The 45088-nt window shown below is 47.0% G+C and carries 24 protein-coding genes and 1 pseudogene; 15 read left to right on the plus strand and 10 right to left on the minus strand.

What is annotated here, in order from left to right; all coding sequences use genetic code 11:
* Window positions 1–101: 101 nt before the first annotated feature.
* The 3 genes from H6G45_RS03510 to gltB all read right to left on the minus strand — a co-directional run bounded on the left by H6G45_RS03510 (window position 102) and on the right by gltB (window position 7265).
* Window positions 102–2168, minus strand: a complete 2067-nt coding sequence (locus tag H6G45_RS03510) for a PD-(D/E)XK nuclease family protein (RefSeq protein WP_190596664.1) — start codon at window positions 2166–2168, stop codon at window positions 102–104.
* 168 nt (window positions 2169–2336) lie between these two features.
* The gene (locus tag H6G45_RS03515) at window positions 2337–2531 is read right to left on the minus strand and encodes a hypothetical protein (protein ID WP_190596667.1); all 195 of its coding nucleotides are present in this window, start codon (window positions 2529–2531) and stop codon (window positions 2337–2339) included.
* An 81-nt stretch (window positions 2532–2612) separates the two neighbouring features.
* Entirely contained in the window at window positions 2613–7265 is a 4653-nt protein-coding gene (gene gltB / locus H6G45_RS03520) for a glutamate synthase large subunit (protein ID WP_190596669.1), read from the minus strand.
* Between the two features lie 226 nt (window positions 7266–7491).
* Between gltB and H6G45_RS03525 the strand changes: the two genes are divergently transcribed.
* Window positions 7492–8151, plus strand: a complete 660-nt coding sequence (locus tag H6G45_RS03525; protein ID WP_190596672.1) for a Uma2 family endonuclease — start codon at window positions 7492–7494, stop codon at window positions 8149–8151.
* A gap of 33 nt (window positions 8152–8184) precedes the next feature.
* Here the strand turns inward: H6G45_RS03525 and H6G45_RS03530 are convergent, their stop codons facing one another.
* Window positions 8185–8742: a Uma2 family endonuclease gene (locus H6G45_RS03530; protein WP_190596674.1), complete on the minus strand. Its 558-nt coding sequence runs from the start codon at window positions 8740–8742 to the stop codon at window positions 8185–8187.
* 137 nt (window positions 8743–8879) lie between these two features.
* Between H6G45_RS03530 and H6G45_RS03535 the strand changes: the two genes are divergently transcribed.
* Window positions 8880–10118, plus strand: coding sequence for a PQQ-dependent sugar dehydrogenase (locus H6G45_RS03535; RefSeq protein ID WP_190596676.1), 1239 nt, complete (start codon window positions 8880–8882; stop codon window positions 10116–10118).
* A 234-nt stretch (window positions 10119–10352) separates the two neighbouring features.
* Here H6G45_RS03535 and H6G45_RS03540 read toward each other — a convergent pair.
* A pseudogene (locus H6G45_RS03540) lies at window positions 10353–11801 on the minus strand (cobyrinate a,c-diamide synthase).
* The gene (cobT, locus tag H6G45_RS03545) at window positions 11798–12907 is read right to left on the minus strand and encodes a nicotinate mononucleotide-dependent phosphoribosyltransferase CobT (RefSeq protein WP_190596680.1); all 1110 of its coding nucleotides are present in this window, start codon (window positions 12905–12907) and stop codon (window positions 11798–11800) included. Before cobT ends, H6G45_RS03540 begins: the two are co-directional and overlap by 4 nt.
* A 123-nt stretch (window positions 12908–13030) precedes the next feature.
* On the opposite strand from cobT, the gene H6G45_RS03550 reads away from it, so the two are divergent.
* The 10 genes from H6G45_RS03550 (at window position 13031) to sbcC (ending at window position 26327) form a co-directional block, all read left to right on the plus strand.
* Window positions 13031–14941 (plus strand): AMP-binding protein, encoded by a 1911-nt coding sequence (locus tag H6G45_RS03550; RefSeq protein WP_190596682.1) that lies wholly within the window; start codon window positions 13031–13033, stop codon window positions 14939–14941.
* Between the two features lie 143 nt (window positions 14942–15084).
* Complete coding sequence (locus H6G45_RS03555) at window positions 15085–16251, plus strand: response regulator (RefSeq protein ID WP_190596684.1); 1167 nt, start codon at window positions 15085–15087, stop codon at window positions 16249–16251.
* Between the two features lie 208 nt (window positions 16252–16459).
* Window positions 16460–16825, plus strand: a complete 366-nt coding sequence (locus H6G45_RS03560) for a response regulator (RefSeq protein ID WP_190596709.1) — start codon at window positions 16460–16462, stop codon at window positions 16823–16825.
* 59 nt (window positions 16826–16884) lie between these two features.
* Window positions 16885–17436 carry a chemotaxis protein CheW gene (locus tag H6G45_RS03565; RefSeq protein WP_190596687.1) on the plus strand — a complete coding sequence of 184 codons (552 nt, stop codon included), beginning with the start codon at window positions 16885–16887 and terminating at the stop codon, window positions 17434–17436.
* Between the two features lie 70 nt (window positions 17437–17506).
* Window positions 17507–20110, plus strand: a complete 2604-nt coding sequence (locus H6G45_RS03570; RefSeq protein ID WP_190596689.1) for a methyl-accepting chemotaxis protein — start codon at window positions 17507–17509, stop codon at window positions 20108–20110.
* 90 nt (window positions 20111–20200) lie between these two features.
* The gene (locus H6G45_RS03575) at window positions 20201–20992 is read left to right on the plus strand and encodes an ABC transporter permease (protein WP_190596690.1); all 792 of its coding nucleotides are present in this window, start codon (window positions 20201–20203) and stop codon (window positions 20990–20992) included.
* Window positions 20993–21109: 117 nt separating this feature from the next.
* Window positions 21110–21361 (plus strand): TatA/E family twin arginine-targeting protein translocase, encoded by a 252-nt coding sequence (locus tag H6G45_RS03580; protein WP_190596692.1) that lies wholly within the window; start codon window positions 21110–21112, stop codon window positions 21359–21361.
* A gap of 319 nt (window positions 21362–21680) precedes the next feature.
* Window positions 21681–23075, plus strand: a complete 1395-nt coding sequence (locus tag H6G45_RS03585; RefSeq protein ID WP_190596694.1) for a sensor domain-containing diguanylate cyclase — start codon at window positions 21681–21683, stop codon at window positions 23073–23075.
* A gap of 61 nt (window positions 23076–23136) precedes the next feature.
* Complete coding sequence (locus H6G45_RS03590) at window positions 23137–23304, plus strand: hypothetical protein (RefSeq protein WP_190596696.1); 168 nt, start codon at window positions 23137–23139, stop codon at window positions 23302–23304.
* Between the two features lie 2 nt (window positions 23305–23306).
* Window positions 23307–26327, plus strand: a complete 3021-nt coding sequence (gene sbcC, locus H6G45_RS03595; RefSeq protein ID WP_190596698.1) for an exonuclease subunit SbcC — start codon at window positions 23307–23309, stop codon at window positions 26325–26327.
* A gap of 90 nt (window positions 26328–26417) precedes the next feature.
* On the opposite strand, the gene H6G45_RS03600 is transcribed toward sbcC, so the two are convergent.
* Window positions 26418–27200, minus strand: coding sequence for a pentapeptide repeat-containing protein (locus H6G45_RS03600; protein WP_190596700.1), 783 nt, complete (start codon window positions 27198–27200; stop codon window positions 26418–26420).
* A 75-nt stretch (window positions 27201–27275) separates the two neighbouring features.
* Between H6G45_RS03600 and rpmF the strand changes: the two genes are divergently transcribed.
* A complete protein-coding gene (gene rpmF, locus H6G45_RS03605) occupies window positions 27276–27449 on the plus strand; it encodes a 50S ribosomal protein L32 (RefSeq protein ID WP_190596701.1) in 174 nt (57 codons plus the stop codon).
* Between the two features lie 98 nt (window positions 27450–27547).
* Window positions 27548–28984, plus strand: a complete 1437-nt coding sequence (locus H6G45_RS03610; RefSeq protein WP_190596703.1) for a phospholipid carrier-dependent glycosyltransferase — start codon at window positions 27548–27550, stop codon at window positions 28982–28984.
* A 52-nt stretch (window positions 28985–29036) separates the two neighbouring features.
* Here the strand turns inward: H6G45_RS03610 and H6G45_RS03615 are convergent, their stop codons facing one another.
* On the minus strand, window positions 29037–29492 hold the full coding sequence (locus H6G45_RS03615) for a TM2 domain-containing protein (RefSeq protein ID WP_190596705.1): 456 nt from the start codon (window positions 29490–29492) through the stop codon (window positions 29037–29039).
* A gap of 26 nt (window positions 29493–29518) precedes the next feature.
* Window positions 29519–30340 carry a DUF3598 family protein gene (locus tag H6G45_RS03620; RefSeq protein WP_199309559.1) on the minus strand — a complete coding sequence of 274 codons (822 nt, stop codon included), beginning with the start codon at window positions 30338–30340 and terminating at the stop codon, window positions 29519–29521.
* A gap of 175 nt (window positions 30341–30515) precedes the next feature.
* Between H6G45_RS03620 and H6G45_RS03625 the strand changes: the two genes are divergently transcribed.
* Complete coding sequence (locus H6G45_RS03625) at window positions 30516–31460, plus strand: aldo/keto reductase (protein ID WP_190596707.1); 945 nt, start codon at window positions 30516–30518, stop codon at window positions 31458–31460.
* 653 nt (window positions 31461–32113) lie between these two features.
* Here the strand turns inward: H6G45_RS03625 and H6G45_RS19415 are convergent.
* Window positions 32114–44566, minus strand: a complete 12453-nt coding sequence (locus tag H6G45_RS19415) for a SwmB domain-containing protein (protein ID WP_242018031.1) — start codon at window positions 44564–44566, stop codon at window positions 32114–32116.
* Window positions 44567–45088: the final 522 nt, after the last annotated feature.

The raw sequence follows: 45088 nt of genomic DNA on the forward strand, positions 1-45088 counted from the left end.
AATAAGCTATGTACACTGGCTAAGGGAGTTAGCACTAAGGTGATGAATTTGCTTTGCTATAGGGTTATTCTGCTTATTTTTCGGTGGCACATAAATACCATTCAACGTTTCTGAGTCAAAGGTTCTTTAATTATTTCTGCATTCTTAAATCTAATTCCTTCCTCTATCCATCTGATGGCATGGGTACGAGCTCGAAAATACTCTTTTAAATAATTGGGTTTTTGCGCTTGATTATAGAGTTCAATAGATTTTCTGATATTTAATTTAAGATTAGGGTTATTAGGGTCAGGAAGTTGTCGCCAATAACCTCGCCAATAAGCTGCACTTAGAGAATTAAAGTATCTTAGTCTAACTTCAAACTGATGTTTACGAGTATTTTGATCATTTGATTCTGCCCATTGATTATTTTCACCTATTTCTAAATTAGTTTTAAAGTCGAAAACATCTTTAGAAAAAATTTGATCTAAACTTACGATAACTCCTGAAACTTTTCTTTGCCAATGATAACGTCTTCCAAACCACTTTAGAGAACTTACAACGGCTAAATCTCTACCTGTCCATCCTAAAGCATAGCGACGATCTACTTCATCGGAAAGACAAGAGTAAATAAGTTGTTCTAAACTTTCCCGGCACCCCAACAATTCTCGCAAATGACTTAATAATTGGGAACTAACACGAGAACATCCCTCAACTAATTGAGTCATTTCTTGACGTGACCAAACATAAAAATGAATGGGTGCTTGCTCGGTTTCCGCAACACAGGCAATTGCATCAACTAATTCCAATAAAAATCCTTGTATTAGTTCTTTTTCAGCACTATTATCTTCTTTGTAATCTCCTGTCCAAGCTGATGTTTTAAACTTAATTATATCTTCTCCTTCAAGTTCTTTTTCCAGATAAATTCGTTGCCCATTTTCATCAAGTTCTTCTAAATACTCTTTAAGATTAGGATCTGGTTTCCATGTATCATCTTCATTTTGCTGAAATTTTGGATCTAATTTTCCTTCACTTTTAGTTACATGAGCAGCTAACGCACCTATTCTATTTTCCACATAATCATACTCAACAGAAAGATAAACACGAATGAGCCGTTCTTCATTAACTGTATGTTCTGGTAGTTGACTATTGCCTGAATATTTAGGAAGTGCTGTCACTTCATAAGTCTCTGGATCTAAATCCCCATCAGGAAGAGTACGCCTACGAGTTTTTGCTTTTAATTGAAGCAGTTCCAAATTCTCTGTAAAACTTATGTCTTGCTGAAGTTGACTAGCTTGAATGCCAGTCAAATCAATCTCTGCTAAACTATCAAGATTTTCAACACCTACTTTATTTAAAGCTTTAACAATTGATGAATCTATTCCTAGTAATTCTAAACGTTTTTGCCTTGCACTTTCAGTTAAACAGTGAACGCTCAATGTACAGTCACTACATTTTTGGTCTAACTGATAATCCAAATTATCTAAATCAGTTTCAATAATATGCTTTAGTACGCCATTGTAAGCTACCAGATGACTAATGTCCGCTTCTATTGTGTCTAAATTTAAGGCTTCAGATTTAATGATATCCTGGCTTTTATTTGTATTTTCATCTATACGAGCTACAACACATTCAATATCTTCAAACTTAGGATTAATCCCGTTAATGTTTATTGGATTTGCTTCTATTAATTGACGTACAAGTATTCGATATAATGCGACCTGTACTTGATGATAAGTTCTATCTTTTCGAGACGCTTTACACTCAACTAATCGTAGTTTGGGTTCATTGTTTTCCCAGAAAATAATTACGAAATCTATTTGTCCACGAATATTAAATTCACCTAAATTTCCACTTACAGAAATTTCTCGCCCATAAGCCCTTTGCCCAACTTGTAAGCTTTGTAAGCTTTCAACAAAGTCATTCCAATCAGTTGATTTATCTTCTCCAGCATTTTGCTCTATTTGGGTTAAATCCACTAACCCTTCTTTCTGAAGCGATCTCTCCCATTCATTTTCTCTTTTTTTACCTTCTGCTTCTAAAACTGGATCTAAAGATGTTGAGAAGATTAACTGAGCAAAAGGAATGTCCTGTTTAACAAGCTCATAATTATTTAACTTTAACTTGAACCGGCGATCACAAGATTGATAACGAATATATTCAGCAATATCTGTAGCCTTAAGTGAGTACATTTTGGATTAGAGAAGAATATAATATGTAATTAACTTACTTTGGGGATGTGTACGAGACAATTGCCTTATCAATTTCTAAAGGGTAAAGAGAACTAGGACAAAGCTGGCTATATGAAGAACCAGACTTCAAAGAATTCAGATAGAGATAGAATGACTCTTCTTCAGTAGCTAACTAGACATACTTTGACCAAACACATTGTCCAACTCTTCCTTCGTCATCTCAGAAAGCGGTGGAAAAACTTTTGCGTCAGGTGAACAACGGTTAACAAATAACTCTCGAATCGCCTCATCATCAGTGGGATGCTGACGAATATAACTTTTTAACTCCTGACGGGTTAACTGCGAAAAATTAGGTTTACTCATTTTCGTGAAACTCCCAAATGCCATTCTCAAAAATGATAATGAGGAAAAAAGGGCCGAAGCCCCTCTCTCATTCAGATTAACCTAACTGCCTCCAATGCGAGCCACGTCCTTGGCATTTTGCTCAAACGCCGCATTCAGGGCATCATCACCACTTAAGCCGGCTTCCAAAGCATTTTTAATCGCTTGTAAAACCCGTTTATAATCCCTCGGCATCACCTTAACAAATTTAGGAATATTGACTTCCCAATCTGCTAGGATAGCTTTAGCTTTGGCGCTATTGGTGTAGTTAACATGGTTTTGAATTAACTCTTGCAGATCCTTGATTTCTTCAGGATCTTCCAAAGTTTCCAAAGCAACCATAGCTTGGTTACAACGGGTGGCAAAATCAACCGTTTCGTCAAAGATGTAGGCCACACCACCACTCATGCCCGCCGCAAAGTTTCGTCCTGTTTTACCGAGGACAACCACTTTCCCGCCAGTCATATATTCACAGCCGTGATCGCCCACCGCTTCCACCACCGTATTGACACCGGAATTACGGACACAGAAGCGTTCTCCGACCATGCCGGAAATGTAGGCCTCGCCCCCCGTTGCGCCGTAGAGACAGACGTTCCCTGCAATAATGTTCTCCGCTGCAATAAAGCTGGAACCCTGGGGAGGATAGACAATAATTTTGCCACCGCTGAGACCTTTGCCGACGTAGTCATTGGCATCCCCTTCCAGTTCCAAAGTCATACCCTTGGGTACAAAAGCGCCGAAGCTCTGCCCCGCACTGCCTTGGAAATGGAGATGGATCGTATCTTCCGGTAGTCCTTCCCAATGGCGTTTGGTGACTTCGTTGCCCACAATGGTGCCCACCACGCGGTTGATGTTGGTAATGGGTAAAGTGGCTTTAACTTTTTCGCCTTTGGCGATCGCCGGTTGACAGAGGTCCAGCAGTTGGGTCATATCAAGGGAGTGCTGGAGACCGTGGTCCTGGGGAATTTGACAATAACGTCCCACTTCCGGGGCCACGTCAGGCTGATGCAGTAGGGGAGAAAGGTCGATGCCTTTAGCTTTCCAGTGGTCCACCGCTTTTTTAGGCTCCAGGATTTCCGTGTGCCCTACCATTTCGTTAATAGTGCGGAAACCGAGTTGTGCCATGATTTCCCGCAGTTCCGTAGCAATGAAAGTCATAAAATTCACCGCGTGGGCCGGGTCGCCGGTATATTTAGCCCGCAGTTCTGGGTTTTGGGTGGCAATACCCACGGGGCAGGTGTTGAGATGACAGGCCCGCATCATAATGCAGCCCAGGGATACTAACGGCGCAGTGGAAAAACCGAACTCTTCTGCCCCCAACAAGGCGGCGATCGCCACGTCCCGACCGGTTTTCATTTGCCCATCGGTTTCCACCACAATGCGGGAACGGAGATTATTTAATACCAGGGTTTGATGGGTTTCCGCTAGGCCCAATTCCCAGGGCAAACCGGCATGTTTGATGGAAGTTTGGGGAGAGGCCCCGGTGCCACCATCGTAACCGGAAACTAAGACCACATCGGCATGGGCCTTGGCTACCCCAGCGGCAATGGTACCAACACCAACCTCAGACACCAGCTTGACGTTAATGCGGGCTTCCCGGTTGGCATTTTTCAGGTCATGGATTAACTCCGCCAGATCCTCAATGGAGTAGATGTCGTGGTGGGGCGGCGGGGAAATTAAACCAACCCCAGGGGTGGAGTGGCGCACTTTGGCGATCCAGGGATAGACCTTTTTGCCCGGTAGCTGACCCCCTTCCCCCGGCTTAGCCCCCTGGGCCATTTTGATCTGAATTTCCTTGGCTTGGGAGAGGTACAAACTGGTGACCCCAAAACGACCGGAAGCCACCTGTTTAATGGCGCTGTTTTTGGAATCCCCTTGGTCATTGGTCCAGGTAAACCGTTCTGGGTCTTCCCCCCCTTCCCCGGTATTGGACTTACCGCCAATGCGATTCATGGCGATCGCCAAGGATTCATGGGCTTCTTTGGAAATGGAACCGTAGCTCATGGCCCCGGTTTTAAAGCGTTTCATAATTGCTTCCACCGGCTCCACTTCTTCGAGGGGAATGGGTTCACGGTCTTGGAAGTCCAGTAAGCCCCGCAGGGTAAAGAACTTTTGGTTTTGTTCGTTAACTAAAGCGGCGTACTGTTTATAAAGATCATAGTTACCTTCCCGCACTGCCCGTTGGAGCAAATGAATGGTTTGGGGACTAAATAAATGCTCTTCCCCATCCTTACGCCACTGGTATTCACCGCCCACATCCAGGGTATGGCGATCGCCGGGGCGGGGGGCAAAGGCGTGTTGGTGCCTCAGAATGGCTTCCTGGGCAATTATCCCGAGATCCGATCCTTGAATACGGGAAGAAGTACGACAGAAATATTGATCAATGACCGACTGATTTAAGCCAACGGCCTCAAAAATTTGTGCGCCCCGGTAACTTTGGATGGTGGAAATGCCAATTTTAGAAGCTACTTTAATTACCCCCTTGGTGGCGGCTTTGATGTAGTTTTTGCAAGCAGTTTTATGGTCTACATTAACCAGTAAACCTTCGGCGATCATGCCGTCTAAAGTTTCAAAGGCTAAATAGGGATTAATGGCTCCACAACCGTAGCCCAGCAGTACGGCAAAATGATGCACTTCCCTCGGTTCCCCAGATTCGAGCACTAACCCCACTTTGGTACGGGAACCATTACGAATCAAATGGTGATGTAACCCTGATACCGCTAGGAGAGCCGGAATTGCCGCTTTTTCCGACGCCACATCCCGGTCACTGAGAATAATTAAATTGACCCCTCCGGCGATCGCCTGGTCCGCTTTGGTAAATAAGTCATCTAAAGCAGTTTTTAAGCCAGTTTCCCCTTGGTTGGGGTCAAACAGAATGTCTAGGGTAACGGATTTAAACTCATCGTTATCGAGAGCCTTGAGCTTGGCCAAATCTTCGTTGGTCAGAATCGGCGTTTTCAATTCAATCAAACGACAACTTTCTGGCCGGGGGTCGAGCAGATTACCTTCACCGCCAATGGTGGTTTCCGCCGAAGTAATAATTTCCTCTCGAATGGAATCGATGGGGGGGTTAGTAACCTGGGCAAATAACTGTTGGAAATAGTTGTAAAGCAACTTGGGTTTATCGGACAGCACCGCCAGGGGAGTATCTGCCCCCATGGAACCGATCGCCTCCACTCCATCCCGACCCATGGGAGCCATCAGAATGCGCAACTCCTCAAAGGTGTAACCAAAGGCCATTTGCCGCTGGCGTAAGCTTTCTGCATCGGTGCCGGGGACATTGCCGGGAACAGGTAATTGATCCAGAGACTTTAGGTTAGCCGTCAACCATTCACCGTAGGGATACTGACTGACAATATTCTGTTTAATTTCTTCGTCGGCAATGATGCGCCCCTGCTCCATATCTACCAAGAACATCCGCCCTGGTTGTAGCCGTCCTTTTTTGGCCACCCGCTCCGGCTCAATGGGCAATACCCCCGCTTCCGAAGCCATAATCACCAGATCATCCTTGGTAACGTAGTAACGGGAAGGCCGCAGACCATTACGATCCAACACTGCCCCCATCATTTTGCCGTTGGTGAAGGCAATGGAGGCCGGGCCGTCCCAAGGCTCCATTAGGCAGGAATGGTATTTATAGAATGCTTTTTTCTCCGCGCTCATGGACTCGTGGGCACTCCAAGGCTCCGGAATCATCATCATCACTGCATGGGGCAAGGAGCGGCCGGCTAAATATAGTAGTTCTAGAGCATTGTCAAAAATGGTGGAATCACTGCCATCGATATTGATCACCGGCTGAACTTTAGCCATATCCTCCCCGAATAGGGACGATTCAAACAGGGCCTGACGGGCTTGCATCCAATTGACGTTGCCCCGCATGGTATTGATTTCGCCGTTATGGGCAATGTAGCGGTAGGGGTGGGAGCGCTCCCAACTGGGAAAGGTATTGGTACTAAACCGGGAATGGACCAGGGCCAGAGCACTTTCCATTTCCGGGTCATGGAGTTCGGGGTAATACTGTCCCACTTGGGCAGTGGTCAACATGCCTTTATAAACCAAAGTGCGGGCAGACAAACTAGCCACATACCAATGACTATCAATCTTTTGTGATCGGATGGCCCCGTGGGTCAACTTACGAATGACGTATAGTTTGCGCTCAAAATCCAAGTCATCGGTCAAGCCTTCCGGCCGACCAATGTAAACCTGTTGCATAAAAGGTTCACTGCCCTTGGCGGTATCCCCCAGGGGCTCGTTATGGGTGGGAATGTCTCGCCAGCCTAAAACCTGCAAACCCTCTTGGGTGACAATGTCATTGAATTTTTGCCGAGCTTCGGCCCTGGCCAACGGATCGGGGGAGCCGTAAATATTGCCCACTGCATACTGCCCTGGAGCGGGAATAGTAATCCCCTCAGCCCCAGCTACTTTTTGGATAAACTTGTGGGGAACTTGGATTAAAATACCGGCCCCATCCCCCGTGTTTGGCTCACAGCCACAGGCTCCCCGGTGCTCCAAATTAACCAACATTTGTAGGCCCTGCTCCACAATGTCGTGGGAAACTTTGCCCTTCATCTGCACAATAAAACCCACCCCACAGGCATCATGTTCATTTTGTGGATCGTAAAGACCTTGGACTTGGGGGGCGAGGTGAGAACTGTTCATAGGACTGGTAACCGTACAAAAGTTTGGGATGAGGGGACGAAGACCTCTATGGCAGGGCATTCCCCGGTTTTTGAATTGTAGCGGTCATTATGGAGAGGAGGGAGGTTTCCTTAATGAATCTATTAAGTTTTGCTGAAATTTCAGATTGTTACCGGGGAAAAGGTAACAAATTTAACTATTTTGTTCTGTTGTAGTTTGTTCCAGAGTTGAAGAACGCTCCCTAGATGATGATCAAAAATCATCAGTTAAACTAAAGGTCAGTCCCGAGCTGCTGGAGACCACCGCTATGACCGCCGCCTTAGATCGGCAAATTGTTTATCCCGATAGTGATGGACAACCCATGGCTGACAATACCAAGCAGTTTAGTTGGATTGTCCTATTAAAAGAAAATCTGGAATGTCTTTTTGCGGATAACCCCGATGTTTTTGTGGCCGGGGATCTGCTCTGGTATCCCGTGGAGGGTAAGCCAGAAATCCGGGTTGCCCCCGATGTTTTGGTGGCTTTAGGCCGACCCAAGGGCGATCGGGGTTCCTACCGTCAATGGCAGGAAGACAATCAACCGCCCCAGGTAGTATTTGAGATGCTGTTCCCCGGCAATCGTCTCAAGGAGATGAATAAAAAGAGGGATTTTTATGATTTTTACGGTGTGGAAGAATATTATGTCTACGACCCCGATAACAATGAACTAGTGGGTTTGCAACGGTGGCAGGGTAAGTTAACGGTCATTGATGAAGTGGAGCATTGGACAAGTCCCCTTTTGGGTATCCACTTTGAACTTACCCCGGATGATTTAAAAATTTTCTACCCCGATCGCCGTCCATTCTTGAGCACTGTGGCTCTGGCGGCGTTGGCGGAAGAGGCCGAAAAACGGGCCGAATTAGCTGAGGCAGAAAATGCTCGCTTGAAGGAGTTACTACGGCAGGCAGGGATTGTCGAGACTGGTTAGACATGGTTCTTTGCCCCTGTTTAATTGACGTTTTCAAGCAAAAATATCTGCAACCTGTAGGCTCCAATCAGAGAAAAGGGAGGAAGTTAATTGGTCTTCAGAAAACAGAGTTAAAACCAGTTCCAAACGGGCTGACGATCGCCGATAAATTTCCACCGTTTGTTGTTGCCAATCCACAATCCAATATTCCTCAACCCCCACCCTTGAGTAGAGTTTCAACTTCACCTGGCGATCCCTAGCAATATCCTGACTCTTTTGGGAAAGCACTTCCACGATCAGTTCCGGGGCGGCGGTGAAATGCCCGGCTTCATCTGCATAATGGTTAAGTTTTTCCTGACTAATCCAAACTAGGTCGGGAATGACATTATCGTCGCTAGCAAAAATTAGCCCCGGTGTTTGCAAAACTTCTCCCGTCCGACCATGGGCATCTTGGGAGGGTAAAGCCTGACACAGCCTAGTGAGAACTTTTTGGTGTTTCCAGTGGGGCGCTCGGGTCACGTACAGGTTTCCATCAATAATTTCATGGCGATCGCCATTATCAGGAAAAAATTCTAGGTCTGCGATTGTCCAACGGGGCTTGGCGGCAGTCATCGAGTTTTAACCTCGGTGGGCTTTGACTTTAGCTCCATTCTAATCACACTGCCGAAGATCAACTGGCCACTAACTGGTCTTGGTTGCCAGGCAAATTGTTTAAGGTGGAGTAAAAAGGAACGCGACTAATCGGCCCTATGTTTATTTCATTTCTGTTCAAGCTTACCCTCCCCCTGGCCAGTGGCATTGCCCTCTCAAGCTGTGGAGCATTTTCCCAAGCTGATCTTGTAAACACTGAAGCAGGTCAAACTTCCCCCAGGCCGACTAATTCGATGGAGGTGGCCCAAACTCCCCAAAAAGAAATTAAAGCTGTGCCGATAATCAGCGGTTTGGAACATCCCTGGGGTATGGCTTGGTTACCCAACGGCGACATTTTAATCACCGAAAGACCGGGGCGACTCCGCATTGTTCGTAATGGTGTCTTAGATCCAGAGGCGATCGGCGGGGTAGAAGAAGTTGCCACCGTCTCTGCCCAACAACTATTTGCTTCCCAACAGGGGGGCTTACTGGATATTGCTCTGCACCCCCGTTTTGAAGAAAATCGCTTCGTCTATTTCACCTACTCCCACGGTACTCAGCAGGCTAATCGCACCAGGGTAGCCAGGGCGGTTTTTGATGGGGAAACAATAACGGATTGGCAAGTCATTTTTGAAGTAGGACAAACCAAATCCGGCGGTCAGCATTTTGGCTCCCGGTTAACTTGGTTGCCGGACGAAACACTGCTAGTTTCCATTGGTGACGGCGGCAATCCCCCTGTGCAACTGGAGGGAGACTTTATCCGCCAACAGGCCCAAAACCTGGCTAGTCACCTCGGCAAGGTAATTCGCATCAATGATGATGGCACCATACCCGTCGATAATCCCTTTGTAGATAATCCCGAGGCGGCCCCGGAAATTTGGAGTTATGGCCACCGCAATATCCAAGGCATGGCCTATGATCCCGTTACCCAACAGGTCTGGGCTACGGAGCATGGTTCTAGGGGCGGGGATGAACTGAATTTAATTCAAAAGGGAGAAAATTACGGTTGGCCAGTGGTGTCCTTCAGCAAGGAATACAGTACGGGTCAGCCCGTTGCCCCCGTCACATCTCGCCCTGATATGGTAGATCCCCTCCAGGTTTGGACTCCGGCCATTGCCCCTTCCGGTTTAGCCATTTATCGTGGCGATCGCCATCCCGAGTGGCAGGGCACCATTTTTGCTGGTGGGTTAGTGGACAGGGGCGTTCGCCATTTACGGGTTGGGAAAAATAACGAAATTATTAGCGAAACCACTATTGCCATTGGAGACAGGGTGAGGGATATTCGCCAAAGCCCCGATGGCCATGTTTATGTTTTAACCGATAACAATAACGGGCAGTTGCTACGACTGGAATCGTGAATCGACCGACCAAAGCCCCCCACAATAATCTAATTTCCCACCAAAAAACTATCCGCTCCCCCAAAGGCTGGATTGCAGCGGTTCGGGAGAGCGGTCTAGGGGGTCAGTTCGGTTGAAACCTGACTGCCGGAAGGAACTTTAAATGTAGCTAATTCGGGTTGTGGGGAATAGTTACTCTAAAGAACGGCCCCGGCACACAGCCGGCTAACTTCAACCAAACGACCCATGCACATACTACTTTCTACCATGGGCATCACCTCCTGTATTCCTTAATGGTACTGACTTAAATGGTGGACTCCTCCCAAGTTAGCTCAACTTTTTTTGAAAGGCAAGGCAAGTAGCTAAAAATTTTTCCACCGGGGAAATTTGACTGCCCCAATGGAGGTGGAGATAGGAAGCCTGAACAGGGCCCAAACACCAGCCATCCATTGTCCCCTGGTCAATGGCCAGGAGCCCCCGCTGGCGGTAGAGAGCTTGGCCAGGGAGTTCCGTCATCTGGGAACGGTGAAATTCATGGCCCCGCAGGGGTTCTGTTGGCCACAACCAACTGTGGGAATTGACCACCTGGGCTTGGCGATATCCGAGACTGAGTTTGCCCCCCATGATGACGGCGGTGGGGAGAATATCCAACATGGGAAAAGTTTGCCCGGTAAAGTCCGTAATGGCTTGGCTGAGATACATCAAACCGCCGCATTCCCCATATACGGGTAGCCCTTGGTTAATTAGTTGCTTGAACTGATTTTTTAACGGCTGATTACGACTGAGAGGTTCCGCAAACAGCTCAGGAAAACCACCGCCCAGGTAAATTCCATCGATCGCCGGCGGAAGTTTATTATCTTCTAGGGGGCTAAAGGGAATGAGTTCAAAGCCGCAGTGGTTGAGTAGATCCAAGTTATCGGCGTAGTAAAAGTTAAACGCCTGATCCTGGGCGATCGCCAATCGGGCTTGGGGGTTTTGGATGGGAATGTTAAATAAATTAGTGGGGGGGAGTATGTTGGTTGGAGTTTTTAGTAAGGGGATAAGCTTAGGCCAATCCAATTGCTGAGCGGCCAAATGGGCTAATTGGTCAAAATATTGCTGAATTTGCGGCAACTCGCCACAGGGCACCAACCCCAAATGGCGATCGGGCAAAGTTAAGTGCTGCTGACGGAAAAATACCCCCAGAATGGGAATATCCAACGGTGCCAAGGCAATTTTGAGTAATTCTAAGTGGCGATCGCCTCCCACCCGATTCAAAATTATCCCGGCTAAGGTAATCTCCGGTTGCCAATGGCGATAACCCTGGACAATGGCAGCAATGGAGCCGGATAAACGCTGGCAATCCACCACAAAAATTACGGGCAACTTCAATAATCTGGCAATGTGGGCAGTGGAAGCATAATCCCCCATGCCTTGGTAGGGCACGCCGTCAAATAGTCCCATTACCCCTTCAATCAAACTATAGGGAGTGGCTTGGCTGTGGTAAAGAAAACAATCTTTGACATAGCTTTCGGAAGTTAAAAAGGGGTCTAAGTTACGACAGGGACGGCCCGTAATTTGGCTGTGGAACATGGGGTCAATGTAGTCTGGCCCCACTTTGAAGGACTGCACGGTTAGTTTTTGTTGCGCTAGATAGGCCAACATCGCCAGGGTGATGGTCGTTTTGCCAGCGCCGCTTCTTTCCCCCGCAATAATCACTGTCATTTTTGGGGGCTCCCCAGGCCCGGTCCCAATTCCCTGGCAATTAAATTCTCAATTAGTCCTAGCAACTGGTCCTGATCCCAATTTTTATAGAGTTGGGCGGCGATCGCCATGGCCCCGGCCCCCACCCCTTCTTTGACAAAGCCCTGTTCGTAGACCCGCAGTTGGGGATAAAGGGAAGGAGCAAAACTGAGTTGGGGCGCTAACAAAACCACCGGAGAAAGCAAATTGGCCAATCCCACCGTATCACCCGTAGCATCTTCACAGACCCATTTGGTTGTACCCACCACCAGGCGGGAAAAATCCACCCTCAGATTCCTTTGCTGAGCTAGGGCTTGGATCAAGGCATAAACTGCCAACATTTGGGTTCCCCCCGCCAACATCACCCCCGTACTATGGCTAGCGGCGATCGCCATCCCAGCTACCACGATTTGCATCGGATCCCCAACGGCAGCGACCACAGCCATGGGATCTTGATTGGGGGAACAATGGTTCAACCCTTGGTGTACTAGGGCTAATTTTTGCTGATGATTGCAATGGGGATGACTACTGTTGACCTTACCCCCAGCGGCGATGCCCAAACCCAACAATACTCCTAGGGCGGTGGTAGTGCCCCCCACTACACATTCGCTCAGTACCAAGTAACTGTCAGTATGCTCCTGGGCTAACTTTTCGCCCCACTGTAAACCCTGCCGAAAAAGATGCTCCACTGTCCCCAACGATAGGGCCTGCCCTGTGGAGAGACAGCGGGCCGGTTGCCCTCCCAGATCAATGGCGGCTACGGAAGGTGGGACGGGTAAACCGGAGTTAAACAAATACACCGGTGTGCCGAGGGCGTCCACCAACGCTTTGGTGATGAACACAGGGGAAACCCCAGAAATGAGGGGAGGTAAGGGATAGGTTGCCCCTGCGGTAGTGCCCCTAATTAAAAATTCTGCATCGGCGATCGCCGTAAACTTTCGATCAGCGGGGGTTTTGCCGGCGGCGGAAATACCTGGAATTAAACCCGTTTCCGTAAAACCCAACACACAGACAAATGCCGGTGGACAATGACCATGGCGTTCTATCCAGGATAAAGCTTGGTCAGACTGGGTATAAACTGTCAACATATTGCTGTAAAAGTGGGCCCAATGCGGAAAATCAAGGTCAAATACATTGAATAGATTTAAACTGTCGTTCTTTAGCCTCTCTAGCCTTAAAAATAAAGATTTCTCCCTTGTTTCTATCTGATCATGGTTGCGCCAATTAACTACAACTCCATCCACTCCCTGGCGGACACCTGGGCCATCACTGGGGAAAATTTTGCCGACATTGTGGCCCTTAATGATCGCCACAGTGATCCCCCCGTGGCCCTGACCTACGCCCAATTGCGGGACAAAATCCAGACCTTTGCGACTGGCCTACAGGATTTGGGGGTTACTCCCCATCAACACCTAGCTATTTTCGCCGACAATAGTCCCCGTTGGTTCATCGCTGACCAAGGTAGTATGCTGGCCGGGGCAGTCAACGCCGTCCGTTCTGCCCAAGCCGATCGCCAGGAATTGCTCTACATTCTGGCAGATAGCAACAGCCGCACCCTGATCGTGGAAAATCGGCAAACCCTGAGCAAACTAGCCCTGGACAGCGAAAAGGTTGATTTGAACCTAATTGTCCTCCTTTCCGACGAAGCGGTGGACCAGGACAGCGCCATTCCCCAATATAACTTTGCCCAAGTCATGGCCCAGGGAGAAGGCAAAACCCCCACCCCAGTCCCCCGCCAAGAAGAGGATTTGGCTACCCTAATCTACACCTCCGGCACCACCGGGCAACCCAAAGGGGTCATGCTCAGCCACGGCAATTTGTTGCACCAAGTACGGGAATTGGGTTCAGTCATTATTCCCCGCCCTGGGGATCAGGTGTTGAGTATTTTGCCCTGTTGGCATTCCCTCGAAAGAAGCGCCGAGTATTTCTTTCTCTCCCGGGGCTGTACGTTGAACTACACCAGCATTCGCCATTTCAAAAATGATGTGAAGCAGATTAAACCCCATCACATTGTCGGGGTGCCCCGGTTATGGGAATCCCTCTATGAAGGGGTGCAAAAAACCTTCCGAGAAAAATCCCCCGGGCAACAAAAGCTAATTAATTTCTTTTTCGGCATTTCCCACCAATATATTCTCGCCAAACGCATTGCCCATAACCTTAGTTTGAATCATCTCCACGCTTCGGCGATCGCCCGATGGGTGGCCCGTTGCCGAGCCCTGGTGCTTAGTCCTCTGCACCACTTGGGGGACAAAATTGTCTATCACAAAGTCCGGCAGGCCGCCGGAGGCAGACTGGAAACCCTCATTTCTGGGGGGGGAGCCCTGGCTAGACATTTAGACGATTTTTATGAAATCACTAGTATCCCCGTCCTGGTGGGCTATGGCTTAACGGAAACGGCCCCCGTTACCAATGCCAGGGTGCATAAACACAATCTACGTTACTCCTCCGGCCGCCCTGTACCCCTAACGGAAATCCGCATCGTTGATCCGGAAACTAAACGGGACTTGCCTCCCGAAACCCAGGGACTAGTTTTGATCCGGGGGCCCCAAGTAATGCAGGGCTATTACAACAAACCGGAGGCCACCGCCAAGGTGTTAGACCCAGAGGGCTGGTTCGACAGCGGTGATTTAGGCTGGGTAACGCCCCAAAACGATTTGATTCTTACCGGTCGGGCCAAGGACACCATTGTGCTCAGTAACGGGGAAAACATTGAACCCCAACCCATTGAAGATGCCTGTTTACGCAGTGCCTACATCGACCAAATTATGTTAGTGGGACAGGATCAAAAATTCTTGGGGGCTTTGATTGTGCCCAACTTTGATGCGTTGCAAAAGTGGGCTGAGACTAAAAATTTGCAAATCACCCTGCCGGAACCATCGGCCAGTAATGAAGCCATGGAAGCCAGCGGTTTGTATGACCCCCAAGTGGTGGGGTTAATGCGGTCGGAGTTGCAACGGGAAGTGCGCGATCGCCCTGGGTATCGAGCCGATGACCAAATTAAGGATTTTCGTTTTGTCCCGGCACCATTTTCCCTGGAAAACGGCATGATGACCCAAACCTTGAAGCTCAAGCGACCGGTGGTCACCCAAACCTACCAAAATTTAATTGACGAAATGTTTTAACCCCCCCATTGGACTCTGGGCTCAGGTCAAATTCCAGGGCCCCTTGGAGGCATGGCAGAAAGGGGGGAAAGCCCCAGCCTTGGTTGGTGAGTAAGCTTGCGGCAAGTTCGATAAGATATACACATCAATCTTGTGAAAACGCCATGCAGGGAACCCTGAACGAAATTGATCTCCGGAGTATCCTGCGGCTCATTGCATTGGGCCAGCGGACGGGAGAACTTTTCGTTGAGGTTCATCCCCATCAGGGTCGTGGTCGGATTTTGCCCGACAAAGTAGGCTACTGGTTTCTCTTCTTTGTGGACGGCAAGTTGGTCTATGCCGCCGACCAAGACTGTGGCCAGTTGCTCCGCCTCCAAGACTATCTCCGCCACCATGGCATTGCTATTCCCCTGGGGGAAATGGAACTGGAAAGCCTGGCTCTGAACCATATTCCTGAATACGCTTGTTTGTGGCAATTACTTTCCAAAAATATTCTTACCCCCGTCCAAGCCCACCGCATTGTTTTGGGCATGGTGCAGGAGGTGTTGTTTGATGTGCTGAGTTTACGCCAGGGAAATTTTGTCTTCGCCTTAGGTTCCGCCCTAGAGCCCGCCCTCACTTCCTTTCCCGTCACTCCCCTATTGGCCCAGGCGGGGCAACAGATCCAAGCTTGGAAGCAATTATATTTACACATTCAGTCCCCCGACCAACCGGTGGCGATCGCCAAGGATCCGGCATTAGCCAACAAAATACCGGCCAAATTTGCCCAGCATTTCCGTAGTTGGACCGATGGAGCCATCCCCCTACGGCAGATCTCCCGCTACCTACAAAAAAATCTGCCCGCCATTGCCCATGGCCTCTACCCCTACATCGAATCGGGGGCGATCGAAATATTTCCAGCCCATGAATCCCACAGTGAGACGGATCCAGCCTGGGAAACCTTGACAGACCACACCATTCATAAAGTTGTTTGCCTTGACGACGACTATGCCATCGGTAAACAAATTGAACTTTTTTTGACCAGTCAAAACCCAAACTGTGAAGTGGTGGTGCTCCAAGATCCCCTGCAGGCCATGACCACCCTATTGACTCTGCAACCCGACTTGATCCTCTGCGACATCACCATGCCCCACCTAGATGGCTATGAAATCTGTCGCATGATCCGCCATTCCCAGCGTCTACGGACCACTCCGATCATTATGCTCACCGGCAAGGAAGCATACCTTGACCGACTCCTAGCCCGGATGGCCGGGGCCACAGACTATCTGACTAAGCCCTTTACCCAACAAGAACTAATTTCATTAGTTGAATCCTACTGTAAAAAATCATGATCCGTTGACCATTGTCCCCAGTCCCTATCCCCATCCCCTGTTACACCACCGACAATTTTGCGGTAAATTGTCAACACCAATGGGCTCCCCAGCAAAAAATAATACTGACTGAATTGTTAAGGGAGCGACTATGATGGAAAATAAACCAGGCAGGATTCGCCAATTTGCTTCGGATCCAGGTTTGCAATGCCAAGCAGAAAGGACTTTTATGAACGCAGTTTTGCTGGTTGAAGACAGCTCTAGTCAGCGCGAGATGATATCTGGCATCCTCAAAGACCATGGCTGGCAGGTCACCATCGCCTGTGATGGGGTAGAGGCCTTAGAAAAATTGCAGAGTTTTAGTCCGGACCTGGTGGTGCTGGATATTGTTATGCCCCGCATGAACGGTTATGAGGTTTGTCGGCGCATCAAATCCGATCCGAAAACAAAAAATGTGCCGGTGATTATGTGTTCCTCTAAGGGGGAGGAATTTGATCGTTTTTGGGGCATGCGTCAGGGGGCCGACGCCTATATAGCCAAACCCTTTCAGCCGATGGAATTGGTGGGCACCATTAAACAACTCCTGCGCAATTAATTGTGGGGATTTTATGAGACTTGGGTTATGGTTGTTCAGGGTCTTAGGTAGGGAAATCTATGGTTAGTTCTAATCCCGCTGATATTTTCATTGATGGCAAGCAGGAATTGGATCCGGCGTTTCAGGAACTGCAGGCCCTGGAAGGGGAGCTTCATCTCAGGTTTTATTTGCCCTCCCGGGAAGAATTTGCCCTGCCAGCGGTTTCCATTCGGGAAGTGATGCAACAGGAACCAGACCGCATTACCCCCATCCCCAACGCTTCGCCCCTATTGTTAGGAACTATTAACCTCCGGGGTCAGGTCATTTGGGTAGCAGACCTGGGTCGTTTTCTGGGGAATAATGCCAATCTCAACACTGACCGGGCGGAAATTCCCGTCATTGCGGTGGAAGATCAAGAAACACTTTTGGGTTTGGCGATCGACTCCCTCGGTAATATGGAATGGTTGGATACGGACAATCTTCAGCCGGCCAACGATGTGCCGGATCATATTGCCCCCTACGTCCAGGGAGAGTGGCAGATTCCCGCTGACGGTGCCCCGTCTTCTCCCCCCCAAATTTTGCGCCTTCTAGACCATGTGGCGCTACTCCGATCCGCCCGCTGGGCAACTTGATATATCCGGCTGAGGCAATCAATTTTATTCACCTTGGCCCACCTAAAATCCGACTGAGGAAACCGGCAAAATGGCAACAGAAACCAATTTTTCGCAGCTTTATGGGTTGGCCTACGCCGCCTATGGACAGGGGAATTATCAAGAAGCTTCTTCCCACATTGAACAATTGGCCGCTGATTTTCCTGAAGATCCCAATGTGCTATTGCTCCGGGGACACATCTATGTCGGCCTGGAACAATACGCCCTAGCCCACCAAGCTTATCAGGGGGTAATCCGGCTTTCCGATCGCCAGGATTTAATCGACTGTGCTAACCAGGCCCTGGGGCAAATCAAAGAGGAGGGGCCGGGGGGCAACGGAGCGAAGGACTCCTTTGGCCAGGATTGGCAAAGTGAGGTTGATTCCGTTGATCGTTCCATGGCCTGGGAAACGGGAATATTCACCGAGGAGGATTTTGGTGAGCCCACCTTGGGTAGTGTACCTACCCCCACCAATCCTGGCATGGATCATCCCTTTGGCCGTAGCTCTGGATCCGGTTCTTTTAGCACCAGTGGGGCCAGGAGTTACGAAATTGAAAACCTAGATTGGAGTCCGGAAGCTTTTACCGATGACCTGGACTCGGACGATGAACAGACCATGATGCCCCAAACCGGTGAATCTACCTTTGTGGTGCCACCAGCTTTCGGTGAAGGGATAGCGGATTTTGCTGATTTGGCGGCGGATGTCTCGGCGGCGGGCATTGGCGGGACAGAGGGCACCGAACATCCCCAATATCAAGCTTGGGATGGGGGCGACTGGAGTGAAGCCCTAGGTTTAGACGATCCTGAAGCCTTGGCTGCAGCCCCTACCCCCACCTCTGGCAATTATGGCGCTGGCAACAACTTACCGAGCTTTGATGCGTTTGAGGAAGGGGTTGACGATGAGTTGTCCGATTTTAACCTGACGGACATTGCCCCAGAGTTGCCCGATTCTTCCCTCTTTACCCAAACCACCGGTCTGGATATGAGCCCTGTGGACCGGGTCAATGACACCCAAGGCGGTGATGCAGTGGCCCATGGAGGTAATGCCCCCCCACCGGGCATGGCCACTTGGTTAAAACCAGAGGGGGCCGCCACCGGGGATTTATCCAGCGCCACTAGTCCCTTTAATGACCGCCCCACCAGCGAAGTAGATGCGGGTTTTCTCGGTTGGTTCACCAATGCTTCCCTGTTTAAAAAGCAAATTTACATGGCGATCGCCTCCGGTGTATTTTCCGGGTTTGTTGTGTTGGTATTGGGTAGCATAGTGGGTCTGGGGGGAGCACCTCAAAATGTGCCGGCTCCTCCAGGGGAAACCACCACAGAAGCTCCGGCGGAAGGAGCTCCCGCAGAGGGCCAGGCCCCAGAGAAAGAACCGGGTAAAGCTTCCCTCCTCAACCTCGCCCTCCTCACAGCCATAGCCACGGCGATCGGGGTCTTTTTGATCAATCGACTCCTGATGCAACAGATTAAGAGCATTATTGACGACCTGCAAAATCAGTTTGAATCCATCTACGAAGGAAATTTCAATGTCCGGGCCAAGGTGCGATCGGAGGATGAATTGGGGGCTTTGACCCAGCGGTTCAACTACATTTCCCAGGTTATTCTCACTGCCACCAGTGAAGCCCAGGAACGGGCTGCCACCACTGAAAAAGTGCGGGAGAAATTGCAACGCCAAGTAATTCGGCTCCTGGACGATGTGGAGGGGGCTTCCCGAGGGGATTTGACCGTACAAGCAGAAGTAACGGCGGATGAGCTGGGGGCGGTGGCCGATGCCTTTAACCTGACTATCCAAAATCTACGGGAAATTGTCTTGCAGGTAAAAAATGCCGCCAAGCAGGTGAACAATAACTGTAAAGACAGTGAGTCGTTTGCTCGTAACAACTCCAGCGATGCTCTACGAATGGCGGAGGAATTGGCCGTCACCCTCAACTCTGTTCAGTTAATGACAGAATCCATTGAACGGGTGGCAGAAAATGCCCGGGAAGCGGAGGAAGTGGCCCATACTTCATCTTTAACCGCTCTCAAAGGTGGGGAAGCGGTGGAAAGAACGGTGGGGGGCATCCTACAAATTCGGGAAACGGTGTCGGAAACTGCCCGCAAGGTAAAACGTTTAGCGGAAGCATCCCAGGAAATTTCCAAAATTGTGGCGGTTATTTCCCAAATTGCCTCCCGGACTAACCTGCTAGCTTTGAACGCTTCTATCCAGGCGGCCCGGGCGGGGGAAGCAGGGCGAGGCTTTGCCATCGTTGCGGATGAGGTACGGCAGTTGGCGGATCGTTCTGCCAAGTCGTTGAAGGAAATTGAGCAGATTGTTTTGCAGATCCAGAGTGAAACCGGCTCCGTAATGACTGCCATGGAAGAGGGCATCCAACAGGTAATCGACGTGACTGATAAGTCGGAGCAGTCCAAACGAGCCCTGGAGGATATTATTGAGGTGTCTAACCGGATTAACACGTTGGTGCGTTCCATTACCGCCGACACCGTCAAACAACAGGAGAATTCCGGGGCGGTGTCCAACGTCATGCAGTCCATTGAGCTGACCGCCCAGGAAACGTCCCAGGAATCCCAACGGGTGGCGGGATCTTTGCAAACCCTGGTCTCCATTTCCCGGGATCTGTTAACCTCCGTGGAACGGTTCCGGGTGGAAAATCGTTGAGGTCGGGGCAGAATATTTCTCCCCTAGCCTAGCTATTGGAATACCGGTGTGGGCTCCAGATGCCCCAGTTCATAATCATTGCAGTGAAGTATGTCGGATCGACGCTCTCGCCACTCCCTCAGTCTTTGGTTCCAGCGTTTGGTCGCGGCCTTTTTTTTAACCGGCCAGGTTTTTTTGCACATTTTGCAGGGGCGGATTAACCGGCGCAATACCCTGGAACAAATGAATATGGTCGGCCCAGAATCCATGGCGATCGCCTTGATCACGGCGGGTTTTGTGGGCATGGTTTTTACTATCCAAGTGGCTAGGGAATTTATTTACTATGGAGCCACCACGACCATTGGTGGAGTTTTATCCCTATCGTTAACCAGGGAATTGGCCCCGGTCTTGACCGCGGTGGTGATTGCCGGGCGGGTGGGTTCGGCCTTTGCGGCGGAAATTGGCACCATGCGAGTAACAGAACAGTTGGATGCCCTCTATATGCTCAGGACAGATCCGATTGATTATTTGGTGGTGCCCAGGGTAATTGCCTGTGGGTTGATGTTGCCCATTTTGACTGGATTGTCTCTGTTTGTGGGCATGGCGGGGGGATTGGTGATTTCCTCTAGCCTTTATGCCATTAATCCAACTATTTTTTTAAACTCTGTGCAAAATTTTACCCAGCTATGGGATGTGTTTGCCTGTTTGTTCAAATCTTTGGTATTTGGCATCATCATCGCCATTATCGGTTGTAGTTGGGGCTTAACCACCACTGGGGGGGCTAAGGGAGTGGGGGAATCCACCACAACTGCTGTGGTCACATCCCTATTGGCCATTTTTGTCAGCAACTTTTTCCTATCTTGGTTAATGTTCCAGGGCACGGGGGATACTGCCCTCGGCTAATGCCATGGCATTGACCTTGGTTATGGGCCTTTCATCCCCTTGGGTTTCTGTGGGGGACAAAGCTCTGCTACAGTCGGTTAAAGGAATCTTTCTCTCCCTGTAATCGCACCCAGTCCTATGAATATCTTCGGCATTGGCTTACCCGAACTAGGTTTAATCTTTGTTATCGCCCTGTTGGTGTTTGGCCCCAAAAAATTACCGGAAGTAGGGCGCAGTTTAGGCAAGGCCCTGCGGGGATTCCAGGAAGCTTCCAAAGAGTTTGAAACGGAACTGAAGCGGGAAGCTCAAAATCTCGAAAAGTCAGTGCAAATTAAGGCAGAACTAGAAGAAAGCAAAACTCCAGAGAGTAGTTCAGAAAAGGCGAGCTAAATTTTACTCGGCGATCGCCATTAGGGCACGATCAATCCTTAGTGAGGGCCGTTGATGGAACAGTGGTGCCCTGGCTGTCAATGATTGAATCTGAAGAGTAGGCTATAGTTAACAGGTATGAAGGCTGTTGCCCTGACTATTGTTCTACCTTACTAAGTTATTTAAAGACTTTTTTTAAATATTTTCATCTTTTGAGCCAACGAAAATTTTAAATAAAAAATAATACTTGGGGAAGAGCAAAGGGTTGGAGCTTTAATCAGAAATCCAGTGGTGCATCAGTCACCATCTGTCAGTGGATGGCTTGTCAAACAAAAGGTCCATGCAAAACTTTTCCTTTCAAAAAGTATTAAAAAAGCCAGAAGTCAAAATCCTACTCCAACGGCTAGGCGATTCCGTCGGCAAAAACTTTGCCATTATTGATACTGAGGGCCGTTGTCTTTGGGGCAATGCCCAGGGTTCCCAGGCCAAGGCTGATATTTATGCCCACCAGATTTGTTTGGGCACCGTAACCGGTGACCTTGCACCCCATTCAGCTGAGGCGATCGCCGCTGTGGTGGGTTACATTGTGCAAACGGAGTATGAAAAAAAGCAGTTGGCAAAGGATGCTCTACAAAAATATGAAGAAGTGGTTTTTCTTTCACAATTTGCTAATGCCATGGCCACCTGTACTGGGTTGCATGAGCTAATCGAAGTAATTAGAGCCCAGATTCGTCAGGTTATCAGTGTCGATGAAATATTTTTATACCTTTATGACCAAAGCCAAGATAGTCTAGCTCCATTTTTGTATAAAACGGAAGACTCATTACGGGACTTTAAAGCAATTGAAAAAATTGTTGAGCGGGTCTTAAAATTCCATCAAGTAGAGGTAATTGATGATATTCAAAAGGATCCAGACTACCTCAATCAGCCTTCTAGAATTCGTTCTTTGCTTTGCTGTTCTCTGACGGTCCAAAATTCAATTATTGGCGTCCTTGGTTTAGTCCACTACCAGGCCAAGCACTTCGATTCCAGTGATTTGAATCTTTTTTCCACCGTTACTGGCCAGGTGGCGGCCGCTATCCGCACTGCCCAATATTATGAAACTATCAAAAATTATTCCCAAACCTTGGAAATTAGGGTGAAGGAGCGCACCATGGAGTTGGAATTTGCCAAACAACAGCTAGAGCAAGTCAACCAACAACTCAAACATTTAGCTATTTACGATGAACTAACCCAAATTCCCAATCGCCGTTATTTCACTAGCTATTTAGAACAGGAATGGCGGCAATGTTTGCGGCAAAAATCTCCCATTTCTCTAATTTTATGTGACGTAGATTATTTCAAAAACTATAATGATCTTTATGGTCATCAAATGGGGGACAAATGCCTCCAAAGTGTAGCTAAAATCATTCAAAATTCTTTGAAGCGCCCTTCCGATGTCCTAGCTCGCTACGGAGGTGAAGAGTTTATCGTGATTTTGCCCTACACCGATCAACCGGGAGCTTACACTGTGGCTCAACGCATCCACCACTATCTAGCGGGGGCAAAAATTTCCCATGCTGATTCCCCTACGAACCGTTACCTCACCATAAGTTTAGGGATTGGCACCACTGTGCCCCTGTTGCATTATCATCCCAGTGATTTAATCAAAATTGCTGATCAGGCCCTGTATGCTGCTAAGGGAGCCGGGCGCAACCAAACAAAGGCAAAAGTTTTATCTTTTCAATGTAGTTAGTTAAAATTATGGAGTCAAATATTATTTGGTCAGTCTTGATAATTAATTGACTAATTAGCCGATGAGTTTAGTTTTGTTAGTGGTATTTTTTCTGTTAACCAACGCTATCTTTACCAAGGTGTTGATCAGCTTGCCTGAATATTTTGTTAATCAAGGAGCAATGGTGGGGCGTTTTGCCATACTGGGATTAATCGTTCTTTTTCTCAGTTGGACAATGGGGGATGATTGACCATGGTGCCCCAACAGTTAATTTTAAAAAATTTCCTCAGTTACCAAAATGTTAGTCTAGATTTCCGCGGTCTACACACAGCCTGTATTTGTGGGGCTAATGGAGCAGGCAAATCATCTTTGTTGGAGGCCATTACTTGGGCAATTTGGGGTAAGTGTCGGGCCGAAAGTGAGGATGATGTGCTCCACAATGGCACCGATCAAGTAAGGGTAGATTTTGAATTTATTAGTAATAACCAAACCTATCGAATTATTCGCAGTCGCCAACGCGGCCGCAGTAGTGTAACGGAATTTCAAATCAAAAGCGGCGATCATTTCCGCACCCTTTCCGCTAAAGGACTCAGGGCTACCCAGGAAAAAATCACCACCACGCTGAAATTAGATTACGAAACCTTTGTTAATTCCGCCTATCTGCGCCAAGGAAGGGCCGATGAATTTATGTTGCGCAAACCCAGTGAACGTAAACAGATCCTGGCAGATTTATTAAAGTTAGACCAATATGAATTACTGGCAACTAGAGCGAAGGATATTTCCAAGGAAGCCAAGGGTAAAATTAATATTCTCAATGAACGCTTGCAAATATTGGAGCAGGACTTGAACCAGCGACCGGATGTGGTAGCTAATCAAGAAAAATTAACCGCAGAAATTAAAGTGGTTCAAGCTCAACAAGAGCAGACACAATGGCAGTTACAACAGCTACAAACTAGTCAAAATCAACGGCAACAATGGCAAAAGCAAGCTGGATGGCAAGAACGACAATGTCAGGAGTTGACCACTGAAATTGCCAGGTTACAGAACCAGAATGAGGAAATTGCTCAGCAATGTCAAAAACTAGAATTATTGTTGGAACAAGAAGCCGTTATTCAAACTAATTTTCAGCGTTATCAAAACCTACAAAGCCAGGAAGCAGAATTAGCTAAAGACTTTCAACAATATCAAAATTTACAACAGCAACGACAAGATTTAGAGCAACAGTTACAACGCCAAGAGAATGAATTAGCACGACAAACGGAGCAACAGCTTCTGCGATTGGAGCATCTGGATAAACAACTGGCTGAATTACAACCTATTCTAGCTCAACAGCAGGACATTGAAGTGGAGTTAGGTAAGTTAAAAACTGCTAAGCAAAAACTAAGTCAGCTTGATAACCTCCAGCACCAAGTTGCCCCCCTTTTACAACGACGTTCTGTCCTACAAGCGGATTTAGAACGGGCTAGGGCTCAGTGTCAGGCGCAACTAGAGCAACGGCAGGCGATCGCCAAACAGTTACAGATAGCCATTGCCGCCATCCCCGACCAAAGAAGAGCTTTTCAGGCTTTGGACGAGGAAATTTCCCAGCTGAAAAATAAACAGGTTTACCTTAAACGGGTAGAAGAAAAAGGCCAGGAACGGGGTCATTTCAAAGAAAGATTGCAGGAAAATCAAAGATTATTTGAAAAACAGTTACGGGAATTAGAGCAAAAACTGAGTTTGTTAGATATTCCTGGGGCAACTTGTCCCCTGTGCGAACAGGGTTTAGATGGCCATTATCACCAGCAGGTAATCGAAAAAACTGATCATCAATGTCAAGAATTACGCAATCAAATTTGGATCTTAAAGGAACAAATTACCCTGGCGGATCAAGAATTGGCCATTCTTCGTAATGAATATAGAGAAATTGCCGATGGTCTAAGCAATTTAGAACAATTGCTACAACATTATGGGCAAATGGAGGCGGAATTAGAAAAAAGTGGAGAAAACCATGAGCGATTGGTGGATTTAAATGAGCAAATCGCTGACCTAGAACTGAGCTTAAACCAAGGGACTTTTGCCGCCTCTCTCCAACTGGAATTAGCTGTTCTGGAGCAGGAATTGACTAGCTTAGCCTACGACGAACAAACCCACGCATTGGCCCGTTCCACGGTGGATCAACTGAGAAAAGGGGAAATCCGCCACGCTAAGTTTAGAGAAGCCCAAGCTAAGCATAAACAACTAATGGCCGATCGCCCTGGGTTGGAGGAAAAATTGCTGGCATTACGTTCCCAATTACAAAGTTTGGGCACCAGTTCCCCCCTACATCAACAATGGCAACAGGCAGAAGCCGTCCTATCCCAACTGAATTACAACAGCGAAACCCATCAACAATTGTTGGGGGAATTGCGTCGTCAACAGTCTTGGCAATTACGGCACCAAGAACTAGAGCAGGCTCGGCAACAATTACCCATTCTGGTGCAACGGGCCCAGGAATATCGAGAGCTCATTGGCGATCGCCAGCAGGCCTTAGGAGAAAGGCAGAGGGAATTGGCCCAGTTGGAGGAACAAATTCGTCAATATGCAGACCATGGGGAACAAATTCAATTGTTGGAGCAAGAATTAGGACAAAGAAGGCAACAGTTGGATAATCTCCTGGCCAAAAAAGGGGGTTTGGAGCAATTATTAATCCAAATTGACACTTTGCAGGGGGAATATGAAGAAACAAAACAGCAGTTTAATCAAGCCCAAAAACAGTTTCGCATCCACGAAGAGTTGAGCAAAGCCTTTGGTAAAAATGGCATTCAAGCAATGATGATTGAGAATATTTTACCCCAGTTAGAAGCGGAAACCAATTACATTTTGGCACGGTTAACGGGTAATCAACATCATATTCAATTTGTTACCCAAAAAGAAGGCAAAAGCAGCACTAAACGTAAACCAAAAATGATTGATACCCTGGATATTCTCATTGCCGATGCCCAAGGTACCAGGCCTTATGAAACCTATTCCGGCGGGGAAGCTTTTCGGATTAATTTTTCTATCCGTTTAGCCCTGGCCAAATTATTGGCTCAACGTTCTGGTACCGCTTTGCAATTACTGATTATTGACGAAGGTTTTGGTACCCAAGATGCGGACGGTTGCGATCGCCTGGTGGCCGCCATCACGGCCATTGCTTCGGACTTTGCTTGTATTTTAACTGTCACCCATATGCCCCAGTTTAAGGAGGCTTTCCAACAACGAATTGAGGTGAATAAAACCGAATTTGGCTCCCAATTGGCCATTGTCAGCTAGGCTCGGTACGGGACTAAAAAATCCTCTCGTTTTCACCTAGTTTGACAAGAAAAATTCCTAGATTAAAGAGAAATAAAACACCAGCAAAAATTAACTATGTTTACTGCCATCGGGGAGAATGGCTCCCGTTAACTTGGCCGCCGTTAGCTTGACCATAATCCGATTACCCGCGCCAATTTTAGCCCCTTGTAAATTTGCTCCGCTGAGATCCGCCCCACTCAAATCCGCTCCGACTAAATTAGCTTCTTGTAAATTTGCTCCCCGCAGGTTAGCTTCCAACAAATTAGCCCGGAAAAGATTGGCCCGAAACAGGTTGGCATTTTCCAAATTAACTTGGTGTAAAAAACTATCACTCAAATCCGCATTACTCAGGTTAGCGGACACCATTTTTCGCCCTGATAAATCCTTTTCTTTCAAATTGGCCCAACGCAAGTCCGCCCCGGTTAAGTCTCGATAGTAGGGTCGATTATGGTTTTCCTGATGATGGTGGGAATTAGAGCTATGGTTATGGTTGGTCTGCTGTTGATCATGGGCCCGGGATTGACGATCGCCGGGAGGTGGGTAAGGTGGTGGATCTTTGGCCCTAGGCTTGGATTTGGGCTTAGCTTTGGGGGCCTTGCTGGGCTGATCCTTTTTAGGCACCTGGGAAGTTTTAGCGCTTAACTCCAACTTCAGCATTTCCTTGAGGCGATCGCGGGCTTGGTTGATTTCCTTCAGTTTGCCGGCCGCCTTGGCTAACAGACGGGGATTGTCCCTGGGCAGGCGATCGGGATGCCAAACAAAGGCCAAATCTCGATAGGCTTCGTTGATTTCCTCCAGACTAGCCCCCACCTCTAGCCCCAGGATTTCGTAGTAGTGGGAAAACTCTTGCATAATCACCGCTGTGCAATGGCCCACCTAAAAGCGTAATATAGAAAGGTTGTCAATTTTTAAGATCCCAGAGAAGTCATGGCAGTTCCCAAGAAGAAAACCTCCAAAGCTAAACGCGATCAACGCCGAGCCCACTGGCGCAGACAAGCCTCCTCCCAAGCGGAAAAGGCTTTATCCCTCGGCAAATCTATTTTATCTGGCCGTTCTACTTTCCTCTATCCCCCTGCAGAAGAAGAAGGGGAAGAAGAGTAGAAATAAATTGTCAGTTAGCTGAATTTAGCATTAAGGTGAGGGGCGATCGCCAAGGATAAAAAGGTTTTGGGAAAAATAGTTGAATTGATTGAACTTCAATGCTTAACCGGTTCCCGAAGCTTCGCCCAACTCCCTACCAAGCAAGCATCGTTGCTATTTTTGTCTTTTCCCTGGTTATACGTTTCTGGAACCTGGGACAGTTCAACGAGTTAGTTTTCGACGAAGTCTACTACGCCAAATTTGCCAGTGACTATTGGCTTGGCAATGATTTTTTCCCTTCCCATCCCCCCCTGAGTCATTACCTGATTGCTTTGGCCATGGGGTTGGGGCAGTTTTTTCCTGTCAATCCAGAGCAAGTTAACGATCTGACGGGGGCGGTGCGTTCCACCTGGAGTTACCGCTGGCTCAATGCCCTCACCGGGGCCACTATTCCCCTACTCCTAGGGGCGATCGCCTATCTATTGACCCAACGACGCTTGGTGACATTGTTGACCATGGGGCTAGTGGCCTTAGATGGATTGTTTTTGGTGGAATCCCGCTATGCGCTGAATAATATTTACCTGGTTTTTTTTGGGTTACTGGGCCAAGCTCTGGTTTTATGGCATTTGCGTCAGGGCAAACTGTGGCAATTAATTTTGGGGGGCATTAGTTTAGCCTGTGCCGGCAGCGTCAAATGGAACGGTTTTGCTTTCTTGTTGGGTATTTACCTCCTCTGGGCGATCGCCTGGTTCAGAACGGTCTTCAGGCAAGGCTGGGCCGGGCAACAAGTAAATTCACTGGAACCATTAGATGGCAATGGACAGAATAATCACGACTTTTTTTCCCGTTGGTTGACCATTTCTCCCTTTAAATTCGCCCTTTGGTTGGTGGTAGCCCCGGTAATTACCTACAGCGTGATTTGGATTCCCCATTTGTTAATGAATGGCGAATACGCTTCCCTGGAAGGTTTTTGGCGCATTCAAAGGCAAACCTGGCAGTACCATCGCCGGGTGGGCAACAGTCCTGATATTCACCCCTATTGTTCTCCTTGGTATAGCTGGCTGGTGATGGCTAGACCGATCGCCTATTTTTACCAAAAATCCGGTAAATTCGGCTTAATTTACGATGTCCACGCCATGGCTAATCCAATTTTGCTCTGGTTTTCCACGGGGGCCATGGGGCTATTGCTGGGCACTATTGCTTGGCAAAAAATCAGTCAATTTTTCTTTAATCGGACCAATTCCATCAATGTACCTTTGCGGGGGGTAACCCTTTATATCGTGGTTAACTACGCCGCCAATCTTTTACCTTGGTTGGGTATTAGTCGTTGCACCTTTTTTTATCATTACCTAACCGCCTATGGCTTTAGTATCTTGGCCTTAGCTTTAATTTTGGCCACTTTACTGGACAGCCCCCAACGGAGCCACCGCATCATTGCTTGGACAGTTTTAACCCTAGTGGCGATCGCCTTTTGGTATTGGTCGCCGGTTTTTCTGGGCATGCCCCTGACCCCCAAGGGTTTTGCCCTGCGGATGCTGTTTCCCAGTTGGATTTGAAGCCAAGGTAATCCGTTGAGTTAACCCAGAGTTGAAACATTTCCCTTATCAACTAAATGGGACGATAGACCACCGCATAGTCCCCTTCCCGATTATCCGGAAGCAGGAAACCCTTACGACAAAGAGCATCAATGGTTTCCTTCACCTTTTGGGGATCTTCCCCGGTGGCCACAATGCACTCGCTCACCGTTGCACCAATCGCCTTAGCGGCACAGGTTTTAATAATCAACACATCCAGCCTTTCTGTGGTGACTGGTGATGGGGCAGTAACCATGGGAGATGGAGCGGGGGAGGTGAGGTACTGTTTGTGGTTATAAATGGCGTTGAACTTTCTTTCGTCCATGGTGCCGAGGATAATCACATCCACAAAGCCAAGAATGAAAGGAATGCCCGTCCAAGAAAAAATGAAATAGACGATGCCGGCGAAAATATTGCCTAGGTAAAATTTATGTAAGCCAAAGCCGCCGAAGAAAAGGGCAAAAATTAGGGCAACAAAGCGATTTTTCATAGCGGGTGTGCAAAGGAAACCGGCACCTACTGACGGTACTCGACAACAAAAGCGGAATGGGTCCAAGCCCCCCTATTGTCATAGTAACGGATCAGCCTTTGTCGTTCGTTGGGGCGCACCAACCAGCCGACTTCCCCAAAGAAGGGTTGTCCCAATTGCAGGCGATCGGGAGTGCAAGAGGAAGCACCATCCGGCAGTAGGAGCACGTTGCTGGGGTGGGAGCCCAGAAAATTGATCTGATTACCGATCACTTTCCCTTGGGTCACCGAGGTTTTTCCTTCCACAGTTATCCGTTGTTCCACCATGTCTCCGGTTTGCTCCAGGGTAATTTCCATCCCACTAACTTCCGGTTCTCGCCAATCGGGGTAACCTGTATAAACCTGGCAGTGCCATGTCCCCAACAATTGCTCCACCGTTAACGTTGGTCTTTCTTGGGCATTACTCCCCCGACGAAATTCCCGGATAAACGTCAAACTGGCTAGGCTCAATTCCTTGTCATACAGTTGGACAAATCTCATCCGGCGATCGCCGTCCACAAAACCAAATTCCGCCCCAAATTCACTGAAGGGAGCCAACTGCCATGGCCCTTTGGAAAAGGCACCGGTGCCAAAAAAGATAATTTGTCGCCCTAGGGAACGGTAATCCTGGCTATAGTCCTGGGTCGGGGGGTCTTGATAATCGGGGTTATCGTAGCGGCGCAGACGGAACTTAACCAACTTGTTATCTTCCAAGCCTTCCAGAGTCAGTATGGAGGGGGTTTGGCCCAACACCTCCCCCTGGGGAGACATGCGAGTAAAACTGCCCTGCCACTCACCGAGATTTTTGAGAAAGTTTTCCCAGTTAGCCATGGTTATTTGACCCTAATTTTTAGTTCTGATGTTTCTGGAGAATCAATTAAAACCATTCTCCCATTTCTCCCTCCCCCCTCCCCAGTGGGCAAGCTTTTCCAGAAATACTGGTTTATCATCGGGAAAAGTATGGCTTAGTTTTGCCATTTAGATCTAGATTTTTCCCAACATATCCATGCAGACTATTAGCCTTGGCCCGAACGGCCCCGCCTTTGCTCCCCTTGGATTGGGCACTTGGTCCTGGGGAGATACCCTGTTTTGGGCCTACGGTAAGGACTTTGGCCCGGAAGAAGTGGAGGGGGCTTTCCATGCTTCCCTGGAGGCCGGGGTTACCCTGATTGACACCGCTGAAATTTACGGTTTTGGGGAATCAGAACGGCTCATTGGCCGCTTTTGCCAGGAAACTGACCAAACAGTACAAATTGCCACTAAATACTTTCCCTTGCCATGGCGTTGGCAGCGCTCTGATATCACCAAAGCTTTAACTGCCAGTCTAGAAAGGCTACTAACAGATAGCATTGCCCTCTATCAAATCCATTGGCCCCTGGAATTTTGGCTCAAAACACCGGATTTCATGGCAGTGTTGGCCGCTGAGGTCAAAAAAGGCCGCATCCAAGCTGTGGGAGTGAGCAACTATTCCGCCCAGCAAATGGCGATCGCCCATGGGTGTTTAGCCGCCCAGGGCATTCCCCTCGCAAGCAACCAAGTGCCCTACTCCCTGCTCAACCGTGACATTGAAAGCAACGGCATTTTAGCCCAGGCCCGTCAGCTCAATGTCACCATTTTGGCCTACAGTCCCCTGGCTCAGGGTCTACTCACCGGCAAATATCGCCCCGAAAATTCCCCCAGTCTCCAGGGAGCCCGCCGCCTTGATCCCCGCTTTAGTACCAAAGGATTGCAAAAATTAACTCCCTTACTTACCCTCTTGGATACCTTGGCGGACAAACACGACAAAACACCGGCCCAAATTGCCCTCAATTGGCTCATTGCCCAAGGGAACGTGATTCCCATTCCAGGGGCAAAAAATGCTTCCCAGGCGAAACAAAATGCCGGAGCTTTGGGGTGGCAATTAAACCCAGAGGAAATTGAACAATTACGAACTGTTGCCCAAGGTGTTTGAAAATTTTTTGCGAATAAAGTCTTGATCTTGTTCTTCTAACCGCCCCCGTAAAGCGCTAGAAAGACCTCAAAATTAAACTGAATTTTTACCCGAGCCCATTTATTAGCTTAGAAATAGGTGGTGTTATCTATGTAGTGAAAGTCTAAAATAAACAGCAACCGTGGTAGGAGTAATGTGTCCAAACTAGTTGTGTCACTTTCCCCTAAAATTTAGAGCCTGTTTGAAAAGTAGGGTGTAAGCCTTACTAGATAATGCTTTCAGCGTTTACCATAAAAACATGTCCAAATGCTTGCTGAGTAAGGGATTGGGCAAAACTTTTCAAACACATTCTCAAGCAAAGATGCTCAAGATTGGTCAGGAAGCGCCTTTCATTTTCTAAAAACTTCTTCAATCATTAATCTGCTATTTTATATTTTATCAACCACTATAAATAATGAGGAATTAAGGTTGGCTTTATCTTAGCTTCACTACCTGAATGACACTACCGGTGAACGAACAGGCGACATTTTCTCCTTGCGGGTGAGGAGAGTATTCTTGAAATTTATAGCTACTGGAATAAGAGGTTATCTCGCAAGAAGTACTTGTATTCAAAACTGAACGTGAGGCTTTCACCTCATCTAGTTTCTTAATAAATTAACTACTATCAAGGGGCATCAAATTTTGTAGCTAAACTCTATGATTACATCATTGTAATCAAGGTCACCCCCTCCCACTATATCCTCGAAACCAAAGAGATTACTGCCCAAACGAGACATATGACTAATGCCGCCAGGGTTAGCGGCCCCAAAGGAAAAAAGCGCCACAGGGCCAAGGGTCGGATCGTTAGTGGGATTTTTGCTTAACACTTCTTCAATGGATGAGTTGGGAATAATCGCCATGCCATACATATTGTTGCCCGACAAACTGATGGTCTTTTGAGTAGTGCTAAAAAACTCGTCAGGGGCGTTTAAGCTTAGCCCCGTTGCTGGATTCTGGGCCCTTGTTAATGCCGCTTGTAAATAGCCTCCATCCCCTGGGTTTAAATTAATCTGGCGATCGCCATCGGTATCAATGCCCCCGGTCAGACTATCCACTTTGTAGAGAACAATAAGATTTTCGTAAGCCCCCGCACGACTAATGGAAACATTTGCCGTCACAGTCTGGTTTAAAATTCCTGGTACAACCAAAGTTTTGGAAGCAATTTCTGTAGTAATGCCATTAAAATCTAACTGATGATAACCTCGACTATCTGTTTCAACCATTAGTGGAGCATCAATGGAAAAAGCGATTTCTTCTCCCTGTTGACTATAGAGCATATAGTAACGATTAGCTTCTAAATTAGAGTTACTAAAGCTACCAAAAAATTGTGATTCTGTCCTCGCAAAAGCTTCAATATCAGTAAAACTTTGTCGGGCTAAACTACGGGTTAAAGCCTGGGCTGAGGCATTGGCTTGATCACTAAAAACAACTTGTTTACGGGCCAAAGCGGCCTCCTCATAGCCCGGATCATCAGGAAGTAAACCATCAATGGCACCATCGGCACTATCCACTGGAACCCAACCAATTTCATAGTTTTGTGAGGGACTATTGATTAACCTGAGTTGCACTTGCCCATCGGCATTGGTGGGAGCCCAAAAAACTCGGTTATTATTGCTAATTAAGCCTGGGATGGTGCGGCCCACATAACCATTAGTTGCCACCAAACCATTAACTATACCATCGGCATCACCCCGATCGCCGTCCAAAAGTTTAAGTTCTACTCCGCCAATGCCATTTGAGTTATCTAAATTGGTGAACCGGGCCCCTGTTTCATCATTAAATATCAGGGATTGATAGGTTTGACTGAGGGGATCGTAACTAAAAAAGTCGTTAAATTCGGCTAGCCCTTCAACACTCAAATTAATCTGAGCTTGGCCGGAATTAACCGTGGTGGAGAAATCAATCAAGCCATTCATGACACTGTTATCCCAGTCCCCGGCCAGGTAGTTCCAACGACGGATCTGGGCACCATTGGCATCACCAGCTAAAGCAAAAGCAGAGTCCCCATCTCCTGCCTCCAAACCATCATTTAGCAAAGAAACCAATAGACCAAATTGGCGATCGCCGGTATAAACAAAGTCATTAGGAATTTTAACTGTGACGGTTTTTTGGTTCTCCCCAGGATTAAATATTAACTGTCCCGCTATGGGTAAATAGCGATCGCCAGCTTTGCCACTCATGTCCTGGGTGATGTAACTGACCAACACATATTTGTCTAAATCTCCAGTGCGCTCAACGACAAACTGGGCTTCACCACTAGCTTCTGATACCTTGGGATTGGAAACAAATAAACGAGTGGCTTGCCCTGACATTAAACCGTTGGCAGTAACAGCAAAGTCCTGAAGCTTAGCTGTTGCAGTGCTATCAGATAAGGTGGAATTGAGGGGCTGAGCAGTGGGAATAGTATTTAGAACTGGTTTATTAGAACTATCTGCATTGAACGTTATTGTTTGTGGCTGATTAACTAAAACAACGGCCGCTGAAATTTTGGAAGTATATTTATAATATTTTTGACTGTTACGATATTCCGTTCCATCTGCCTCAAAATCAGCACTTAAATTAAGGGTGTCGTTGGCATCCATTAACACCGTAACTTGGTTATTGCCGGATAACTTCACCACCGTTAATGAGTTCAGAGTCAGGTTGTTAGCGCCGTAATTGCGAATATCAATAATTTCAAAGTTTCGCAACCGTAGTCCTGGGGAGAGGGTAGTTAAATCCCAGGCTTGCCCGTTGTAACCCGTCAGCTTGAGGGTATCAGTGCCACTCCCTCCATCCAAACGGCGGAAATTGGTATCGCTCACTGTAACTAGGTCATCGCCAGGCCCGGCATAAACCACGTCAACGCCGCCATTGGTGTAGATAATATCGTCCCCTTGGCCGGCAATGAAAATTTCCCCAGTGGGAGTGCCCAGCATGACATCATCGCCAATGGTGCCCATCTGATTAACTTGGGAAGTGAAATCACTACCAAAGAGAACGTAACTAAGGTTATCCAGGGCCCCCGGCGCTCCCATGATGAAGTCACTAAAGCCATCCCCATTTACATCGGCCCCACCACTGATAGAAATACCCGCTTGGGAACCGGGTAGGCCTGTTGTCACAAAGCCATAGGGATTAAAATTTTGGCTACTATTACTTTGATTTTCAGCTAATTTTCCTAATCCAAAGGGGGAATTTGCGTTATATTGACTACCCCAGTGGGTACCGCCAAAGACCACCCAATTTACCCCCTGAGCTCCGTTGGCAGAAGAGTTTTGAGAACCGACAATGGTGGTAAGGGGAGAGCTAATAAGTACATCGTCAAAGCCATCGCCATTCATATCTCCGATCGCCGTAATCTCTAACAGTGCAAAGTTGGTTTCACTTGGTAAATCTGGTGCGGCTAAGACCACGTCGGGGGAAGCTGTGCTGGCAATGCCATTCGTATCTCCATAGTAAATAAAAACTCCCCCAAGGTTATTAATGCCGTTATAAGCAATGATGTCCTGAGTGAGTAAATTTCGGTAACCTGGAGCTAAAACAGCTAAGTCAGCCAGGCCATCCCCATTAAAGTCGCCAATATGATAAACCTGTTGACCTAAATTAATGGCTTGATTCGATTCAAAAAAGGGTTTTGAAGTAACAAAATTAAATCCATCTTGGTTTACTTGTGACAAGATCAAGCTTTGATTAAATAGAGCTGAAGATACACCAACAAGATCAGTTGAGGAGCCAATTATTGTTTCGGTGACATCCCAGTTTATGCCATCTGTAGAGGTAATATATTCCAGGTCTCTCTCGTTAGAATTGGCAAAGAATAAATAATATGTTCCATCTACCGCGATTAAGGATGGTTGAGAGCCTGTAACAGCCTGAGTTAATAGAGAAGAAACTTGCCAGTTACCCAAATTTCCTGGACTATCTGGAGTGATTGTCGCAGTGTAAGGGTAGCTCTGCCCTTTGGCTTTATATGCAACTGCTAAGGTAGCAATACCATTTTCTCCGGGCATAACAGTGGCACTTAGCGGCTGATCACTCGCTTGAACTTCGTTATTAATTGTCAGAGTTGTGTTGCCAGACCAATCACTATCACTACCAGGATTAGTAGAACTGGTGTAGAGGATATAGTCATCAGAATCATTTTCAATAAAGAAAACATAGAGTTCATTATTAAAGGCAACTAGTGTTGGGCCATTGTTAGATGCTTGATTAATCTTTATAGGAGAGTTGAATTGAAGACCAATAGGATTCGAACTAGATGATGCTATCGGTGTTCCTTCAGCAACCCAAACCTGCTGATTGTTATCGGTGAATCCTAAGTAAAGGGAACCATTAAAGGCTGCGATTGAAGCAGGATATTTTGCATCAAATGTACTCGTGGACAGTTCGGTTAGATCTTGCCAGTTGACTCCATCTCGAGTTCGTTGTAGAAATATTCCTCCATTAGTTCCAAAATAAGCCTGATAGAGCCAACCATCTAGAATCGCCAGTGAAGTGGTTAGGTTAGTGGCTTGATCACTCAAAGAATATTGAGTCCATGAAGCATCAGGAGCAAGAGGTTGCGAAATAGGAGTATTAGGGGGAGTGAGGGTTGACGTTATCGTGAGAGAGTTAGACTCATAGGAAAAATATTGCCAACTACCTTGAAACCCTCCAATATTAGACACTGGGTTTGATGTTGGTTGACCTACGACAATTTCGTTGGCACCATCACCGTTAATATCAATGCCGGTAAAAGAACCAGGATAACCTGCAGAAACGGTTATGTTAATTGATTGAGCTAACTCACCAGATACGTTGCCCCAATAAAGCTGACTTTGATTGCCAATTTGTAAAACGACATCACCATAGCCGTCACCGTTAACATCTCCCACTGCCCAGGCCTGGGTAACATTGGTAATGTTAGGGGGACTTCCATTTAACTCCAAATTTCCTTGAGTCCCTAAACTAGGATCCCCAAGCACTGTATAAAAGTTATTGTTGCTGTCAATAACCCCAAAATCCGCTAATCCATCGCCGTTAAAGTCTCCCAGAGCAACAAATTCTTTTACTTCCGCACCATCAATAGAAATTAACAAATCATCGGTGCCCACTGCCGCATCGAGTAAATCTTTAGTGCTATTACCAAAGACAACCACGCCACCGGCAGAACTGCCTCCAGATAACACATCCGCAAAGCCATCGCCATTAATATCCCCCAGCATGACGACATTGCGACCATTGCCAAATAGACTTCCTGCCGTTTCTGAATTAAGCAAAAAAGTATCTACATCAGTGGTAATTACTTCACCAATGTTCAATGTAGTAGCAGTACTAATTAGGCTTATATTCCCCGAATTTAGGGTGCCATTAGGAACAATATTATTCTGGGGATCGACGATGTACAGGCCACCATCTGACGCTAACTTAAGGACTGCACCATCATTGCCATTGGTGCCAGAAGCCCAAATTACATCACCTGAATTTCCCCCTGGTTGGCCGTAAATAACGAGATTGCCATCACTTTGCATAATGGCATAGGCCTCTGAAGTAACCTTTACTCCCTCCCCTGGATTTGATTGCCAAACGAGTTCACCAGTGGCGGAAATTAACTGCAATTTAGCGGAGACTAACTGATTAAACTCGTTCTGAACTAAGACAAAAACCAGTAAATAACCAATTTCTCCATTGAGTAAAAAAGTTGCTAAATTTGTGGTAATTTCTTGATTTTCGTTGAGGGTTACGGCGGTACTGATCAGGCTGGGGTTTGCTGAATTTAAAGTGCCATTGGTAACAATATTATTCTGGGGATCAACGATGTACAGACCACCATCTGAAGCTAACTTGAGGACAGCACCATCGTTGCCGTTAGTGCCAGAAGCCCAAATTATATCACCCGCCGGCTGGCCATAAATAACCAGATTGCCATCACTTTGCATAATGGCGTAGGCTTCGGGAGTAACTTCTGATTCTTCATTTGAATCGGTTGTTTGCCAGACAATTTCCCCGTTGGGAGCAATCATCTGTAACTCAGCAGTGACTAACTCATTGGAGTCGTTATAAATTAAAGCAAAGGCGAGTACATACCCAAAGGGGCTGGTGGCCAGGGAGTATTGGTAACCATCAATAACAAAACCATTGTTGGAGGAAACATCAGCTAGTTTGATACTGCCATCGTCCGCTAACCAGGGATGTCCATAAACGGCATAGAGTTGTTGACCCAATGGAGCCGTGAGCATTATGTCATCTATGCCGTCATTGTTAATATCTCCCACTCCTACTCCAGCGGTTCCCGTGGCTTGGAAAGGTTGATTACCGTTAAGTAAAAATGTGGTTTTGTTGTCGTTAGCGGTGACATTTAAATCAAAAATAGTCCCGAATTGACTTAAATCTAGCGGCCCAAACAGAACATAACTTTGACCTGTGGCATTGGCCCCTTGGGGAGCAGTAATTAAGAAGTCTTGGTAGCCATCATCATTTAAGTCTCCCGGTGAGGTGATAACTGCTCCTGTTTTGCCCCCAGCCAGGCCACCATTGATCACGAGGTTACTGACTGTATTTAAGGTTTGTGTATTTGTTGTAGTTATAGTTGTTGTTCCAGATGGAGTTGTTGGGGTTGGAGTTGTAGTTGTTGTGGTTGTTGTTACAGATGAAGTTGTTGGAGTTGCTGGATTTGCTGGAGTTATTGTAGTTGTTGTAGTTGTTGTTCCAGATGGAGTTGTTGTAGTTGTTATAGTTGTTGTTACAGATGGAGTTGCAGTAGATCCAGCAATCACAAAGGCTTGCCCTGTATTAGTATTGGCCCCAGGCCCTGCAATGACTAAATCTTGACGACCATCTCCATCCAAATCCATATTTAAACCAGAGCCAATCACACTTCCGGCAAAATAACTGGTGGCAGTGCCTTGAGCATTGGGAATGGCTGGCCCGGTATAGATGGCCCAAGGATTTGTGTTAAGACTTAAGCCTTGATTAGAGTTATAGACATAAACGGCCCCGGCTGAAACATAACTGGAACTAGGAAAAAGGTCTGATGTGATTTGTTGATTTTGTTTGTTTTGTGAGTTTTGGCCTGGGAGATTGCTTTGATTTATCCACTGATTCGCGACTTGAATTTGATAGTTCGGCGCACCAATAAAAAGATCATCTGTGGTCGTACTACCCGTAAATGTAGATGGGGAATTAGTCCCAGTCAATCGTCGTGACACTCCTAGGGCAAAGCCGGCCCCTTCCCCCACTGTTAGGGTTGGACTGGGTGGATTCGGTTGGGGATTGGGAATTTCAAAACTTTGGCCTGTATAAATAACAGTAGGGCTAATCGAATCAGGAGCATTATCCTGGGCAAAACCAGGGACTAGATAAACCAGGCCAACCCGATTTCCGTCACTATCTTTGCCATAGGGCGCACCGAAAACAATATCATCGTAGTCATCCCCATCAAAGTTCCCCACGACTACTGAAAAGCCCGCTAAATCATCCGCATTACTGCCATTGATCGCAAAACCCATACTATTCGGTGTCGTGCTTAGGCTTGTGACATCAATTTTTTGGCCCTTTTGACTGTTGAGATAACTGCCATAGATGACATATACAGCCCCGGCAAACTTACCTACATTGGGCGCACCAATTACCAAATCAGGAATGCCATCTCCGTCAATATCCCCCGTGGCTAAGGAAAGAGACAGATTTCGGTTATTATCCCCCGCATCTTGAATATTGGTAATTAGCACCCCATCGGGATTACCATTAAGATCATTGGTACTTAGTGAGCCGCTGCCCGAGAGAATATCGCTGCCACCAAAAAGGATTTGCACTGTACCATTGTTGCCAAGGTTGCCTTGACTGTCGCTATAGCCGCGATTCCCCACTGCCACATATGCCAAACTACCATCGGAATTAAATGCACTGGCCAGAACGTACCCGATCGCCGGATTATCGGAATCAATAATAAAACCACTATCAATCAGGGCTAGGGAGGAGTCATTGGCTTCGGTAACCGTTGCCGTTCCCGTGACGGTTTGACCTGGCCCCATTGTTGCCGAATTGATCTGATAGGGAGCAACAGAAGTTGGTCCAATGGTATTACCACCGTCGAAATAAACCGTATAGTCAACTGCCCCAAGAGGAGTATTGGAACTGCCGGGATCAATGAACAAAAAGAGATTTTCGGTATATCCCTGAATTGGATAGCTAAAGGTTGATGTCTCGGGATTAAGACTGTTGAGTAGGGTATCTCCTAAAAGTAGGCCAAGCTGATTACCCGTTAGTGCTGTGCCAGTGTTATCGGTGCCAATCGCCCAGGCCTGGTTGCCACTAGTAACTTTAATTCCGCTGATAGTTAAGTTTGGATTAGAAAGCGAAATCTGATAAACGGCATCAGCAATTCCATTGGGCGCAATCATGGTGCTGGCCTGGGCGGCAGTGGCAGAGACTAAATCGAAAACAGGGATATTGGCCCCGGCTAACTGGGTGGGAACGATTGCGGGTGTGGGGTTAATTTGACTAGGGAGTTGCCAACTTGAACCATCCAAAACGGAATAGTAAGTATTCGGGCCTGGGGGAATCGGTTTGTTATATTGGGCGGCATAGTGATTACCAATTTGATTCGTGCCCGCAATGATCTCGAGAATTTGGCTCCCCGTCAGGTTTTGGAAGTTTGGGCTAGTTAAATCCCCTGCATTGACATCAGAAGCCGTTAACGCCTTGGGGTAAAATGCCACTTCATCTAAATAAACCGGATTATTCTCCGTAGAAGCCCCTGCTAAAGTCAAGGCCGCAGATGTCGGAAACGAATCAAATTCAACATCATCTACTGTCCCAGCTAAGACACCATTGAGATACAAACTAAGATTTTGACTTGAGCCATCATAAGTACCAACAACGTAATACCAAAGATCAGTGGCTAAGGTTTCACTAGCTTGAATTTGAGTATCATCGTCGTTACCCAGGCCAAAGGTAAGTTTCGGCGGCGCATTAGGATCATTGGGATCAACCTCCAGGCCCAGGCCAAATAATCCAGGTGCAGAAACTAAATTGATAGATTCCTGAGGTAAATTGGGCAACTTAAACCAAAATTCAATCGCAAAAGCGTTGTTGGTCAGGGGAACAGGTTGATTCAGCGTTACTCCCCCACCTTGAAACAACACGGCAGGATTGGGATCACCGGAATTACTGGTAGTTTCTAAGGCCCCCATTTCCCCCAGAGTAAAAGTACCGCTATAGGTGCCATTAGCTGCGGCTTGAAACTGACCACTATTGCGGGCCACCGTTCCAGTTCGTTCTCCCAGACGTAAGTAAACCGATGGATCAGCGTTACGGACTAATTGGCGATAGGATGCTGGGGCAGATTCAGTCCAGAAAATTGCTGGTTGTTGATTTATCGTACTAATGGTTAGGGGCGTAAAGGGATCGGGGTTAATGTCGGGAAGTATGCGAGCAGGTTCAGACCACCCAGAGCTTGAATTCAACTTAGAGTAGTAAATCGTGGTAACGGGCGTACCATTATTATTCAGTATGGTATTTAACCAGGCCGCCATAATCGAACCATCAGGCCCCAGGCCAAGCGTGACATTGGTATTCTGTCCTGCTTGCTGGGGAATGGGGGCGGCCACTGACCAAGGAATGATTTGAGCGTTGGGGCCAAGATCACCAAGATCATCTAAAGAGGCAACAGAAAAGTAAATAGTTGAGCTTTGCAGGGCCTGGGTAATAATCTCTAAGTTGCTATAATATTGGCCTGGGATGAGTTGATTCTGAATTTGGCTACTATCAACATTTACCCAAGCAGCAAATACCTGATTTGTGGCCTGGTCAAAATACACTGCTGGATCGTAATTTAAGCCACTTGTCCCAATAATTGAGCTTGGATAGGCAATACTAACGCTTGAGGTGCTGGGGGTGGCTAAAAGTGTCTTAATCACCGTCCCAGGATTGGTAAATGTGGTCAGAATATCGCTCGTAGTAAAGGGAGCAACGGGAATGTTGTTGCTATTAGCTAATATGCCATCACCAGAAATATAGCTAACTGTAACAATATCGCCTTGCCCAATGGGTTCTAATAAGGGCAAAATAACAGAATTATTCTCAATATCTACTTTATCATTCACAGTAATAAAATTATTGGAATTGTTGACTGTAACGATAAATTGATTCCCGCCAGGAGAATTGCTAGATGAAAGGAGTTGGTCAAAGGTGAGCGTAATGACATTAGAAATTGCCACTGCTTCTAATAGCGTTGGGGCATTGGTTGAACTAGCTGCTTGCGTCACAGGCGTGGTAAAGTCAGGCACCCACAAGGCGAAATCTGTGGCATCAGAAAGGTAAAGATTATAGAGGCTATTTTCTGGTGTTGAATCAATGCTATAACTGAACGAAATTGTATCATCAGCATTAATAACAGTACTTGAATTTAACGTAATTTTAACATAATTATCTGAGCTGGATGAATCCTGAATTTCAGCACTTTGATTATTAATTAGAACTGTAAACGGATTACTAGTGGCCTTGGTATTACTTGGATTTTGGAGAGTGTCAGCAAAAGTGAGGAAAATCTGTGTTCCCGATAATAAGGCAGAAATGGGAGTAATCGGCGGGGTATCACTACTCCAGGCCAGTAAAACACCATCATTATCATTAGTTACAGCTAAAGCAGGGGGGCTATCCTCAGCATAATCTTGGGCAACCGTACTACCGAGAAGGGGGTTAGTTGTAATTGTATTTCCGGTTGTTCCTGATACATTGCTATAGGTACGATTTACTTGTCCAGCGGTGTTTAGTGGCGTATTACTGGCAATATTAAAATCACTAATTGCAACATTATCTTCTGTGGTTAATACATTTCCAGAACCGCTACTGCTCGAATAATTAACGCTATAGGTGCTGCTCGAATTTCCAGATAGAGTTAAGACCACGCTACGAGGGGCTACACTAACGGAGTTAATTGAAATTAAATTACCATTACCATTAGCATCGGTAACTTGAAATCGAGATAAATCGGGAGTAATGTTAGGATTTAGAGTGGCATTAAAAGCGACAATAACTTGCTGATCCGTGACTTGGTAATTACTGCCTGTGCCACTGATGGGATTGTAGTTATAGGTAAACGTATTGGCCGATTGATTAACAACAGGAATCGGCGTCTTATTTTGATAGCTAACTGTAATTTTTGAAAAGGGCTGATCGTTTAAGGCTGTTTGCGGAATCGCCGATTCAAGCCTGAGAATAGTGGTATTGTCCCGAGTTAAAACCCCAAACACCGGAATTGTCGTAATTTTCTTGCTTAGAGGGTCTTTGACGCTAACTTGGAAGTCTGTGGCCTGGGGAGTGCCGTTAGTTTGTAAGCCTTGAATTTCTAATAGCGGCCCTTTGACGATTGCAGTGGGAGAATTGCTGGCCTGAGTTGTTTCTAAAGTAGCTTGATTTAGTGTGGCTGCATCACTGCTACTGGGATCATCACCCCAAGTCCAAGTCGGATAGATACCCACTGTGCCGCCGAGAAAACCCAGAACTTTAAAGGTTAAATTTAGAGGAAAACCAAGGGTAATATTCCGGTCAAACAGAAAGGTGCCATCCGTTGCTCGAGTAGTGCCAACTGTCCCAGCCAAACTCACCTGACCGCCGAGGACAAGTTCAAGAATGAAAGGAATTTTAACACCACCATCAATTCCAGTCGACAAAGGAACAGAAAACAAGAATGATTCCAGTTCTAGAGCTTCAATGTTGTCCTGGTCGAACTCATTAAAAATCAACTCTCCAATTTCAGCAATATCAGAGACAACCGCCAGGCCAACAGCAGCTAAAGCCCCAACAGGAGGAATGCTAATTAAGGTTGTAAGAACCGAATTATCACCCGATAACACCGCACCAACGGGAGAGACATAGGTTTGCGGATCTTTGGGAGATAATTGCCACTGCATCCCCAGGCCAGCACTGCCTAATAAATCAAAAACAAATGGTGTGCCTTCAATGGGTAAAGGAAAGGTAAAACCTGCCGTTAAGCCAAGACTACCCGTTTCAACACTTAAGGGATAGGAGGAAGAACCCTGCTTGGGGGATGTATCAAAGGTATAAAGAGTTGCGGCAATGACAGAAATGGATGTTTCCGGTTTGTAGGTTAGGTTTGTGGTGTTTTCTTCCGGATTTAAACTACTGCCAGCACTCCCTGTCTCGTCATTAGAATTCTCCCCGTCTTCTGAATCATCTTCATTAAACTGAACGGTCATTGAGGCATTGAGCAACAGCCCTTCCGTACTGACACCGCCGCCAAAAAATGAAAGATTAGGGTTATTGCCCGATGAGCCAAGCAGGGTTCCTGATAGATTGAATTTCTTAAAAATAGGCTCAAGCAAAAACTGGGGAACAACCGGCATTCCCTTCAAGAATTGTAAGTTCGATAAATTAGTGTCAAAGGTTTGAGAGACTGACCAATTTGCCCCAAATCCTTGAAATGCACTCTGAGCCTCCGCTTGGGTAAAAGGCTGGTAATTGGCATTGGCTAACGTCGCTGTTGTGGTTGTGCCACCGACAATATAGTTGCCTTGAATGACACCATTTTTGCTAATCTGGGGCGTGTAAGCAGCAATGGGCGTAACTGGGGCCGGCGGCGTTGTCGGGAATTGGTTACTGTAAATTTGAAACGTTTGCGAGTATAAATCCGCATCTTCTCGGATGGCTTGGTTTTGGGCTTTGATGAGATCAACTTTTTGCCCTACCACCGTCACAAAACCGTTATCCACTACCACCCGAGGTTCTAAATCGCCAACTTGATCTGCTGTCAGGGCTTGGGGAGTGTCGAGCCATTGCAGTTTGCCAGAAGTGTCGTACTGAGCCGCAGTATAGAAAAAGTTACTGTCGTTTTCCCGGCCTTCTTGATAGACCACGGCCAGACCTGGAATCAGCGTATTATTGCTTGTTCCAGATTCGACAATTAACCCTGAATCGGCAACCAAGTTAAGACTACGGATGTGCTGACCAGCGGTATCGACAATGGCCTGGGCGTTTTTCCATGTCTGAGAAACTGGGTCATAAACAGCGTGCCAAATATTCGTTCCTTCCAGCCAAACAATATGACTCGTTCCGGCACTGTCTTGAACAACGGCAGAAAGGCGATTAGATAAATTTATACTCATTCAGGCCAGGCTCCACAAATAAAATGAGGTTCGACGGTTAAATTCAGGCTTTTGATGGACTGGCCAGTAATATTGGCGATCGCCCTGGCATTGATCCAACTAGCGGAATTGGGATCATAGACAGCGTGCCAAAGGTTGTCTCCCTGGGCCTAGACCACATGGGTTATTCCAGCAAAGTCAGTGGTAATAGCGGAAAGACCGTTAGCAAGATTGAGGGTCATATTAACAATCTCCGCAGAAATTAAATTTTTAGAGGTGTAGATAATGCACCAATGATAGATTCACCTTTGTTAAAAATTGCATCGACTACGGCGGATTCTATGACGAGGTGGTACAATGAGGGACAAATATTCAGGGGAGTTCATCGAAAAGTAAAATGCCAGCTCTATCAGTTGATCTAAGAGAAAGGATAGTCAAGACCTATGAAGGTGGTGGAACCTCAATTAGAAAAGTAGCAGAGCAGTTTCAAGTAAGCAAAACGACCGTTCAGGATTTGCTTAAATTGAAACGAGAAACGGGACA

This window comes from Synechocystis sp. FACHB-383 (assembly GCF_014698605.1).
Taxonomy (GTDB): Bacteria; Cyanobacteriota; Cyanobacteriia; order Cyanobacteriales; family Microcystaceae; genus Synechocystis; species Synechocystis salina.

What these genes read in the sequence shown, in the direction of transcription:
- H6G45_RS03510 (WP_190596664.1), bottom strand. Translation starts at nt 2,168, where the DNA reads ATGTACTCACTTAAGGCTACAGATATTGCTGAATATATTCGTTATCAA.
- H6G45_RS03515 (WP_190596667.1), bottom strand. Translation starts at nt 2,531, where the DNA reads ATGAGTAAACCTAATTTTTCGCAGTTAACCCGTCAGGAGTTAAAAAGT.
- gltB (WP_190596669.1), bottom strand. Translation starts at nt 7,265, where the DNA reads ATGCCCTGCCATAGAGGTCTTCGTCCCCTCATCCCAAACTTTTGTACG.
- H6G45_RS03525 (WP_190596672.1), top strand. Translation starts at nt 7,492, where the DNA reads ATGACCGCCGCCTTAGATCGGCAAATTGTTTATCCCGATAGTGATGGA.
- H6G45_RS03530 (WP_190596674.1), bottom strand. Translation starts at nt 8,742, where the DNA reads ATGACTGCCGCCAAGCCCCGTTGGACAATCGCAGACCTAGAATTTTTT.
- H6G45_RS03535 (WP_190596676.1), top strand. Translation starts at nt 8,880, where the DNA reads ATGTTTATTTCATTTCTGTTCAAGCTTACCCTCCCCCTGGCCAGTGGC.
- cobT (WP_190596680.1), bottom strand. Translation starts at nt 12,907, where the DNA reads ATGTTGACAGTTTATACCCAGTCTGACCAAGCTTTATCCTGGATAGAA.
- H6G45_RS03550 (WP_190596682.1), top strand. Translation starts at nt 13,031, where the DNA reads ATGGTTGCGCCAATTAACTACAACTCCATCCACTCCCTGGCGGACACC.
- H6G45_RS03555 (WP_190596684.1), top strand. Translation starts at nt 15,085, where the DNA reads ATGCAGGGAACCCTGAACGAAATTGATCTCCGGAGTATCCTGCGGCTC.
- H6G45_RS03560 (WP_190596709.1), top strand. Translation starts at nt 16,460, where the DNA reads ATGAACGCAGTTTTGCTGGTTGAAGACAGCTCTAGTCAGCGCGAGATG.
- H6G45_RS03565 (WP_190596687.1), top strand. Translation starts at nt 16,885, where the DNA reads ATGGTTAGTTCTAATCCCGCTGATATTTTCATTGATGGCAAGCAGGAA.
- H6G45_RS03570 (WP_190596689.1), top strand. Translation starts at nt 17,507, where the DNA reads ATGGCAACAGAAACCAATTTTTCGCAGCTTTATGGGTTGGCCTACGCC.
- H6G45_RS03575 (WP_190596690.1), top strand. Translation starts at nt 20,201, where the DNA reads ATGTCGGATCGACGCTCTCGCCACTCCCTCAGTCTTTGGTTCCAGCGT.
- H6G45_RS03580 (WP_190596692.1), top strand. Translation starts at nt 21,110, where the DNA reads ATGAATATCTTCGGCATTGGCTTACCCGAACTAGGTTTAATCTTTGTT.
- H6G45_RS03585 (WP_190596694.1), top strand. Translation starts at nt 21,681, where the DNA reads ATGCAAAACTTTTCCTTTCAAAAAGTATTAAAAAAGCCAGAAGTCAAA.
- H6G45_RS03590 (WP_190596696.1), top strand. Translation starts at nt 23,137, where the DNA reads ATGAGTTTAGTTTTGTTAGTGGTATTTTTTCTGTTAACCAACGCTATC.
- sbcC (WP_190596698.1), top strand. Translation starts at nt 23,307, where the DNA reads ATGGTGCCCCAACAGTTAATTTTAAAAAATTTCCTCAGTTACCAAAAT.
- H6G45_RS03600 (WP_190596700.1), bottom strand. Translation starts at nt 27,200, where the DNA reads ATGCAAGAGTTTTCCCACTACTACGAAATCCTGGGGCTAGAGGTGGGG.
- rpmF (WP_190596701.1), top strand. Translation starts at nt 27,276, where the DNA reads ATGGCAGTTCCCAAGAAGAAAACCTCCAAAGCTAAACGCGATCAACGC.
- H6G45_RS03610 (WP_190596703.1), top strand. Translation starts at nt 27,548, where the DNA reads ATGCTTAACCGGTTCCCGAAGCTTCGCCCAACTCCCTACCAAGCAAGC.
- H6G45_RS03615 (WP_190596705.1), bottom strand. Translation starts at nt 29,492, where the DNA reads ATGAAAAATCGCTTTGTTGCCCTAATTTTTGCCCTTTTCTTCGGCGGC.
- H6G45_RS03620 (WP_199309559.1), bottom strand. Translation starts at nt 30,340, where the DNA reads ATGGCTAACTGGGAAAACTTTCTCAAAAATCTCGGTGAGTGGCAGGGC.
- H6G45_RS03625 (WP_190596707.1), top strand. Translation starts at nt 30,516, where the DNA reads ATGCAGACTATTAGCCTTGGCCCGAACGGCCCCGCCTTTGCTCCCCTT.
- H6G45_RS19415 (WP_242018031.1), bottom strand. Translation starts at nt 44,566, where the DNA reads ATGAGTATAAATTTATCTAATCGCCTTTCTGCCGTTGTTCAAGACAGT.